This window comes from Halosaccharopolyspora lacisalsi (assembly GCF_014137975.1).
Classification (GTDB): domain Bacteria; phylum Actinomycetota; class Actinomycetes; order Mycobacteriales; family Pseudonocardiaceae; genus Halosaccharopolyspora; species Halosaccharopolyspora lacisalsi.
In genome coordinates this window covers 57,200-113,892 of sequence record NZ_JACGWZ010000008.1, presented here as the reverse complement: position 1 = coordinate 113,892, position 56,693 = coordinate 57,200, and the positions used below count along the sequence as shown (strand labels likewise).

Below are 56,693 nucleotides of genomic sequence, written 5' to 3'. Positions count from 1 at the left end.
GCACCGGCAAGTGATCAGACGGGAAAGGCCTTGGTGGCGGCGAGGAAGGCGTCGTTCTCCTCCGGCGACCCGATGGTGACCCGGGCGCCGTCGCCGGGGAAGGCCCGCACGATCACGCGGTGCTCCGTGCAGTGCTCGTTGAACTCCTGCGTCCGCTCGCCGAGCGGCAGCCACACGAAGTTCGCCTGCGTATCCGGCACGTCGTGGCCCTGGGTCAGCAGCTCGTCGCGCACCCGGGTGCGCTCGGCGATCACGTTCGCGCAGCGCTCCTCGAGCTCGGTACGGGCCTCCAGCGCCGCCACCGCGGCCTCCTGCGCCAGGGCGTTGACGCTGAAGGGGATGCAGACCTTGCGCAACGCCTCGGCCACCTTCGGCGAGGCCACGGCGTAACCGGCGCGCAGTCCGGCCAGGCCGTACGCCTTCGAGAACGTGCGCAGCGAGACGACGTTGTCGCGTTCGAGGGCGATGCCGACGCCGTCGGGCGCCTGCGGGTCGTTGACGAACTCCCGGTACGCCTCGTCCAGCACCACGAGCACGTCGGAGGGCACTGAGTCGAGGAAGCGCTCCAGCTCGGCGCGGTGCAGCGTGGTCCCCGTCGGGTTGTTCGGCGTGCACACGAACACCAGGCGCGTGGCGGGAGTGATGGCGGCGGCCATGGCGTCCAGGTCGAGCGCGTGCCCCTCGCTCAGCGGCACCCGGACCTGTCCGGCGCCGGCGACCTGGGTGATGATCGGGTACGCCTCGAAGGAGCGCCAGGGGAACACGACCTCGTCGCTCTCCCCGCAGGTCGCCTGCACGAGCTGCTCGCACAGCGCCACCGAGCCGCAGCCGACCGCGATCCGCTCCGAATCCACCTCCAGCTGCTTCGACAGCGCGTCGACCAGCTTCGTCGCGCCCATGTCGGGGTAGCGGTGCACGTCGGTCGCCGCGCGGGTGATGGTGTCGACGACGCTGGGCAGTGGTCCTGCCGAGACCTCGTTGCTGGCCAGCTTGATCGAACCGGGCACGGTGCGTCCGGCGACGTAGGGGGGCAGCTGGTCGAGATCGGGGCGGGTACGCGCGCTCATGGGCCACTCCTTGGTCAGACGGCTCGTTTTCACCGCACGAGGACCGTAACGCTTCCCGGGCATGGCGGATAACTCTCGTGGAGCTGGTGCGCCTGCAGGGGGACTGTCCACATGTCAAGACACCCGTTCGGGTGAAAGTGACTTCGGTGCTCTACCGTCCCCCCAAAGTTTCGATCTCGAAATGCGGGAGGACGGCGATGGCGGCTGCGGGACGGCGCACGTGGTGGCGCCGCTACCTCGACATACCCCTGATCTACAAGCTCGGCGTGGCCCTGGTGCTCGGCGCCGTGGTGGGGCTGCTCGTCGGTGAACCCGCGAGCGCGCTGCAACCGTTCGGTGACCTGTTCCTGCGGCTGCTGAAGATGCTCGTGGTGCCGCTGGTCGTGGTCACCCTCATCGCCGGGGTCTCGTCGGTGGCTCCGTCGCAGCTCGGGCGCATCGGGGGGAAGGTCTTCGGCTACTACCTGCTCACCTCCCTGGTGGCCATCGCTCTCGGTCTCGGACTCGCCTGGTTGGTGCATCCCGGCGCGGGACTGACGATGCCGGGTGGGTCGACGCAGCAGCCGGAGAAGGCTCCGCCGATGGCCGAGACGCTGCTGGGCATCGTTCCGGAGAACCCGCTGGCCGCCATGGTCGAGGGCAACGTGCTGGCGGTCATCTTCTTCGCGGTGATCGTCGGGATCGCCATCAGCGTGCTGTGCGGCAGGGACGACGAACGGCTCAGCGGACTGGGCAACCTGCTGCGGCGAGCCAACGAGGCGCTCGTCGAGGTGGTGTTCCTGCTGGTCAGGGGAGTGCTGGAGTACGCGCCGGTCGGTGTGTTCGCGCTGATCGCCGCGGTGCTGGCCGAGACCGGCATGGAAGCGCTGGCGCCGCTGGCGAAGCTGACCGGTGTGGTCTACGGCGGCGTCGCGCTGATGATCGTGTTCTACGCGGGGTTGCTGGCGGTGGCGCGCGTGGGCGTGCGGAAGTTCTTCGGCGCGGCCAAGGACCCGATGCTGACGGCGTTCGTCACCCGGTCGAGCAGCGGAACCCTGCCGGTGAGCTCGCGCGCGGCCGAGCGGATGGGCGTGCGCGACAGCGTCTACAGCTTCACGCTGCCGCTGGGAGCGACGGTGAACATGGACGGTACGGCGATCTACGTCGGTGCCGCGACCGTGTTCGTCGCCGACATCGCGGGCGTGCAGTTGTCGCCGGGACAGCTGCTGGGCATCGTCGCCGTGGGGGTGCTGGCCTCTATCGGGACCGCCGGGGTGCCGGGAGCGGGGCTGATCATGCTGTCGATGACGATCAGCCAGGCCGGGCTGCCCTTCGCCCCCGTGGCCCTGGTCGCCGGGATCGACTCGCTGCTGGACATGGTGCGCACGATGTGCAACGTGACCGGCGACCTGACCGGTACGCGGCTCGTGGCCAAGACCGAGCGCGACATGACTTCCGAGGAGGAACCGGAGCACGTCGCCGCGTCCTGACGTGTCCCGGCCCGTGGTGTTCACGATTTTCCCTAAAGTTGTGACACAACTTTAGGGAAAATCGCAAAAACCCCCGGTACGGATGGAACCGGAGCACGCTGCCCCGTCCTGAGACCGGCCCGGGTGGCAGTAGGGTCCGGCGGTTTCGCGCGAAACCGCACGAGCTTCACTCCCACGGGGGTCGCCGCAGCTGCGCCCCGTATCGTTTCCGCTGCCGAAGCGGTCCGGGGGTGCCCTGGCATGACGAGGGCCTCATGCGTTAGGAAAAACGCATGACATCGAACACCCCCGAACACACGCCCGAGCTGCTGTGGGAACCGTCGTCGGAGCGCGTCCGCGACAGCCGGATGGAGCGGTTCCGCGAGTGGCTGCGCTCCGAGCGTGATCTCGATCTGCCGGACTACCGGGCGCTGTGGCGGTGGTCGGTGACCGACCTGGAGGGTTTCTGGGGCGAGCTCGCGGACTTCTTCGACGTCGACTTCCACGACCCTCCCGAACGGGTGCTGACCGAGGAGGTCATGCCGGGCGCGGAGTGGTTCCCCGGGGCCACCCTGAACTACGCCGAGCACGCCCTGCGGGACGGTGCGGGCAGGGCCGACGAGGACCAGGCGGTGATCTTCGCCCGTGAGGACGGGCTCCGCGAGGAACTGACCTTCGGTCAGCTGCGCGCCAGGGTCGCGGCCACCAGGGCGGGGTTGGCCGAACTCGGCGTGCAGCGCGGTGATCGGGTCGTGGCCCTGGCGCCGAACAGCCCGGAAACCCTGATCGCGTTCCTGGCGACCGCGAGCCTGGGGGCGGTGTGGTCCTCCTGCTCGCCGGACTTCGGGCTGCGCGCCGTCGCCGAGCGGTTCGTCCAGATCGAGCCGAAGGTGCTCATCGCGGTCGGCGGCTACGTCTACGGAGGCCGCAGCTTCGACATTCGCTCCACCGTCGACGACCTGGCCGAGCAGTTGCCCGGCCTGTCGGCCACGGTGCTGATCGACTACCTCGACACCGGGGCGTCCCTGGACCGCGCCGTGGACTGGGGGACCCTGCTGGAGCGGCACCGCGACGCCGAGCTCGTCTTCGACGCCGTGCCGTTCGACCACCCGCTGTGGGTGCTGTACTCATCGGGCACCACGGGCCTGCCCAAGGGCATCGTGCACGGGCACGGCGGGATGACGCTGGAGCATCTCAAGGCGATCGGGCTGCACGCCGACCTCGGACCCGGCGACCGCTTCTTCTGGTTCACCACCACGGGCTGGATGATGTGGAACTTCCTGGTGGGTGGGCTGCTGGCCGGGGCCACGATCGTGCTGTTCGACGGCAGCCCCGCGTACCCGTCGTTGACGACGCTGTGGGAGCTGAACGAGCGCCACCGCGTGGACTACTTCGGCACCTCGGCGCCGTTCATCCAGAGCTGCCTCAAGAAGGAGTTGCGGCCCGGCTCCGACTACGACCTCTCCGCGCTGCGCACGATCGGGTCCACGGGTGCGCCGCTTTCCACCGACGGCTTCCGCTGGATCGCCGACGCGGTCGGCCCGGACGTGCAGATCGCCAGCGTCTCCGGAGGCACCGACCTGTGCACGGCGTTCGTGGGTGCCGCACCGGACGTGCCGGTGTGGCTGGGCGAGCTCTCGTGCCCGATGCTGGGCGCGTCCGTGGCCGCCTACGACGAGAACGGGAACGAGCTGCACGGCGAGGTCGGCGAGCTGGTCATCACCAAGCCGATGCCGACCATGCCGGTGTTCTTCTGGAACGACCCCGACGGCGCCCGCCTGCGCGACGCCTACTTCGACACGTTCCCCGGGGTGTGGCGCCACGGCGACTGGGTCAAGATCACCGAGCGGGGGACGCTGGTGATCTACGGTCGCAGCGACTCGACGCTGAACCGCGGCGGCATCCGGATGGGCACCGCCGAGTTCTACCGGGTCGTGGAGGGCTTCGAGAGCGTGGTCGACTCGCTGGTCGTGGACACCTCCGGCGCGGGGGAGTCCGAGGGCGAGCTGCTGTGCTTCCTCGTCCTGGCTGAGGGTGCCTCCCTCGACGAGCTCCAGCCGGAGTTGAAGGCGGCGCTGCGTGCCGAGCTCTCGCCCCGGCACGTGCCGAACCGGTTCATCCAGGTGAGTGAGGTGCCCCACACCCTCAACGGCAAGAAGCTGGAGGTGCCGGTGAAGAAGATCCTCGCCGGGGCCGCGCCGGATCAGGCCGTCAGCCGCGACGCGCTGAGCAACCCGGACGCGCTGACGCCGTTCGTGCAGCTCGGAGGGGGTTCGAAGGAGTGAGCACCGGGGGGTGGGGGCATGAACCCCACCCCCCTTTGCTTGGCCGATCAGGGAGTGTGTAGGCTTTCATTCGTGGCCGTGAGAACGACCCGGAGGCTTCGCCTAGTCTGGTCTATGGCGCCGCACTGCTAATGCGGTTGGGGCATTCCCCCTCCCGGGTTCAAATCCCGGAGCCTCCGCAGGGACGTTCGCCGTGAGGTGGAGGTCCACAACTGAACAAGCGCCCGTAGCTCAACGGATAGAGCATCTGACTACGGATCAGAAGGTTTGGGGTTCGAATCCCTACGGGCGCACGTCTGGTCGAGACAGCTCGAAGCCCCCTACTTAGTCGCAGGGGGCTTCTTGCTGTTCGGGGGCGTTCGCCAGCCGCGCGACGGCGGACTCCGATCGACACTGGCACGGGAGCCCGGCTTCGCCTCGCGGAACGTGTGGATGGTCACCCACCCGTAGCCCGCACGCTTCCGGAGCGGCACCCGATGGCGGTTCGTTCGGACGGGTCACCAGTCGGGTTCGACCAGGGCCCGCACGAGGGAGTGCTTCCACGTCGGTCGGTGCTTCGAGCGCTGGCGCGCACACGGTCACCGCTCCTCGGCCCATCCCGCAACGCTGTGCGTCCGCCGGGAACTGTTGCTCGCACTCGGCGGATGGATGGCACTACGGGCGTTCGAGGACAGGGAACTCCTGGTCGCGCTCAACGCCGTCAGCGATGGCTACTTCTCCGCCGAGCGCGGATTGCTCCACCGCAAGTGGGGCGGTCAGACCACCAAGCACGCCGCGCACTCCACCGGTCCCGAGCACGAAGCCCGGATGGGCATCATCGACGCCCGAGCCGAAGCACTTGGCGCCACGTGCCCGAGTCGCGCGCAGTGCGTGTGGTCGGAGTTTCTCTCCTTCATCAACGGGCGGCCTCACCGGGCTGAGCGGGAGGCGGGCGGCCGGAAGCCACGGAGGGGCCGCCGAAGCAGAAGATCCCTTACCCGGGCCCGGCCGTTTCGCCGAGCACCTGGAGACACGCCATGCACCGGCCGAACGACACTTGATCCCAGACCATCTCCGGGACGACCTCGACCCCCACGTCCGAATCGCACAGCGCCGCTCCGGTCTCGCTGTCCACCGCGTGAAACGGTGCCAGCGGTTTCCACTCGGCCGCGTCGGCCACCAGGTCCTCATGGTCTTCCCGGTGGTGGTGTGCCCATTCCTCGGTGCCTACAAGATGGCTCATCAGGTCACAATAGTCTCACCGACGACAACGCAGCCAAAAGCTGAACAGGCCTCACGTCGCGACGAGGTCCCGTCACAGCAAGTCACAACGTGAGCGAAGAGCGTCAAGGGACCCCCTCGGGGGTCGTCGAGAGATACGGAAGGCGTGTCAGCAGGAGGGACCGGTTTCACTCCTGACGCGCCCAACGGAGTACTCAATGCTCCTGGCTGCTCAAGCGCACTGCTGCTCTGGCCGAGCAGTTCCCTTGGCGAGACGTCAACTCGGCTATTCGGAGAGTAACCGATGTGGCACCGATCTAAACGAGGGGACCGGACGAGGCTCAGCGGTCCTCGGCTCCCGGGACCTCGCCGGTTTCGGCGACCTCCTGGGCGACCTCGCGGAGCTTGACGTTGCGATGCTGCGAGACCCGTTTCAGCACTTCGAAGGCCTGGCCCCCGGAGATCTTGTAGCGGTTCATGATGACGCCCATCGCTTCGCCGATGCCCTTGGCGAGTCGTGATGGTCCGGTGGAGTTGCGCGTCGTTGCGGGCACTGGCGAAGGCCACCGCAGCATGGGAGGCGAAAACCCATCCCACCTTCTCGGAGCGCTGCGTGAACGCCTCGGGCTTCGAAGAGGACAGGCTCAGCATGCCGAAGTTCTCCCGCGTGGTGAACAGCAGGGACCCCGTCATGCTGCCGATGCCGAGGGCACGCGCCTGCGGGACGTAGTGCGGCCACCGATTCTCGCTGGCTCCCATGTCAGCGATCCGCAAGATCTCCTGCTTCTGGTCGGCCACGTCGAACATCATCGCTACCCGTCCGATGCGGATCACCAGTGCGACCAGCGATAACACGAGTCCGACGAGCACGGGCACCTCGTTCGTGGCTGCGCCCGTCCTGACCTTGTGGAGAGCGGCGATCGAGAGCCCTGTTCCGGTGATCGGCACGGGCCGGGCGATCAGACCGATGACGGGGATGAACGAGAACACGCAGGCGCACGGGCCGACGACGAACGCGGCCGTGCCGAGCCCGTTTTCCGGCCCCGGTGGATACGGCGCGGGGTGGTGATAATGGTGCACGGCTGACGATGGAGGTCGGTGGGGTTCTGTGGCTGAGCATCATGCCTGGTGGTGATCTTTCACGTGGGAAGCGTGGCCGGTTCGACGCATCCCCGTTCGCGCGAGTGACGGATCGTTCCTGCTGAAGTGCCTACCGGCGGCCGTCCGCGCTGGTGCGTCGGAGCCGGTGCGGAACCAGCGGTACCCGCGACTGATCATGGGCCAGTAGGTGCGGGTGAGGATGTTCGGGGTGTCGATGCGGATACCGGCCCCGGTTGCTCGGGTCCGAAACGACTCTCGATCACGTGACGAGTCGTCATTCGTCGTGTGTGTCGTGTGTGGAGTGGCGAGGACGGCGAGTCCTGCGCTGCTTCGCCATCGACTCACCCGTGCGTCGAGCCGGTTACCGGGCAGCGCCGTCTTGCGCCCCGCTAGCCCTTCTCGCCCTTCTTGTCCTTCTTGTCCTTCTCGCCCTTGTTCCGTTCGTTTCCTCCCCTCCTGTCCTGCTTCTTCTCCCGCTTCTCCTTCTTGTGCTCCTCGCCCGGCTGCTCTTCCTCGCCCTCCTCGTGCCTCTCGTCGTGCTCGGTCGGGCTGGGCGGGGGCGGCGGCGCGATGCGCTCGCTGCGCAGGACGGTGTCCGTGTTGATCAGCGGATTTCCCGTGGTGGTGGTCATGCCGAGCCGGTGGAGTTTCCGCACCCTGGTCCCGTCGCGCAGGGTCAGTTCGACGCCGACGTGGACGGTCCTCTCCCCGGTGGCGCGGGGTGCGGAGAACACGGTGACTCCGGAGACGCTGGTCCAGAAGTCGGCGTACCGAGCGTGGCCCCGGGATCGCAGTCCCGGACCCAGACGTCTCCACGCGTTGTCGGGGTGCTCGGGCAGCAGGGCGTAGTAGTCCGAGGCGATCCGTTCGAGCTGGTGGGGTGCGAGGGTCCGACTGGCCGGGGACGCCTGCGGCGCGGGATCACCGCCCGGGCCGAGCTGGGCCGCCACGAGCACCCCGGTGAGGACCGCGACGGCGACAGCCGCCGCGGTGAGCAGGAGTCGGCGACGTTTCGCGCCGGGGTGTCCTCCACGGGGCCCTGGCCGTTGATCGAGGGGTCGTGCGTCCAGGCGGGTTCCGTTGCGCCCCTCGCCCGGCGGAGGAGCTGTGGCGGTGCGGTCGAGGGGCCGGGCGGGAACCTCGTGGGCGAGGTGGTCGACAGCGGTGGGCAACGACGTTCCCACCGCGACGGCGCGCATGGCCTCGCGGGCCTGGGCCAGCTCCGGTCGTTGGGCCGGGTCGGCTTTCAACATGTGCGTCAACACCGTTGCGAGCGGTCCCGCGCGTCGGGGCGGCAGGGCGTTGCCCGCGGCGACCACGTGCAGCAGGGCCAGCGAGTTGTCGCTGCCGTGGTCGAACGGGGTTCTCGCTTCGACCGCCTCGTACAGGGTGGCGGCGAGGGAGAAGACGTCGGAGCTGGGCGTGGGGGAGTGGCCCCGGGCGATCTCGGGGGCCAGGTAGGCGGGCGTGCCCGCGAGGATGCCGGTCCGAGTCACGACGACGTCGTCCGCGGCGTGGGAGATGCCGAAGTCGGTGATCTTGACCGTGCCGTCCGAACCGAGGAGCACGTTGCCCGGTTTGACGTCCCGGTGGACGATCCCCACCGCGTGTGCGGCCTCCAGCGCCGAAGCGGTCTGGGCACCGATACCGGCCACCGCCTCCGGCGTCATGGTGCCCTGCTCCGCGAGCACGTCCGCGAGGCTGCGGGAAGGCGCGTACTCCATCACCAGCACCGGAAGGCCCTCGTGCTCGGTGACGTCGTGCACGGCCACGGCGTTCGGGTGGTGCAGCCTCGCGGCGAGTCGCCCCTCACGCATCGCCCGTTGCCGCGCCTCCTCGACGCGCGCGGCGTCGAGGCCGGGTTGGGGGAGCAGCTGCTTGACCGCGACGGGTCGCTGCAAGAGCTCGTCGGTGGCCTGCCAGACGACCCCCATCGCTCCGCTGCCGAGCCGGCACCGCAAGCGGTACCGGTCAGCGAGCAGCTCCCCCTCGTCACTCACGGGCTCGTCCTTCCGCGCCTGTCCACGGGTTTCATGCGGTGCGTCCGCGCGAATGGACCGGGACTCCCGGAACCGGGGCGGTTCACCCGGGAGTCGAACACCGGGACCGCGATGGCCGGGAGCACGATAACGAGGACGACCACGATCATTCCGAGGACCGCCATCAGGATCGCCGTGAGCAGCATCGAGGCGACCAGGAACCAGCAGAGCGGATCGACGGCCCCGACCCTCGCGGCTACGGGATTGGTCTCGTCCGCATCAGGTGTCATCGATGTACCCCCGTTGGTCCACCGGCGGCAGCTTCAGGGCCAGTCCCGTGCCCCAGCACAGCGGACAGCGCTGTCGGCTGGTGACGAACTCGGGCGCGGTGCCGGCGCCGTACTGAGCGTGCACGGCGGCTACCTCGCGCTGGCCGCCGCAGTGTTCGCACTGTCTCCGGGGCCGGGAGGTGCTCGGCAGCGCGTCCACGAGCCGGAGCAGCTGCGTCCGCAACGCGTGTAGCTGACCCGTCTCGTCTTCCGGACTCGCGTGACGTCCGAGGAAGCCGACCTCGGCGAGTGCGTCCTCGTAGGCGCGCGCTGCCTGTTCCGCGTCGCCTCCGTGCTCGCTCATTTCCACTCCTTCGTCGTGATCAGTTGCCCATCGAGGCGGTGTTGGTGATGACCTCCTGCGGAACCGGGGTGTCGGTGGCCAGCGCGCGGAACAGCGTTTCGGCCTTGTCCTGATCCCACTCGACCACCGAGGCGCCGCCGTCGGTCTCGCCGAACTCGCCGAACGGCACGGTGGTGGTCACGCCCTGCCCGGAGGCGATGCCGTTCATCGCCCATGCCAGGCTCGCCAGGTGCCAGACGTGGTCGCCCTGGTCGACCCGGAACGCGCCGGCGGTGTTCGTGATCAGGGGGAACAGTCGGAACGGGTTGAGCAGGACTCCGGGGCTGGAGGCCTTCTCGGTCAGCGCGGCGAGGAACTCGCGTTGCCGCTGGACCCGGTCGAGGTCGCCGCGTGCGGTCGCGCGGGAGCGCACGTACCCCAGCGCCTGCGGACCGCCGAGGTTCTGGCAGCCCGGCTGCAGGTCGAGGTTCGCCTTGGGGTCGTGCATGGGCTCGTCGACGCACAGGTTCACGCCGCCGATCGCGTCGGTCATGCCCGCGAAGCCGCCCAGCCCGATCTCGGCGTAGTGGTCGATGCGCACTCCGGTGGCATCCTCGACCGTCCGCGTCAGCAGCTGCGACCCGCCGTAGGCGAACGCGGCGTTGAGCTTGTCCTCGCCGTGCCCGGGAACGGACACGTAGGAGTCACGCGGCAGGCTCACCATCGTCGGCTTGCCGCTGCCCTCCGGGACGTGGACCAGCATGACGGTGTCGGTGCGCCGACCGGCCGCCTCCCCGACGCCGAGTTCGGTTCGCCGTTGGGCACCGAGTCCCTGGCGACTGTCCGAGCCCACGAGCAGCCAGTTCGTGCCCGGGCCGTCGGACGGACGATCGTCGCCGGAGGGCAGGGCGTTCTCCCGCTTCAGCGACATGTCCACGTACACCACGAACCCGACCAGGACCAGCAGCAGCGCCACGAGGACGCCCAGGACCCTGCGTCCACGGCGCTTCCGACGAACCGGTGGCCGCGACTTTTCGTAATAGTGCTGTTGCTGCGAGTAATTCATGCTGTTATTTGAACCTCGTCTCGCGCGACATCGGACTCTTTTCTTCGTCCTCGACCGGTCAGCGCGGAAGCGTAACAGAGTCATGCGGCCTAAAATCGAAGTGAACCCATAGTGCGCAACGCGGCGCCAAAAATTGTGCCGTGCAACGAAAAAGGGTTGCACTGTTCGCTGGTTGTTGAAATCAACTTTACGAAATCCCTGGTCAGCTCTTTTGTTGAGTAGTTTTCATGTTTTTTGAGTGTTACGTGACAACTCTCTCAGGAAATTTCCTTCGTGCGGGGTTGTCGTTCCGGGGAGTCGATCAACACAATCGCCGCCCATGAATTCCCCCTCGAATCAGGGTCCCAATCCTCACCCGCCGCACAATCGGGGCCACCATCCGCAGCAGGGTGGGTACCCCCAGGAGCCCGCCCCCGGGCGTGGGTCCCGCGGCGACGGCGCCAACACCGTCGCCAACATCATTCGCTCCGCGGTCGGCGTGGTCGTCACCGTTTTCGCCCTGCACGTCCTTTTCGTCGTGTTCGACGCGAACCAGGGCAACGAGTTCGTCTCGGTCGTCTACGCGCTGGCCCAAACGCTGGTGCTGGGCCTGGGTGACGTCTTCACGCCCGAGGGCGCGGTGCTGGGCGTCGTGCTGAACTACGGGTTGGCCGCCCTGATCTACCTCGTCGTCGGGCAACTGATCATCAAGGCCCTCCGGAGTCGCTGACGAACATCGAGCGCATCAACCCCGAACCAGGGGGTGCTCGGTGGCCCCGTCCGCGTACCCGAGTCCCCGCTCCCCCGGGAGCGTTCGGCGATCAGCGGACGTGACGCCGCCGCGTGGACGAGTTCCGGAATGTCGCGAAACGTTTTCTCCTGCGGTGCTTTCCCGCTGTTTCGCTCGTCGTCGAGGAATCGTTGACAGCAACGAAAGCCGAACGGGGCCCGTGCTGCTATGGGTGGAGCCCCGTTCGGCTTCGATGCTACCGGTGTTCTCAGTCGATGATGCCGGCGTTGATGACCGTCTTGTCATTGTCGGAAACGTTGACCTGAGTCCACTTCCAGCCCCAGGACCACTTGGTGTGCTTCTCGTGCTTGGAGTGGTTGTCACTCTTGTGGTGGTGGTTTCCGTCCCCCTTGTCGGGGCAAGCGGCGGCGAGACCCGCGCCGGCGAAGGTCATGGGCAGGGCGAGAGCACCGGCGACAACCGCGCGAGAGAGCGAACGCATCGTGTGTCTTCCTTCCTCGTGACGTGTTCCCCTGTTCCGGCCCGGAAAGGCCGGTTTCTCATGGGGTGTGCTCTTTTTGTATACCCGATTTCCGTGGTGCCGCCAGCGCAAGCGGAGTAATTCACCTTATTGTGTGGTGGTCCATCCGCTCGGGCGTGTCGGATTGTGGTTCAACTGCCGAATTGTTTTCGGGTCGGTTCGGGGTGGTTCGAGGGCGTCGGCTCCAGCCCTCGAGCTCCCCGAATCGTGCACTACGTCACGGTGGGTAACACTGGCGGTTCGTTCATCGACATGCCGGGTGCCGTCCCGCCGGGGCGGCTTTCGAGTGCTCACTCACCACCACTCCCGTCTCCCGTGTCGGCGAAGGAACGCCCATGCCCGTACGACTGTTGGCGCTGGCCGTCGGTGCCTTCGTTATCAACACCGGTTCCTACTTGATCGCCGGTGTACTTCCCGCCGTCGCAGCGCATCTCGACGTCCCCGTGACCACGGCGGGGCAACTCGTCACCGTGCACGCATTCACCTACGCGATCAGTGCTCCGCTGCTGTCCGGTCTGGCAGGGCGCTGGGAGCGGCGGCAGCTGCTGTGGCTGTCACTGGGGCTGTTCGTCGTGGGCAGCCTCGGCACCGCCGTGGCACCGGACTTCGGTTCGATGACCGCGGCCCGGATCCTCGCCGCGCTCGGGGCGAGCCTGTTCACCCCCACGGCCGTGGTGATCGCCTCGGACCTCGTCCCGCTGGATCGCAGGGGGCGCGCGGTCTCGGTGGTCCTCAGTGGGCTGACGCTGGCCACCGTGATCGGTGTGCCGCTCGGGGTGCTGCTCGTGGGGCCGCTCGGCTACAAGGGACTGTTCGCGATGGTGGCGCTGCTGGGAGTGCTGGCCTCGGCGGTGCTGCTGGTGCTGCCCCGGGTTCCGGCGCCGGAACCCGCCGCGTCCGGTCAGCGGCTCGCACCACTGCGCAACAGGGCCGTGGTGTGGGTGCTGGTGGTCTCGCTGCTCGGCTCGCTGGCCGACTTCGCCGCTTACACCTACGCCTCTCCGATGCTCGGTGCCCTCACCGGGGCGGGAGCGACCACGGTGGGTCTGCTGCTGTTCGTCTACGGCGCAGCCGGCGCCGCTGGCAACGTCGTGGTCGGGCGGATCACCGACCGCTACGGCTCGACCGTCGGCATCGTCGGCTCGCTGCTGGTGCTCGCGATCGGGCTCGCTTTCCTGCCGTTGGCCGGTTTCTCCGTGGTGGCGATGGGGACGTTGCTGGTGCTGTGGGGATTCGGCGGCTGGGGCATCATGCCCGCCGTGCAGCACCGGCTGATCTCGCTGGCGCCGACCGCCACGGCGATGGTGATCGCGCTCAACTCCTCGGCGCTGTACTTCGGGATGGGACTCGGCGGGTTCACCGGCGGTGCCGTCGTGGCGGAGTGGGGCTGGGGTGCTCTCGGCCCGGCGGCGGCCGTCGTCTCGGTCCTCGCTCTCGTGCTCTTCCGCCGCATGCCCTCCGACGGCGCGGTCCGGCAGCACCGGGACGCCCCGGAGAACGACACGACCGCGGAGGAGCGGAAAGCCGAGGTGTGAGCCCGGTGATGCGGCTGTGACGGGCTCACACCCCGGTCGGTGTCAGCCCGTCACCAGCGGGAGCTTGTTCACGCCGGTCATGTAGGGGCTGGGCTGGAACTCCGGGGGCCGGTCGGGGTCGGTGCGCAGCTCCGGGAACCGGTCGAGCAGGATGTTCATCGCCACCCGCCCCTCCAGCCGCGCCAGCGGTGCGCCGATGCAGAAGTGGATGCCGCGCCCGAAGGCGATGTGCGGGTTCGGGTCCCTGGTGATGTCGAAGGTGTCCGGGGCGGTGAACTGCCGGGAGTCGCGGTTGGCCGCCGCGCTCCAGACCATGAGCAGCTGGTCGGCGGGCACGGTCCTGCCGCCGATCTCGGCCTCGTGATTGGTGACCCGGGCCACCACGGCGAACGGGCTGAGGAACCGCAGCGACTCCTCGATCGCGGCGGGCACCTTCGAGCGGTCCGCGCGCACGGACTCCTGCGCCTGCGGGTGCGCGTCCAGGCACAGCGTGGTGTTGCCGAGCAGCATCGTCGTGGTGATGTGACCGGCGACCAGCAGGACGTTGGCGAAGTTGACCACCTCCTCCCGGCTGAGCCGCTCCCCGTCGACCTCGGCCTCGACGAGCTTGGTCAGCAGGTCCTCGCGGGGCTGCTTGCGTCGCTCGGCGGCGTGCTCGCCGATGTAGTCGGACAGGTGCTGGAACTGCTCCGTGGCGTACTGCATGTCCGGGTTCTGCTGATCGGCGATCTCGTCGAGCGAGAACTCCTGGGACTGCTGCATCATCGCGTCCACCCACTGCTTGAACAGGTGGCGGTCGCTGCTGGGCACGCCGAGCAGCTCGGCGATGACGATCACCGGTAGCGGGTAGGCCAGATCCCGGACGAGCTCCATCCGGCCGGAGCCCGCGGCCGCGTCGAGCAGCTCGCGGGTCAGCTCGCTGATGCGGGGCTCCAGGTTCGCCACCACCTTCGGGGTGAAGGCGTGGCTGACGAGCTTGCGCAGCTTGTTGTGCGCCGGTGGGTCCATCTGGACCAGGTTGCCCTCGGCGAACTGGTCCTCCTGGGGCATCAGGCGCCCGGTGTAGGAGGAGAAGGTCTTCGGGGCGCTGAGCACGTCCAACGCCTCGGCGTAGCCGTAGACGTTCCACATCCCGGTCTTCGGGTCGAAGCCGACCGCTTCGGAGGGCTGGTGGCCGTGCAGCCAGAACTGGCGCTGGTCGAGGTTCCACGGGGCGGGGGCGGTGGTCATGGTGGTGCCCTTTCGGTCGGACCCGGTCAGTCGGATCGCGGTGCCGGGTCGTGGGAGTAGATCCACTGGCCGAGGTTGGAACTCATCTCCTCGAACACGGCGGTGACCTCGGCCGCCGCCGCGGCCAGTGCGTCGGGGTCCGGTTGGCCTTGCGGTTCGAAGGCGTACCGGACGGTGTGGGCGAGACCGTCGGCCCTGGCCTCCACGTCCGGGACGTCGGCGGCGGGCTGGAGGCCGTCGATCACGAAGAACCCGGTCAGCGCCGCGTTCATGGTGTAGTCGAGGTGCGCGACGTCGGTGCGCAGCAGGCCGTGCCGGGTCATGCTGGCGAAGTACTCGGCGTTGGAGACGGCGTCCTGCCTGCCCAGCTGACTGTCGGCGAGACTGCCGAGCATCTCCATGTCCCCGGTCAGCAGCGCCTTGACCAGCGGTCGCCGCTCGGTGGCCAGGAACATCGTGCGCATGAGGCGGTGCGGTCGGACTTCCGAGGGGTCGCGGCGCAGCTCGGCCAGGGCTTCATCGAGCAGTTCCACGGACTCGCGCGCCAGCAGCGCCTGGAACAGCAGGTCCTTGGTGCGCCAGTGCAGGTAGACCGTTCCCTTGCCGATGCGGGCCTGCTTGGCGACGTCGGCGATGGTGACCTTGCGGTGCCCGAGGCGCAGTAACAGCTCGCCGGCGGCATCGAGGATGCGGTCGGCACGGCTGTCGGGGAGCTGCTTCCGGTCGGGCACGTCGCTCCTTCGTCGGTACTGGCTCGTCGGTACTGCGTGACCAACTTTGAAATCTGGTCACCGAGTCACGTACGAAGGTAGCGCGGCACCGAACGGCGCACAAGAGCGTTCTCAGACTCGTACGGCGATGGCCACGCCCTGCCCGACGCCGACACCGGCGGCGGCGATGCCGAGACCACCGCCGCGGTGGTGCAGGTGGCGGCACAGATCCACCACGGTCCGCGGCATCGAGGCGCCGAGCGGGTGTCCGTAGGCGAGCGCGCCGCCGTGGACGTTCACGCTGTCGCGCTCCACCTCCGGCAGGTGGTGCAGCACCGACAGCACCAGTGCGGCGAAGGCTTCGTTGATCTCCCACAGGTCCACGTCGGTGGCTCGGGCACCGAGCCGGACCAGCAGCCGTCGGATCGCGTTCACCGGGGCGAGGGGGAACCGGTGCGGCTCCACGGCCACCGTCGCGCTGCCGAGGAACTCGCCGAGCACGGCGCTGCCCAGCCGCTCGGCACGGTCCTGCGAGCCGACCAGCGCGGCGAGCGCACCGTCGTTGAGCGGTGCCGAGTTGCCCGCGGTCACCGGTCCGTCCGGGGAGAAAGCGGAAGCGAGTCTGGCGAGCCTGGCCTCGTCGGTCTCGATGCGCACCGACTCGTCGCGCCGCACCGTGACGCCCTCGGGCGTGGTCACGGGGAACACGAAGCCCTCGTGGACCCCCGCGTCCCAGGCGGAGGCCGCGCGGCGGTGCGAGCGCAGGGCGTAAGCGTCCATCTCGGTGCGCGTGATGCCCAGTTCCACCGCGATCCGTTCGGCCGCCCTGCCCAACGGCACCGTCCACACGGGGTCCATCCGGGGGTTCACCAACCGCCAGCCGAGGGCGGTGGAGACGAGCTCCTGCTTGTCGGGCAGGGCCCGCTCGGCGCGGGGCATCACGAACGGCGCTCGGCTCATGCCCTCGACTCCGCCCGCGATCAGCAGCTCCGCGTCCCCGGCCCGGACCGTCCGCGCGGCCTGGACCAGCGACTCCCCGCCGGAGGCGCAGAGCCGGTTGACCGTGACCCCGGGGACGCTCTCCGGGAGACCGGCCAGCAGGGCCACCATCCTGGCGACGTCGCGGTTCTCCTCGCCCGCGCCGTTGGTGTTGCCGTAGACGACGTCCTCGACGTGCTCCGGATCGAGCCGGCCGCTGCCGCCGGTGCCGTGGCGGCGCAGCAGTTCGGTCACGGGCAGGGCGGCGAGGTCGTCCACGCGTACGCCGGACAGGCCGCCACGGTAGCGACCGAACGGGGTCCTGGCGGCGTCTATGAGGAAGGCGCGGGCCATACCGTCATCGTGGCCGATGCGCGCTCCGGCGTATAGGTCCTCGCTTCCGGATGCTCCGGAAGCGAGGAGAACTACCCGGCCTCGGAAGCGGGTACTTCGGCGACGGCGGAATCGGCGGTCAGCTCGACGACCCGGCCGCCCCGGTCACCGAGCTCGCGCAGCCGGCGCAGGGTGTGCCGGGAGTCCAGCGGGACGGTGGTGCGTTCCCGGCTCGCGCCGCGCAGCTCCTCCAGCATCCCGCGCGCAGCGTGCCCGGCATCCACGGTGGACTTCAGCGAGCCGGTCGAGGCCAGGGAGCCCCGCGCGGCGCCCAAGCGCCCGAGAGCGTCGTCCGCGGCGTCCAGCAGCGCTTCCCGGTTGCCCTCGGTCATCGCCCGCACCAGCTCCGGATCGCTGCCCATCACCCGCGTGGCGTCCCGGAACGACCCCGCCGCCAGCGACATGGCCAGCGGTCCGCCGTCGGCGCCGACGGCGGCCAGCACGGCGGCCAGCACGTGGGGCAGGTGCGAGATCCGCGCGGTGGCGGCATCGTGCTCGGCGGCCGAGGTGGGCACCACCCGCGCGCCGCAGTCGAGGGCGAGGGCGGCGGCTTCCCGCCATGCCTCGGAGCGGGTGTCCTCCTCGAGGGTGACCGCCCAGGAGGCACCGGAGAACATCTCGGCCGTGCTCGCCGTCCACCCCGACGACGCCACTCCCGCCATCGGGTGCCCTCCGGCGTAGCGCGCCTCGGGCAGCAGCCGCCGGACCTCGTCGTGCACCGGATCCTTCACGCTGACCACGTCGGTCAGCCACGCCGCCGGGGAGTGCCAGGCGACCTGCCGCAGCACCTCCCGGACGGCGGTCAGGGGAGTGGCGACCACGACCAGCGCGTCCTCGGACTCGGCGCGACGCAGTGCCGCGGGTACCGAGTCCTCGACCGCGTGGCCCTCGGCGCGGGCCGCCGTCGCGTCCTGTTCCGAGGCGGTGGCGGCCCAGCCGGGGCGGCCCGCCGCCGTGGCGGCACGCAGCACCGATCCGCCGATCAGGCCCAGTCCGATTACGCATACGGCACGCACGAGAACATCGTGCCGCACGTTCTCCCGGGTGGGCACAGTGGCCCGTGCCTCGTCCCACCGGATCTTAACCGTATGCAACAGGGTTGGTGGTTACCCGGTTTCGCGCGAAACCGGGCGAAGCCCCGCGCGGCCGGGGGCACGGGTCCCGGGTACCCGTGTTGCACACCGTCCGGAATGAGCGCTCGGCGGGGCTGGTGCTTTCGGGTGGATCGCTCACGCTTTACGGTGTCCCCATGACGGTCCAGGAGCCGGTCGCGGGCTTGGCCGTTGCCGTAGTGCGTGAAGACGGTCGGTGGCGGTGCAACGCGATGGACAATTCGGTGCTGGGAAGCCTCGACACCGCCATCACGGAGCTGCGCGGACTGCGTTCCACCGGCGCGGTGTTCGGCATGCTCGACGTGGACGACGAGTTCTTCGTGCTGGTGCGACCAGTACCCGGCGGGGTGGACCTGCTGCTGTCGGACGCGACGGCGGCGCTGGACTACGACGTCGCCGCCGACGTGCTGGACCTGCTGCGCAGCGAACCGCCCGACGAGGACGACGACGAGGTGTGGCCGGAGGGCAACCTCGGGATGCTGTTCGACCTCGGCCTGCCGGAGGGGGAGATGACGGTGATCATCGAGGAGGTCGACCTCTACCCGGACGAGCAGCTGGAGATGATCGCGCAGCGGTGCGGTTTCGGGGACCAGTTCAGCGCCCTGCTGGACAAGCTCGAACAGTGACGGAACCACGTCACCGCACCCGTGACGTCGAGCTGGTCCGTGATGCGCTGGCGATCGCTCCGGCCGCGCTGGCGGGCGGGGACGTCCCCATCGGCGCGGTCGTGGCCGGTCCCGACGGCGAGGTACTGGCGCGCGCGCACAACGAGCGCGAGGCGCTGGGTGACCCGACCGCGCACGCCGAGATGCTGGCACTGCGCGCTGCGGCCTCCGCCCACGGCGACGGCTGGCGTCTGGAGGGTTGCACGCTCGCGGTCACCGTGGAGCCGTGCACGATGTGCGCGGGCGCGCTCGTGCTGGCGCGCGTGGCCAGGGTCGTCTTCGGCGTCTGGGAGCCGCGCACCGGTGCGGTCGGCTCGCTGTGGGACGTCGTCCGTGATCGGCGCATGAACCACCGGCCCGAGGTCGTCGGTGGCGTGCTGGCCGCGGAGTGCGCGGCACCGCTGGAGGACTTCTTCGCGGACAATCACCGGTGACTGAACTCACGCGGAAGTGTGTTCGGTGTAGCTGCGGGTATTCCCGGGGTGGCCGAAGCCGTATGGATCGGAGCGAGTTGATGAGTGTTTTCGACAAGGTCAAGCAGCAGGCACAGCAGCTCACCGGTAAGGCCAAGGAAGCAGCGGGCCAGGCGAGCGGCAACGAGGACCTGCGGGACGCGGGCAAGCGCGACCGCCTCGCCGGTGAGACCAAGGAACAGGCTCACGACGTCAAGGACAAGGCGGCCGGTGCCGCCGAGGACGCCAAGGACAAGCTCCGCGGGCGTGAGGGGCAGGACGGCGACAACCGCTGAGGCGCACTTCGCGTTCGGCCCCCCGTGACGAAGTGAACGCAAGCGTCCGTTACGCTTGTTGGCGGTAGCGTGTCCGAGCGGCCTAAGGAGCGCGACTCGAAATCGTGTGAGGGTAACACCTCCGTGGGTTCGAATCCCACCGCTACCGCCACTGCCGTGAGCAGCCGAAACGCCGGGTTCCGCGAAGTCGGGGCCCGGCGTTTCGCATTTCCGCCGGGCTCGCGCGACGCCCGCGTGTGCGGAGCAGCACCGGCTCCACGGCGTTCCACGTAGTCGGTGGCGGGCGCCGGGGCGGCCTGTCGTCGCATACTCGGGACTATGGCTTCGCTATGGCGTGGCCGGGTTTCACTGCTGGGACGCGTCTACGTGCTGGTGACGGTCCTGGTCGTGCTGCTCGGCGTCGTCGCCGTGGGCACGGTCGCGTTCCGACAGCGTGCCGAGGCGGTGACCACCCACCTGACCACCGTGGTCCTGCCCGCGGAGAGGTCGGCCACCGCACTGACGGCGGCCTACTCCAGAGAGGCCAGGAGCGTGCGCGGGTTTCAACTCACGGGCGATCCCTCGACGCTCTCGGCATACGTGACCGCGCAGGAAGAAGCCGAGAACCTCCAAGCCGACATCGAACGCCGGATGGCCGGGTACCCGTCGGTGCTGCGGGCCCTGACCGATGTCCGGGACGCTGCTCAAGCCTGGTTTCCGAACTCCGGCGATCTGGGCCCCGGGGCTGGGCGAAGTCAGCGTCTCCTGATGCTGTCGCCGGCGGAGACGGCGGCCATGCAGGAGCGTTTCGACACGTTGCGGGCCGAGTTGACCACGTTGCAGCAGCGAACCGACATGGTCGCCGTATCGGAGACCGCCGAAGCCGATGCGGCGCGCGCGGCGGCGACCTGGTTCGCCGTGGGGATCGTGCTGATCGGCCTCGTCATCGCGGCGGGAGCGGTGCTCTCCCTGCGCTTCTCGCTGACCCGCCCGCTGCGCACGCTCCTCTCCCAGGTCAACCGGGTGGCCGAAGGGGAGCTCGACCACGCCGTGCGGTTGGTGGGCCCACCCGAGTTGACCGCGGTCGCGAGCGCGGTGGAGACCATGCGCGGGCGCATCGTGGAGGAGACCGGCCGAACCGCACGGGTGCAGCAGGACCTCGCCCGCCACGAGGCGGCGGAGCGCAGGCGGGCCGAGCAGGATTACGCCACCGTGGTCGCCGCCCTCGACGAGGGCGTCATCGTGGTCGGTACGGCGGGCACCATCGAAGCGGCCAATCCCGCGGCCCAGCGCATCTTCGACGCGGGCGAATCCACGATCGTCGGTTCCTCGACCACCTCGTGGCCCCTGTACGACGAGTCCGGGGCGGAACTGCGGTCGGACAACCACCTCGCGATGCCCACCCGGCAGACCGGAGAGCCGCAGAACGCGCGCGTGATCCGCCTCGGACGCGCGGACGGTCGCGACGTGTGGTTGTCGGTCACCTCCCGCGCGCTGCGCCCGCAGGATCAACCGCCCCACGTCGTCGTCACCTCGTTCACCGACATCTCCGAGAGCCTGGCCGCCCGGCAGCGCCTGGAGTACGAGGCCACCCACGATCCGCTCACGGGGCTGGCCAACCGGACGATGGTGCTGCGCCACTGCGACGAGCGCCCGCGGGAGCGGTCGATGGCCCTGCTCTACATCGACCTGGACAACTTCAAGCGCATCAACGACTCCCTCGGACACAGCGCGGGCGACGACGTGCTGCGCCTCATCGGGGAGCGGATGATGCACGCCACCTCGAGCGAGACGTTGGTCAGCAGGCTCGGCGGTGACGAGTTCGTGCTGCTCGTCCAGGACGAGAGCGATCCCGAGGCCCTCGTCGAACTCGGCCAGCACCTCCTCGACACCCTCACCCAGCCGATCCGGCTGGAGAACAGGCAGCTGCACGTCGGCGGAAGCATCGGAATAGCGGTCTCACCACCGGGGGACACCCGAACCGGTCAGGACCTGCTGCGCGACGCCGACGTGGCCATGTACGAGGCCAAGACGGAGGGCACCGAGCGGTACGCGTTCTTCGACGTCGAACTCCGCGACCGCGTTCAGCGGAACATGGTTCTGGAGCAGGACCTGCGCCACGCCGTCGCCCAGGACCAGCTGTGGGTGGCCTACCAGCCCGTCGTCGATCTCCGCACCGAAGGCACCGTCGCGGTGGAGGGCCTGCTGCGGTGGAACCATCCCACCGACGGCACGGTGCCGCCCGACGTGTTCATCCCGCTCGCCGAGGAAACCGAGCTCATCAACCCGATCGGTGCGCACATGCTGCGCATGGCGACCCGCCAGCTCGCGGCGGAACGCAGGCGGCACGACATCGACCTGCGACTCAACGCGAACCTCTCCCCGCGCCAGCTCGGGGACCCCCACCTCCGGTCCGTGGTCCGGCACGCGCTCGCCGAGAGCGGTCTACCGGCCGGCGCCCTGTGCCTCGAGGTCACCGAGAACGCGATCATGCACGACCCCGAGCGCGCGGCACGCGTCCTGCACGAACTGCGCGAGCTCGGGGTGTACCTGGCCATCGACGACTTCGGAACCGGGTACGCCTCCCTGTCGCAACTGCGGCGCCTGCCCCTGGACACCCTCAAGATCGACCGGTCGTTCGTCACCGACCTCGGCGACTCCCACGACCTGCGGGTCATCGTCACCAGCATCGTCGCCATGTCACACGCCATCGGACTCGACGTCGTGGCCGAAGGCGTCGAAACCCCCCAGCAGCTCGAACTCCTGCGGGACTTCGGCTGCGACCACGTGCAGGGATTCTACCTGGGTAAACCCGTTCCCGTGGCCGAGCTCTTCGCGGGGCACCGCGACCGGTGAGCGAAGCCGAACCGCCTCACTCCGGCTGCAGCGGCAGGTTCCGGTACTCGTGCTGGACGCTGATCCAGTGGTCGGTGGTGAACTCCTCGATGGCCCACTCACCGCCGAAGCGCCCGAGCCCGGACGCCTTCTCCCCGCCGAAGGCGGTGTTCGGCTCGTCGTTGATCGTGGTGTCGTTGACGTGGGTCATCCCCGCCTGCACGCGCTGCGCGAAGCGCACGCCCCGCGCGCCGTCGGAGGTGTGGACCGCGCTGGCCAGGCCGTACTCGGTGTCGTTGGCCAACCGCAGCGCGTCCTCCTCACCACGAGCGCGGATCACCGTCGCGACCGGTCCGAACACCTCCTCGGCGGCGGTCGCCACCTCGTTCGTGCCGAGCAGGAGGTGGGGTGGCAGGACGCGTCCGGCCGGGCCGGTGGGCTCGCCGGAGATCAGCAGTTCGGCTCCGTCCGAGACCGCGCGGGAGACCTTGTCCCGGACCGAGTCGAGCTGACCGTCGTTGATGACCGGACCGAGCTGGGTTGCCGGGTCGCCGGGGTCGCCGGTGCGCAGCGCCCGGATACGCTCCGCGAACCGGTCGACGAAGTCGTCGTGGATCGAGTCGTCGACGATCACCCGGTTCGTGGCCATGCACACCTGGCCCTGGTGGAAGTAGCTGCCGAACACCGCCGCGTCCACCGCGCGGTCGAGGACGGCGTCGTCGAGCACCACGAGCGGGCCGTTGCCGCCGAGCTCCAGGGCGCAGCGCTTCAGCGGGGCCTGCTGCCCGATGCCCCGGCCCACCGGTGTCGACCCGGTGAACGAGATCACCTGCGGCACCTCGTGGGTCACCATCGGGTCCCCGACCTCGCTGCCCCTGCCGATCACCACGTTGAGCAGTCCGGGAGGCAGACCCGCCTCCTCGTAGATCCGGGCCAGCAGCAGACCACCGGTGACCGGTGTGTCCCCGGAGGGCTTGAGCACCACGGCGTTGCCCAGTGCCAACGCCGGCGCCACCGAGCGGTGGGACAGCTGGAACGGGAAGTTCCACGGGCTGATCACCCCCACGACACCGACCGGCTGGCGGTACACCCGGTTCTCCTTGCCCGGCACCGTGCCGGGCAGGATGCGCCCGGCCACCCGCGACGGGTAGGAGGCGACCTCGGCCATCGTGGTCTTGACCAGGCTCCACTCGAACTCGGCACGCTCCCGCACGCCGCCCGCCTCGGTCACGAGCCAGTCGACGATCTCCTCGCGACGCGCGTCCATGATCGACATGGCGCGCCGGAAGATCTCGTCGCGTTCGCCGGGCAGGAAGGTCGCCCAGGACCGCTGCGCCCGCTGGGCGGCGCGGTAGGCGCGGTCGACGTCGTCGGAGCGGGCGAGCGGAATCTCGGTGAGCACCTCGTCGTCGTAGGGATTGACGTCGGTGAGCACCGTGCCGGAGCTTCCGGTGCGCCACTGACCGTCCAGCGGCATCCGGTCGAATCCCTCGTAGGCCTTCGGTGCGCGGTCGGTGGACATCTGCTGCTCCTTCGGGTTCGTGCGTCGTCCCCGGAGGAGTACCCGGCAGTGGGCGAACGACAACGGTGTCGCCGCCGACACTTCGACAGCGACACCGTCGTCGAGATCGGGGTGGTCAGCCCCCGGTGCCGCAGGGACCGTGTCCCGCGCGGCAGGCCCGGGCGGCGAAACCACCGTTGTCGGCGACCCCCACGGTGATCCGGGAGTCACGGGTGACCGTGCGGGTGTCGGTGACCAGCCCGTTCGGACCGTCGCGGAAGAGCTCCACGCGCCAGCGACCACCCGGCAGGAACTCGAACGGCACCGTGACCTCGTGGGCGGACCCGGCGAAGATCCCGCCGACGAACCAGTCCGCACCGTGCTTGCGGGCGATGATCTGGCCCTCGCCCGGGTGACCACCGAGGAACCGCGTCTCGTCCCAGGCCGCGGGGACTTCGGCGAGGAACCTCTCGGCCACGGGGTGCCGGCGGTAGGACTCGACGGAGTCGGCGAAGTGCTGCATCCCGGACTCGTAGACCACCGAGAGTCCGAGTTCGTGCCCGTCGGAGGTGGTGCGCTCGTCGGTGGAGAACGTCACCGGCGTGTAGTCCATCGAACCGATGACGTTTCGGGTGTAGGGCAGGACCGTGTTGTGCGCGGCGGTGTTGCCCTCGCCTTCGCCGAACGTGTAGTACTCCGCGCCGCGCACGGCTTCCATGGTCATCACGTGCGGCCACTCGCGCTGCACACCGTGCGGGATCGTCGCGCCGTGGAAGTTCACCGTCATGCGCAACCGGGCGGTGTCCTTCAGGACCTCGTCGTACCAGCGCATCATCTCCTGGCTGTCCGAGTCCATGTAGTCGATCTTCAGCCCGGCGATGCCCCAGGACTTCCAGCGCGGCAGCCGTTCGGCACGTTCCGCCTCGGTGTCGACCTCGGTCCAGGGCAGCCACGCGATGATCCGGACGCCGCGCTCGCGCGCGTAGTCGACCAGTCCGGGCATCCACTCCGGCTTCCAGCCCGCGTCCACCAGGGCGTACTCCCAGCCCTGCTCGGCCGCGTAGTCGACGTAGGCCCGCTGGGTTCGCAGGTCGCCGGGACTGTCGTGGTCCGACCACCAGGACCAGGACACGCGGCCCGGCTCGATCCACGAGGTGTCCTCGATCCGCGAGGACGGGGCCAGGTCCTCGACGAAGTCCGACTCCACGACCTGTCCCAGGTCACCGATGATCATCGTGCGCCAGGGCGTGACCATCGGAGCGGCGCTGGTCTGCTGGGGGTCGGGCAGTGTGACCTCGAAGGTGCTCCCGTCGAGGGTGAGCCGGGTGGCGCCGTACTGGTCGATGACGTCCGACTCGCTGAGCAGCACGTAGTCGTCGCGACCGACCCGCAGCAGCGCGGGATAGCCGTACTCCCCGGCCGGGGCGTCGCCGACCTCGGTGCCGGACCACCGCTTCTCGTAGTGGTCGCCCCACGGAGCCATCCAGGCGGGCGAGGACGCGGGCACCCGGAACGAGGACGACTCGGACTCGACGACGACCTCGCCGTCGGGCTCGGGCAGCACGTAGCGGTAGGCCACCCCGTCGTCGGCCACCCGGATCAGCAGGTCCATCCGCCCGCCGTTCTCGGAGCGGAAGGACAGGCGGGTCTGTCGCGCGGTGGAGTGATGGCGGTGTCGCTTGCCCACCGGCGTGGTGTAGTTCCGCTCGACCCGGCGGTCCTCGCGGGAAAGGAAGGTCAATCCCCGGCCGAAGTCGGCGTCGGACGTCGTGATGCCGAGTGCGGAGGGTTCGAGCACGGTTCGCTCGCCGCGCCGCACGCTGATTCGCAGTGCGCCGTCGGCGGTGAGCGAGACGGTGGCTCCGAGCTGGGAGTTCGGTGGCCGGTCCGGTTCGGTGACGGTCCACGAGTCCGGTTCCGCCGGGTTCGCCGACGCGGTGTTGCCGGTCCAGACCAGGCAGAGGGCGAGTAAGCCCCCGAAGAGGGCTCTTCGGGGGCGCGATCGGGTGCTTCGTTGCTTCGAGGACGGCCGTAAGGGTTCTCCCGAGGGATGTCGCGACATGGGGACCTCCGCATGAGCAGGACCGTTTCCGTGTCACAGCTTCAGACAGAAATCACCACAAGTCAACGCAAAGTATTCGAAAAGGCACGTACCGAAAACGGGATGGTGCGTCGAGTTCCGCGTGGTGATGACGAGCACTTCGTCGCCAGTGCGTGCGTCGTCGCCCGCACGGGGGGCGTTTACCGTCCACGCTGATTGCGTCATCCGGACGCCTCCGTCGCGTCCGGATGGCGGCAGATGTCGTCAGCACGAGGAGAGCCGGTGCCCGAAGAAACCACGACCAGCACCCCGCGATCGCTGTTCACCCCCGCCACCGTCGGTGGTCTCACGGTGCCCACGCGGATCGCTATGGCGCCCATGACCAGGGAGTTCTCCCCGGGAGGCGTCCCCGGTGCCGACGTGGTCGAGTACTACGCGCGCCGTGCGGCCGCCGACGTGGGACTGATCATCACCGAGGGCACGTACGTCGGTCACCCGAGCGCGGGCACCAGCGACCGGGTGCCGCACTTCCACGGGGAGGAGGCGCTGGCCGGCTGGGGGAAGGTGGTCGAGTCCGTGCACGGTCACGGCGGGAAGATCGTTCCCCAGCTCTGGCACGTGGGAGCCCAACGCTCCCCCGGTACGCCCCCTTCCTTCGACAGCCCCGTGCACAGTCCCTCCGGCCGCTCCGCCACCGGTTCGGACGTCGGGGACGCGATGACCACGCGGGACATCGACGAGACCATCGACGCCTTCGTCAAGGCGGCGGCGACGGCGGAGCGACTGGGCTTCGACGGGATCGAACTGCACGGAGCACACGGGTACCTGATCGACCAGTTCCTCTGGGGCCGGACCAATCACCGCGAGGACGACTACGGCGGCGACGTGATCTCGCGGTCCCGTTTCGCGGCCGAGATCGTCACGGCGTGCCGTGAGGCGGTGTCCCCGGCCTTCCCGATCCTGTTCCGCACCTCCCAGTGGAAGATGGACGACTACCAGGCACGCCTGGCCGACTCCCCCCAGGAGCTCGAACGGTTGCTGACGCCACTGACCGAGGCGGGCGTCGACGTCTTCCACGCCTCGACCCGGCGCCACCGGACCCCGGAGTTCGAGGGGTCCGACCTCAACCTCGCGGGCTGGATCCGGGAGGTGACCGCCCGTCCGACCGTGACCGTCGGGTCGGTCGGTCTCGACAGCGAGTTCACCTCGGCGGCCTCGTGGGAGGGCGACGCCGGGTTCAGCGGCGTCGACGAGCTCCACGAGCGGTTGGAGCGCGGCGAGTTCGACCTCGTCGCGGTCGGGCGGGCGCTGCTGGGCGACCCGGCCTGGGCGTCGAAGGTCCGCGACGGCCGTTTCGACGAGATCGTCCCGTTCGCCAAGGACACGCTCGGCACGTTGCACTGAGGACGGACGCCGGGCCCGCGGGACGTGTGGCGAACGCCATTCCCCCGGGGCCCGGCTTTGACCTGCTCGTTCGCGGCGATCTACCGTTCACGGCGTTCTCCGGCGCCGAGGTGGGGGTTTCTTCCGAACACGTCCGTTCGGCCAACAGCTCTCCCCAGGTCCGTCTCGAGCACGCCCCCGGCCCGAGCTTCCCGTCATGGACGGTGCGTGAACCGGTCCACGGGGTCGTAGTCGTGCTTGTCCTGGCGCCCCGTGACAGATTGGTTTTCGCTTGTCTTCCTCAGTGCTGTCCGACGCCGGGCAGCAGAATCCCGCGTCCGAGCGGGACACCCGGCGACGGGCGAACGTCGCCGTGACCGTGCTCAGCAGCGGCCTCCTGATCGCTTTCGTCGTGGTGGCCCTGCTCGCGCCGGAAGCGACCAGCTCCGCCGTGACCGCGGCGTTCCGGGTGTGCGCCGCCTGGTTCGGGCCGTACTGGCAGGTGCTGCTGCTGGCGACGTTCCTGATCGCCGCCGCGCTGGGGATCTCCCGCTACGGCCGGGTGCGGCTCGGCGGCACGGACACCCCCGAGTTCGGGCACTTCAAGTGGCTCGCGATGATCATGTGCACGCTGTTGGCGGCAGGGGGCGTGTTCTGGGCCGCGGCCGAGCCGGTCTACCACTACGCCGACCTGCCGCCCGCCTACTCCGCCGTCGCCGCGGACTCGTGGGAAGCGGTGACCGTGGCGTTGGCCCAGAGCTTCTCGCACTGGGCTTTCCTGGCGTGGGCGGTGCTGGGCACGCTCGGCGCGATCGTGATGATGCGCGCGCGGGAACGGGGGCTGCCGCTGCGTCCGCGCACGCTGCTGGACCCGGTGTTCGGCGAACGGATCCAGCGTCACTGGTTCGGCACCCTCGTCGACGTCATCTGCATCATGGCGGTCGTGGCGGGCACCGTCGGCCCGCTCGGGTTTCTCGGGCTCCAGGTCTCCTACGGCATGTCGGCCCTGTTCGGTACGCCCGACACCTACCCCGTGCAGATCACGATCGTGCTGGGGCTGACGGCGATCGCGGTCGTCTCGGTGGTCGCCGGTATCGAGAGGGGCATCCAGAACCTCAGCCGGTTCAACGTGTGGTTGTCGATCGTGACCCTGGCTGCGATCGTGGTGCTCGGCTCGGCGAGTTTCGTGGTCGACGGTTTCCTCGGCGGATTCGCCCGCTACGTGCAGGACTTCGTGCCGCTGTCGCTGTATCGCGGTGACGACGAGTGGCTGAGCAGCTGGACGGTGTTCTTCTTCGGCTGGTTCATCGGATACGCCCCGCTGATGTCGATTTTCGTCGCACGCATCTCGCGCGGGCGCACGGTGCGCGGCCTGGTCGGCAACCTCATCGGGGTCGCTCCGGTCGTCACGGCGCTGTGGTTCACCGCGCTGGGCGGTACCGGGATCATGCTGGAGCAGCGCACACCGGGGTCGGTCTCCGGCCCGCTCGCCGAGGACGGGCTTCCCGCGGTGGTGATCGCGATCTCCCAGCAGCTTCCGTGGGGCGGGCTGATCGGTGTCGTCCTGCTGGTGCTGACCACCACTTTCGTGGCCACCACGACCGACTCGATGTCGCTGGCCATCGCCACCGTCGGGGCGGGTGGCGAGGAACCGAGCAAGCTCTCCCGCGCGTTCTGGGGACTGCTGATGGGTGCCGCGGCGAGCGTGCTGATCGCGATCGGGAACGGTGGTGTCGACGCGTTGCAGTCGTTCATCGTGGTCACCGCGGTACCCGCCGGGTTCGTGATGCTGCCCACCCTGTGGTCGGCGCCGCGGGTGGTCCACCGGATGGCGCGGGAACAGGGCATCCGCTGATCCCGCTCGCGCGGTCAGCCACGGGTGGTGTCCCGGTTGGTCTGCCGCTCGGACTCGGCATTGATCTCCGCTCCCAGCAGCACGACGTAGCTGGTGAGATAGAGCCACAGCATCAGCACGACCACCCCGGCGAGCGCCCCGTAGGTCTTGTTGTAACTGCCGAAGTTGGTGATGTACAGCGTGAACGCGACACTGCCGAGGAGCCACAGCGCGGTCGCGACGACAGCGCCGACGCTGACCCATCGGACGCGCGGGGCGACCCGGTCGGGTGCCACGCGATAGACGACCGCGAGTGCCACCGCGAACAACGCGACGAGCAGGAGCCAGCGCACCACCTCCGCCGTCACCAGGACCCCGGGTCCGAAGTCGAGACCACCCAGCACCGCCGGGGTGACCGCGATCAGCGCCAGCGCCAGCAGCACGAACACGGCCCCGCAGAGAGTGAGCCCGACCGCGAGAGCCCCCAGCTTGACGGCTCCGCGGCCCTCCTCCTCGTCGTAGGCGATGTTGACCGCGTTGATCAGGCTCTGCGTCCCGGTCGAGGCGAGCCAGAGCGCGATGAGGAGTGAGAGGACCAAGCCGAGGCCGAGTGATCCACCGCCACCACGGGCCACCGCGGCGAGTTGATCGTTGATCAGCTGTTGAGGTGCCTGCGGCAGCGACGAGGTGTACACGCCGATCCGGCGCGCGGCCTGCGTCGGGTCGGCGACCAACCCGAAGACGGTGAGCAGGGAGATCATCGCGGGAAAGATCGCGAGGAACGTGAAGAAAGCGACGCTGCCCGCCAGCATGTAGATGTTGTCGGCACTGCCGGCCTTCCATGCCCGCACCAGGATCTGGCGCCACCCCCGAAGCGGGATCTGCGACGGCCGGTCGGCCCATCTGCCCGAGTGCGCCCCCGGACCTGCTCGACGGCACCGATCCGCATGCCCGGCCACCTCGTTCGGAGACATCACGACGTCCCTTCCACGGCTTCCATGACTCACGCAGGGTGCCCGCGGCGGCGTCGCCTCATGCCCCGGCGCCGTGTCCGGGCTGAACACCACCCCGATGGCGCGATGTCCTCCGCGGCGACGAGTCAAGCGGTCCGCCGCTCTCGGGCCCCGAACAAGTGCGTGCCGGCCACGCGGGCCGGCACACACTTGCGGTGAAGAACGTGAGTCAGTGAAGTGGGAACGTCACTTGTGCGACTTCTTGTCCTTGTCCCCGCCGATCTGCTGCTCCGATCCGGCCTCGCCGCCTGCGCCACCGTCGCCGCCGTTACCGGCCGAGCAGTTCACGGTGTTCTCCCCCAGGATGGCGATCGGGACGAGACCGCAGAGGTTCACGCCGGTTCCACCCTCGCCGCCGTTACCGGCGTTCCCGCCCTCGTTCTGGGCGATCTGGCCGGTGACGTCCTCGACGTCCACGGACGGGGGGTTGGCGGCGAAAGCCGGTGAACCCATCGCGAACAGGCCGACAGTCGCGGTCGCGACACCAAGAACACGCAAAGAAGTACGCATACAACACTCCTCGTGAGCAAAACCGAATATGGCGGTCGGCTCCGGAAGCTCCCGTGTCGACGGATATTTCCGGATGAGCCGCGAGTCACTCTGGCAGCGCCTCGCCGGGCCCGCAGCGCGTGTCACCCGAAGGTGTCAACGGATCGTCCGAGTGCTCGTCGGCCGCGCGGCGGGAGGCCCTGTCACGGCATGGTCGGAGAGCGATGGCCGTGGCATCCCACGAACCGGACACGTCCACCGTGCACCCGTGCGCGGTGCCGAGCGATTTCGCGAGCACGGTGACCCGGTGCCGTCACGGTCGCGGCCGCCCGAGTGGACCATCGGGGGAAGCCGAGGTCGGAAAGCAGTGAGGCCGGGCGCTGGTGTCGCGCCCGGCCCCGTATCCGGCGGAGGATGCGGGATTCGAACCCGCGAAGGGGGATGCCCTTACACGATTTCCAATCGTGCGCCTTAGGCCGCTCGGCCAATCCTCCGCGAACGAGTGTACGGGAGAGGTTGTCCGCCTTCGTCGCAGGGGGCGGGTGACGATCGCGCCACCCCCCGGGGTCGGGTGGTGCGGTGTGGATGGTTACACTGGGAATCGGACCCCGCGCGGCGTCCACCCTGCGAACTCCCCCAGGGCCGGAAGGCAGCAAGGGTAAGCGGGCTCTGACGGGTGCGCGGGGTCCCCTTCTTTTTCTCCAGGGGACCCGTCGGGCGTTGTCGGGTTGTCGGCGCGAGCACGTAGAGTTTCGGACGTGGCGTTGGCTCTTTACCGCAAGTACCGTCCGGCGACCTTCGGTGAGGTCGTCGGTCAGGAGCACGTCACCGAGCCCCTGCGCACCGCGCTCGGGGCCGGTCGGATCAATCATGCTTACCTCTTCTCCGGGCCACGTGGCTGCGGCAAGACCTCGAGCGCGCGGATCCTCGCGCGGTCGCTGAACTGTGCCCAGGGGCCCACGGCCGATCCGTGCGGGGAGTGCGATTCGTGCGCGGCGCTCGCGCCCGAGGGCGGCGGCAGCGTCGACGTCATCGAGCTCGACGCGGCCAGTCACGGTGGTGTCGACGACACGCGTGAGCTGCGCGATCGCGCCGTGTTCGCGCCGGCGAGCTCCCGCTACCGGATCTTCGTCATCGACGAGGCCCACATGGTCACCCCGCAGGGCTTCAACGCCCTGCTCAAGATCGTGGAGGAGCCCCCGGAGCACCTGATCTTCGTCTTCGCCACGACGGAGCCGGACAAGGTGCTGACCACCATCCGCTCTCGTACCCATCACTACCCCTTCCGGCTGGTACCGCCCGGCTCGCTGCGCGCGCTGCTGGAGCGTGTCTGCGGCGAGGAAGGCGTGCGGGTCGAACCGGCCGTGTATCCGCTGGCGATCCGCGCGGGTGGCGGATCGGTGCGTGACACGCTGAGCGTGCTGGACCAGTTGCTGGCGGGCGCCGGGGCGGAAGGCATCACCTACGAGCGCGCGGTCGCCCTGCTCGGCGTCACCGACGTCGCCCTGATCGACGAGATGGTCGACGGGTTGGCGGTGGACGACGGCGCCGCCGTGTACGGGACGGTGGACCGACTCGTCGAGGCCGGCCACGATCCGCGTCGTTTCGCCTCGGACCTGCTCGACCGGCTGCGGGACCTGGTTCTGCTGCGCTCGGTACCCGACGCCGGCCAGCGCGGTCTGGTCGACGCCACCGATGACGAGCTGGCCCGGATGCGCTCGCAGGCCGAACGCTTCGGGGCGGCCGGTCTGTCGCGCTTCGCCGACATCGTGCACAACGGCCTTTCGGAGATGCGTGGTGCCACGGCACCGCGGTTGTTGCTGGAACTGCTGTGCGCGCGGATGATGCTGCCCGCCGTCTCCGGTGACGAGTCCGCGCTACTGCAGCGGCTGGAACGAGTGGAAAACCGCATGACCATCGCGCCGCCCCCGAGCGCTCCCGCTGCGGGTGGGAGCGCGGCAGCGGTCTCCGAGAGCGCGGTGCCGTCGAATTCCGGTGACACCTCGGAACCGGTCGCCGACTCCGCGGCGTCGCGGCGTGTGTTCCAGCGGCCCCACGAGCGCGCCGCGCAGCAAGCCGCCGAGCCCGCGCCGGAGCAGCGGAGTCCGGATTCGGCTCCTTCCGAACGGCCCGCGCCCGTCGCGTCGGCACCCCCGGAGCCGCCGGCGCCCTCCGAGTCGTCGGAACCGGCCGTGGCCGAGGAGGGGGCCTCGGAGGGTGACTCCGGCGGGTTCAACGCGGCCGACGTGCGACGGGTGTGGACCGAGCTGCTGCGAGCCGTGGCGGAACGCAACAAGCCCACCCAGGCGCTGTTGCTCAACGCCACCGTTCAGGACCTGCGCGAGGGCACCCTGGTGCTGTCCATGCCGACGAGCGGACTGCTGAAGCAGTTCGCCCAGCAGCGCCGCATCGAGGTCGTCCGCGACGCGATGCGGGCCGTCGTCGGCGGGGAGTGGGACGTGCAGTGCGTGGAGGCGGGAGCCACTCCGCCCCCCGACGATCGCGGTGGACGGTCCGGTGGAGGCAAGCCGGAGACCGCGCCCCGCCAGGCACGTCCCGCACAGCGTCCCGAGGAGCAGGCCCGTCCCGAGACGCAGCAGCGCCCCGCCGCCGAACGGCCTCGGGCGAATTCCGAGACCGAGGATTCGGCGCCCCGTGACGCCGTCCCAGCGGAACGGAAACCGGCCTCGGAGGACAATGACCGGGACGGTATTCCTCCGCCCCCGGAACCTCCGGACGAGGAGCCTCCGCCGGAGGACGCGGCACCCGCCGTTCCCGCGGCCTCGGTGGAGAGGTCCGCACCGGAACCCACCGACGACTCCGGGCAGGGGGCCCCCGCGCCGTCGCAGGACACCGCCGCCTCGCGGCAGGATCCCCCGACCGCGGAGTACCGGGACTCCCAGGAAGTCGCCTTCGAGCTGCTCGCCAGCGAACTCGGCGCCCGCAGGATCGACGACAAGTAGCGTCGGGCCCCCGGAGCCGCATAACTGCCCCCCGGCGCACGTGGTGGTTACCCGGTTTCGCGCGAAACCGGGAAAACCCTCGGTGCGGACGGGGCGCCGGGTGGGACGGGCTCCGGTCTCTCCGGATCCGGGCAGCACACCCGCGGCGCCCCCGCAGTGCACCTACCGGGCGAGGTGTCGGGCGAGGAACGCCGTGGCGCGGGGATAGGCGTCGAGCCGGTTGGCGCGCTTGGCCACCCCGTGGCCTTCGTCGGGGTAGACGACCAGCTCGCACTCGATGTCCTTGGCCCGCACGGCCTCGGCCACCTGCTCGGCCTCCGACAACGGTACCCGGGGGTCGTTGGCGCCGTGGATCACGAACAGCGGCGCGGCGATCTCCTCCACCCTCGACAGCGGGGACGCCTCGCGCAGGAAGTCGGAGTCGTCGCTCAGGGACCCGTACTCGCGCTCGCGGTGCGCACGCCGGTAGCCGGCGGTGTTGGCCAGGAACGTGCTCAGCGAGGAGATCCCGACGATGTCCACCCCGGCCGCCCAGCGGCGCGGCTGGAACGCCAGCCCGGCCAGCACCATGTACCCGCCGTACGAGCCACCCCACAGGGCGACCCGTCGGGAATCCACCCCGACCGTGGGCAGCCAGTCGTGCACGGCGGCCAGGTCGGCGACCGCGTCCAGCCGTTTGCGGGCGTCATCGGCCGAGTACCAGCGTTTGCCGTAACCGGTCGACCCGCGCACGTTCGGCACCACCACGGTGTGCCCCGCCGCGGCGAGCGCCTGCACGATGGGGCTGAACGAGCGCACCGACTGACTCTCCGGGCCGCCGTGGACGACGAGCACCGCCGAACCGTCGAGTTCGGGCCTCGGTGCGGTGGGCGAGTAGACGAAGCAGGGCACCCGTTCGCCGTCCGGCGTCGGTACGCGGCGGGGAGCGGGTTCGGCCAGCGTCTCGCCCCTCATGGCGGCGGCCGAGTCGGTGAGCGACCGAACCTCACCGGTGGCCGCCGTGACCAGCAGCGCGTCTCCCGGTGCGGTGGGAGAGCTGAACGACAGGGCGATGTGGTGGGAGTCCGGTGACCACACCGGTGCGGGCAGCGGGAAGGTGCACCAGCCTCCGGCGGGCAGGTCCACCCGGCGGAGCTGCTGCCCGGTGCCGGCGTCGTGCAGGGTCAGGTGTGCCGCACCGTCGATGTTGGTCCGCACCAGCAGCGTCGAGCCGTCGGGGGAGAGCCAGCCACCGAGGTCGTGCTCCTCGGAGGTCACCAGCCACTCCCGCTCGCGGGTGTGCGGATCGATACGTGCGATGCCCGTGTGATCCCGGTCCGCGTTCGTCGTGACGATCAGGCCCGAGTCGTCGGGCAGCCAGGAGATCTGGTGGTAACGGCTGTGCTCGGTGGCCGTGGTCAGCGCGACGACGTGTTCGTCCTCGGTGGCGGGCAGCGTGTTGACCAGGATGACGTGGTCGGACAACGGCTGCTGCCCGGGAACGGTGACCACGACGTAGTGGCTGTCCGGGGAGACCGCCGCCTCCAGTGCCAGCCCGCCCCGGTCGTAGAGGACCTGTTCCTGACCGGTGTGCGCGCTGCGCAGGATCACGTCGAAGTCGACGCCGTTGCGGCGGTTGGTGGCGTAGACGATCCGCTCGGGCAGCACGTCCAGGATCCGGTGCACGTGCTCGGGGTCGTGGACCAGCGGAGTCAGTTCCTCCAGGGCTGCCGGGTCGGTCCGTGAGTCCAGCCGCAGCAGGGACAGCTGGCCGCGCTCATCACCGTCGGTGTCGTGCTGCACGACGGCGGTGCGCTCGCCGGGGAGGTAGCGGCCGGTGACGGCGCCGGGCAGTGCGGTCACCGGCGTCGTGGTGCCGTCCGGCTCGATCTCGACGAGCTGGATCGACCCCGACTCGTCCGAACCGGCCAGGACGCGCCCGGAGTCGTCCACGTCGAAGGCCCGCCAGCCGGTGAGTTCCAGCAACCGCACGATGTCCAACGCCATGTGATCAGCTTGTCATGGTCACCCGTGTCGGTGACAGCGGCAGTGTCTAGTCACGCTTGGTATTCGCCGGTGCGGTCGGTGCGGTTCGTCACGATCGTCCGGGTCCACACCGACGGGTGAGGCGCGGGGATCGCCACGTCGTGTCGAATCGCCGATTACGCTGGAGGCCAGTACCGAGTAGGTGTGTCAGTACCGATCTCAGCAGGTGCTCCGGGGCGATCGTCCCGTGCAGCGAGCCGAGCCAGAGCAGTACGGAGGAGCCATGGGACAGCCGGATGGACAGCCGAACATGCAAGAGATCATGAAGCAGGCTCAGGACATGCAGCAGCAGCTCATGACGGCCCAGCAGGAGCTCGCCAACACCGAGGTGGACGGCAGTTCCGGTGGCGGCCTGGTGACCGCGAAGGTGACCGGCTCGGGTGAGTTGCAGTCCGTCTCGATCGACCCGAAGGCCGTCGATCCCGAGGACACCGAGACGCTGGCGGACATGGTGGTCGCCGCGGTCCGCGACGCCAACCGCGCCGCGCAGGAGCTGCAGGCCGAGAAGATGGGGCCGGTGACCAGCGCCCTCGGCGGTCAGGGTGGTCCGGACATGGGCGGCCTCGGCCTGCCGGGCATGTGACGGGCGGTTAGGCGTGTACGAAGGGCCTGTTCAGGACCTGATCGACGAGCTCGGCCGACTGCCGGGAGTCGGTCCCAAAAGCGCGCAGCGCATCGCCTTCCACCTGCTGGCGGCCGAGACCGAGGACGTGACCCGGTTGCAGGACGCGTTGCAGAGCGTCAAGGAGGGCGTGGTCTTCTGCGACGTCTGCGGCAACGTCTCCGAGCAGCAGCGGTGCCGCATCTGTCTGGACTCCCGCCGTGAACCGAAGCTGGTGTGCGTGGTCGAGGAACCCAAGGACGTGCTCGCCATCGAGCGCACCCGTGAGTTCCGCGGCCGGTACCACGTGCTCGGCGGTGCCCTGGACCCGTTGTCGGGAGTGGGGCCGGACCAGCTGCGGGTGCGGGAGCTGGTGAACAGGATCGGCACCGACGAGGTCACCGAGGTGATCATCGCCACCGACCCGAACACCGAGGGCGAGGCCACCGCGACCTACCTGGTGCGGTTGCTGCAGGACTTCCCGGGGCTGAGCGTGACGCGGTTGGCCTCGGGCCTGCCGATGGGCGGGGACCTGGAGTTCGCCGACGAGATGACCCTCGGGCGCGCGTTGTCCGGTCGCCGCACGGCCTGACGGCCGGGTGGAACCACCACGCGGCGGTGCACCCCGTCCCGGCCGGGCGGGGTGCACCGTTTTTTCGGGAACTCCCGCTTTTTCGAAAGCCGGTCCATGCGGCTGCTTTTCCCGGTAACGTTCGGTCCTGTCACCGAATTACCGGAGGTGCGTGGTGATGGTAACCCTGATGGTGTTCCTCTACGTGGTGACCTTAATGTTTTTTTTCTTCGCTCCCGTCATGTCCGCTCTGGGGAAATCCGGCACGAAGTCGAAGGGGCGTAGCGGCTCCCACGGCTCCGGCGGCGTCGGCGGCGTCGGCGGCGGCGGTGGTGGTGGCGACGGTGGCGGCGCCGGCGGCGGCGGCGGCGGAGGCTGCGGAGGTGGAGGCGGGGGAGGCTGCTGAGTAGCGCTCGCCCGACATCGACGGCCCCGCCACACGGCCGACCGGACGGACCTCAGCCGGCGGACACCGCTGCGGCGTGGTCGCGCGCCCAGCGAATGATGGCGACGGCCTCCTCGGAGTGGTCGCGCAGGGTGTTGTCGGCGAAGCTGAGTATCGGGATGTGGCCCGCGTGGTCCACCAGCGGTGGACGCGGCCGGTAACCCTGCTCGTGCACCCCCGTGCTACCGGGGCCGGGAGTGCCCTCGGCGAGGTGGCTCGTGGTTCGGGCATAGCGGGTCAGCACCCGTGGTTTCCGCAGCTCACGGGAGACGCCGAGCCACTGCTGGCTCAGCGGGAAGATCCCCGACAGCGCGTCCCACCACCCCTCCGAGGCGAGTACCAGCCGGGAGTGCCGTCGCCGCAGCTCGGCGGCGAGCTGCCGGTACCCCTCGAGCAGGTCGTAGCGCGGGTCGTTGAACCAGTAGCCGATGGTGTCCAGGAACGCCGCCTCGACCCCGAACTCCCGGATCATCCACGAGATCGACTCGATCAGGTGCTCGCGGAATCCCGGCTCGCCGGGGTTGAGGAACACCTGGTTGCCCTCGCCGATGCGGTCGCCGTCCCAGTCCGGCCGGTTGAGCAGCTCGACGTAGCGGTTCGTGCGGTTGTGGATCGCCGCCTGCTCCCAGCGGGGGTACTGCTTCACGTTCACCCCGTTGCCGCCGAACATCGGCATCAGCCGCACCCCGAGCTCGGCGGCCGTGGCCACCAGCTCCTCGAAGCCCGCCCTGCCGCCGAGGTCCGCGCCCGGCCGGTAGTCCGGATAGGAGAAGTAGTAGCGGCCCTCCCATCCGGGCAGGTAGGCCAGTACCCGGCGCGGGTCGATGTGGCGGGAGACGAACCGCAGCGTCTCGGCCATCTCGCTGAAGGTGTTGAACACGTAGCCGGTCCAGTGCTGGCCGTGCATCGTGACCACGAGTGCGATGTCGTCCAGCCAGTCCGGCTTGTCGGTGCGCGACCGCCAGGGCACGAGGCGGTGGGTCCGCTCCACGAAGGACATGTGCGCGTCGAGGTCGTCGTCGATCGTGGCGGGCGAGGCGTTCCGACGCAGTCGGATCGGCGGGATCCGGCAGGAGGTGGAGCGCGAGGTGGCCGCGGGCACGTGCAGCAGCTCGGTGATCGGTTCGTCGGCGTACGGGGGCCGGCTGACGTGCAGGATGTGCTTGCGCACCAGGGGATCGCGAATGCTCAGCGTCACTGCTCCGGCGTCGTCCCCGGCGGCCACCCAGGGGGTGGCCCAGGTCGGGCCGGGATAGTCGAGCTGGAACCGGTGGCCGTCGACGCCGAGGGTGATGTCGCGACCGGTGTTGGGCGCCCACCATCCCGCGCGCCACACCGCCGGGTCGAGCCCGACGAGCAGCAGCTTGACCGACTTGACCGGTTCGTCGTGAGCGACGGTGATCGCCCACTCCAGGACGTCCCCCGAGCGCGTCACCCGGACGTCGACCTCCCCGACGGCGAAGGTGCGCTGCTGGCCGAAGCTGGCGTAGCGGTCGCAGCGCAGGTGCACCTGGTCGCCCCGCGCCTCCGGCCGCGCGCTCGCCGCGTCGAGACCGTAGCCGTTGGTGGTGGTGAACACCTGGATCGCCCAGCGCACCCCGCCGTGAGCGGCACCGCCGGGCACCGGGAAGTAGGGGTCGCGGGGGTCGAAGCTGAGATCGTCATCGTGCAGGGCCACTGCTGCCTCGCTTAGGCGTGTCGGGTGACGCGCCTCACTCAACCCCCGCGGCCTTCGAGACATCAAGCCACGTCGTTCGAACGGGTGTATCCGCGTGGCGCCTCAGCGCTTGGGCAGCTCCGGGGTCGCGCTGCGGGAGGCGGGGTCGTCGAAGACGAACTCCCGACCGGATCTGGTGTAGAGCTCGGCGTAGCGGGCCACCCGGTCGCGGTCCAGCTCGACGCCGATGCCGGGACGGTCCGGCACCCGCAGCCGCCCGCCGGCGTAGGGCAGACCGCCGCCCTCGACGACGTCGTCGTCCAGCAGGGCGCCGTAGGCCTGGTTGGCGTAGGTGAAGCCGGGTGTGGCGGCCATCATGTGCGCCCCGGCGTAGGTGGCCACCCCGAGCTCGCCGAGGCTGTGCTTGACCACGGGCAGGCCCGCGGCCTCGCAGATGCCCGCCGCCCGCTTCATGTTCATCAGCCCGCCGTCCATCATGTTGTCCACCGAGACCGCGTCGGCCGCACCCTCGCGGATGACGTCGAGCTGGTCGTAGCGCGTCCAGGACGCCTCGTTGGCCAGCAGCGGGACGCTCGTCCGAGCCCGCAGCCGCGCCATGTCCGGGAGGTTGCGCCCGGAGACCGGCTGCTCGGCGAACTCGATGCCGTAGGGTTCCAGCGCGCTCAGCGCGCGCAGGGCGGCGGCGACCGACCACGCCTCGTTGGCGTCCACTCGCAGCGCCGCGTCCGCCCCGATGCCCTCGCGGATCGCGGCGACCCTGGCCACGTCGTCGGTCAGGTCGTCGGAGCCGACCTTGAGGTAGAAGCTGGCGGCTCCCTCGGCGGCGGCCTTCGCGGCACGTCGCCCCATCCACTCGGCCGAGCCGCGCGGCAGGTAGTGCACGTACTCGACCTCGTCGCGCATCCGGCCGCCGAAGAGGTTGACCAACGGCTGCCCGCACGACTTGCCGAGGATGTCCCAGCAGGCCATGTCCACCGCGCCCATGGCGGGACTGGTGGCCTTGACGTGGTGCCAGGTGCCGACGACGTCGATGAGCTTGGCGATGCGTTCGGTGCGGAAGGGGTCCTCGCCGAGGACGAGGGGCTCGATGGTGCGCAGCACCGCCGAGACGACCTCGACCGAGGGGTAGGCGGGAGCCTCGCCGAGGCCGACGACGCCCTCGTCGGTGTCGACCTCGATCAGCACGCTGATCATGCCGCTGCGCGAGCCGTAGGCCCACGCTTCCTCGGTGTGGAACGGAACGGCCACGGGAGTGCTGCGGATACCGGTGATGCGCAAGGGGGTTCCCTTCGGGGAGGGGGTGACGGGGGTCGTTCAGCGGACTTCGGTGGGTTCGCGCGAGGTGCGCGTGAGCAGTTCGCCGCCGGACTCGGTGACCAGCACCGTGTCCGAGACGAGGTAGTCCGGCGTCGGCTGGCCGAAGATCCAGGACAGCACGTGGAAGACCATCCCGGGGCGGATCACCAGGTCGCTGTCCCGGCGCAGCCCGACCACCGCGCTGCCGCCGACCCAGCTCGGCGGGAAACCGATGCCGACCATGTATCCGCAGTGATGGCGCTGGTACTCGGAATGCCCCAGACCGGTGTCGATGACCCGTTGCCACGCGGCGTAGACCGAACCGGCCGTGACCCCCGGTCGCAGCGCGTCGAGGACCGTCCACAGGCCCTCGGCGGCCATGTCCGCGGAAGCCGCGATGCCGGGGGGAGTCCGGTCGACGTGCACCAGCCGGGACAGCGGTGCGTGGTAGCGGTTGACCGATGCGGACAGTTCCAGGAACAGCCGCTCCCCGGTGCCGAGCCTGCGGTCCCGCCACGTGACGTGCTCCTGATCGAGAGCGTCATCGCTGCGAATGAGCGGGGCGAAGCCGGGGTCCTCGCTGCCCGCGGAGATCATCTTGTGGTAGACGTGCGCGGCCACTTCCCGCTCGCTGACGTCGGGGCCGGCGGCGTCGACGCCCGCGCGCATCGCCTTGTCCGAGATGCGTGCCGAGCGGCGGATCAGCTCGATCTCGGCCGCGGACTTGATCGCCCGGACCTGCTCGACCACTCCGGACCCGTCGTCGAACTTCCGGTCGTCCAGGGTCTCGCGGACTCCGTCCCACACCCCGAGCGGGAAGAACATCGCGGTCCGCTCGACGCCGAGGGCCTGTCCGGGGCCGGTGCAGCGGGTGATGGTGTCCACCGCCGCGTCGACCGGGTCCGTTCCGTCGGAGAAGGTGACGTGCTCGACCCCGGAGACCTGGGCGGTGACCGTGGGCCGCTCCACCTCGCGGGTCAGCAATCGAGGTGGCCCGTCGAGAGGCAGCACGAGCAGCGTGAAGGCGAAGTAGCCCTGGTAGTTCAGCCCGAGCAGGTAGTAGACGTTCTCCGGGCTGACCACGAGCAGCGCGTCCAAGCCGCGCTGGGTCATCCGGGCGCGTACCGCGGCACGCCGGGCGTCGAACTCGTTCTCGGTGAAGGGGGTGACGGGTTCGGTTCCTGTGGTGGGGGCAACACCCGGCGCGGCCATGCCCACAAGATGGTCATCGACAATCCGATTGTCAACAACTTGACCGAAACCGCGTGCCCATCGTCTCCGGGTCGCACATCCCCTCCCGAGCGGGGAATATCGCACCCGGGATTCGTGGACGGGAGGCGACATGGGGCCGGTTCTGGTCACGGGAGCGACGGGCACGCTGGGACGTCCCGTGCTGCAGCAGCTGCTCGCCGGGGGCGCCGACGTTCGTGCGCTCAGCCGGCGCGAACAACCTCCCTCGGAGGACGTCGACTGGGTGCGGGCCGATCTGGCCGAACCGGCCGGCTCGGACGGTGTGCTGGGCGGGGCGCTGGAGGGGGTGTCCACTGTCGTCCACTGCGCCAGCGACCCGCTCGGCGGTGACGTCGATGCGGCGCGGAACCTGATCGCGGCGGCGCGTGACGCCGGGGTGTCGCACCTGGTCTACATCTCGATCGTGGGCGTGGACCGGGTGCCCTTCCCGTACTACCGCACCAAGTACGAGGTGGAGCAGTTGCTGGAGAACTCCGACCTCGGTGTCACGATCCTGCGCGCGACCCAGTTCCACGACCTCGTGCTCGGGGTCATGCGGGGGCTGTCACGGTTGCCGCTGGTCCCGGTGCCCAGCGGTGTCGACGATCAGCCGGTCGAGGTCACCGAGGTGGCCGAGCGCCTGGCCCGGCTCGCGCTCGGCGATCCGGCCGGGCGGGTGCCGGACCTGGGCGGACCCCTGGTCCACACCTTCGCCGAGCTGCTGGTGCTGTACCAGCGGGCGAGCGGCGTGCGGCGCCGTGCGTTGCCGTTCCGCCTGCCGGGCAGGACCTTCCGCGCTTTCGCCGAAGGTGGTCACCTCGCGCCCGAGCACGCGGACGGTGCGGTCACCTTCCGGGACTTCCTGGCGCACCGCCTCCCGTGACCGCCCGGTGGGGTGTGCGATTTTCCCTAAAGTTGTGGCACAACTTTAGGGAAAATCGCACAAGGGGCGCGTCCGTCAGTGGTGGGCGCGGTTGACGGCCGAGACGACGGCGCGCAGCGACGCGGTGACCGTCGAGGTGTCGATACCGGCGCCCCACAGCACCGTGTCCTGCACGGCGCACTCCAGGTAGGCGGCGGCGCGGGCGTCGTCGCCGGAGCTCAGGGCGTGCTCGTGGTAGTCCAGCACTCGTACCTGGTAACCGATGGTGCTCAGCGCGTCGACGAACGCCGCGATCGGCCCGTTGCCGTTGCCGGAGATCTCGTGCTTGGTGCCGTCGGCGACGACCGTGGCCTCGATCGACTCGTCGCCCGCCTCCCCGCTGAGGTGCTGGCGGACCAGCTGCAGCGGTGCGGTGCCGTCGAGGTACTCCTCGGCGAAGGTCGCCCACATCTGGCTCGGGTCGACCTCGCCGCCGTCGGAGTCGGTGCGCTGCTGCACCAGCTGGGACAGCTCGAGCTGCATCTTGCGGGGCAGCTCCAGCTGGTGCTCGGTCTTCATCACGTAGGCCACGCCGCCCTTGCCGGACTGCGAGTTCACCCGGATCACGGCCTCGTAGCTGCGGCCGACGTCCTTCGGGTCGATCGGCAGGTAGGGGACCTCCCACGGGTACTCGTTCACGTCGACACCGGCGCGCTCGGCCGCGCGCTGGTGCGCGTCCATGCCCTTGTTGATGGCGTCCTGGTGGCTGCCGGAGAAGGCGGTGTAGACGAGCTCGCCGCCCCAGGGCTGCCGTTCGGGGACCGCCAGCTGGTTGCAGTGCTCGACGGTGCGCTTGACGTGGTCGATGTCGGAGAAGTCGATCTGCGGGTCGACGCCCTGGCTGAACAGGTTCATGCCCAGCGCGACCAGGTCGACGTTGCCGGTGCGCTCGCCGTTGCCGAACAGGCACCCCTCGATGCGGTCGGCCCCGGCCTGGTAGCCGAGCTCGGCGGCGGCGACGCCGGTGCCCCGGTCGTTGTGCGGGTGCAGCGACAGGATCACCGAGTCGCGCCGGGCCAGGTTGCGGTGCATCCACTCGATGGAGTCCGCGTAGACGTTGGGGGTGGCCATCTCCACGGTGGCGGGCAGGTTCAGGATCACCGGCCGCTCGGGAGTGGGCTGCCAGATCTCGGTGACGGCGTCGCAGACCTCGACCGCGTAGGACAGCTCGGTGCCGGTGAACGACTCCGGCGAGTACTGGAAGCGGAAGTCGGTGTCCGGGTACCTGGCCGCGTGCTCCAGGGCCAGTTCGGCGCCCTGGACGGCGATCTTCTTGATCCCCTCGCGCTCCTCGCCGAAGACCACCCGGCGTTGCAGGATCGAGGTCGAGTTGTACAGGTGCACGATCGCGGAGTGGGCACCCTCCAGCGCGGCGAAGGTGCGCTCGATGAGCTCGGGGCGGCACGGCGTCAGCACCTGGATGCGCACGTCGGAGGGGATGGCCCCGTCCTCGATGATCTCGCGGACGAAGTCGTAGTCGGTCTGGCTGGCCGCTGGGAAGCCGACCTCGATCTCCTTGTAGCCCATCCCGACGAGCAGCTCGAACATGCGGCGCTTGCGGGCGGGCGTCATCGGGTCGATCAGGGCCTGGTTGCCGTCGCGCAGGTCCACCGCCGACCACAGCGGGGCGCGGGTGATGCGCTGGTCCGGCCAGGTGCGGTCGGACAGCGAGACGTCCTCGACCAGCTCGGGGAACGGGCGGTAGCGGTGGAAGGGCATCGAACTGCCCCGCTGCGGGTTCCAGGGTTGCTGGTCGGCGGGGGCGGGCCGTGAGGGCGTGCGCATCCTGCCCTGATGACCGCTGCCTTGACTACCGGGTTCGGACGTGGCGCTCATACGGATGGAAGCTCCTGCTCGTGCGCGAATGTCGGAAGGTCACGACCGGCGCGTTCGTACCCCGCGACGAGGGGCCGGTCTAGCGGACCCCGTCGCGGCGGCGAAGCAGGAGGGTGTAAGCCACGGACCCACCCTAACCGCGACCTGTGTCCGACACGCAACCGAGTGTTCCGGATGGTGGACATGCTCACGCTGGAAGCGGGAACGAGTCGTGATCGGGCAGGCTGGGCACATGGCTGCGAAGAAGGGCAAGAAGGGGCAGTCGCCGGTGGCGACGCTGATCAACGGTGCGGGCTTCCTCGTGGCCGTGATCCTGGTGCTGCACGCGGTGTTCGTGCTGGTCGACATACCCTCAGCCGCAGGGCTGGAGAGTTCGGTGGCGCAGGCGGCGGGTCCGCTCGCGCTGTTCTTCCCCGGCCTCGTCGACGCGCCGGGGCACGTGGTGCAGGTGCTGCTCGACTTCGGGTTGGCCGCGTGTTTCTGGCTCCTGCTGGCCGCGTTGCTCTCCCGCGTCTTCGGCTGAGGTCGCGATCGCCGTCAGGATCGTCCGTTCTCGGGGTCGAACCCCGCCGGCAGCTCGTGCAGCACGGTGCCGAGCGCCTCGACCGCCTCCCAGACGTCGACGTAGCTCAACCAGGCGGGGGAGAACCCGAACCGCAGCAGGTCCGGTTCGACGAAGTCGACGATCACCCCGTGGGCGAACAGTCCCTGCACCAGGTAGCGGGCGTGGTGGTGACGCAGCACGACCTGCGCGCCTCGGGGCGCCCCCTTGGGCGGCTCCAGGACCTCCGGGGCCGTCCCGTCGCGGTACGGCTCCAGCCGGGTGAGGAAGAGCTCGACGAGCGACGAGGTCTTGTTCTGCAACGACGCGGAAGTGACGGCGCCGAGTCGGGACAGGCTCTCGCGGAAACCGGCGACCGAGAGCGTGGGCGAGCTCGTCCGCCTCCCCGCCGGCGACGTACCGGCGGTGCGCTCGGTGGCGTGGTGCCGCTCGGCGACGAAGTGGTACGCCGGAGCTCCCGCTCCACCACCCAGGTACTTGTCGCCGCAGCCGATGGCGAAGTCCGCCTCCCAGGTCCCCAGATCCACGTGCAGGGCCCCCGCCGAATTGCTCAGGTCCCACAGCGCCAGCGCACCCGCCCGGTGGATCTCGGCGGTGATTCCGGCCGCGTCGCGCACCGCGCCGGATCGGTCGTCGACGTGGGCCAGCGCCACGACCGCCGTGCGCTCGTCCAGCACCTCGTCCAGCTCGGCGAGGTCGTCGAGCAGCACGAGCTCGCTGCCGGTGAAGTCGGCCGCCGAGCGGGCCAGGTAGCGGTCGATCGGGAAGCAGTCACGGCCCACCACGAGCACCGACCGTCCCGGGCGCAGTTCGGCACCGGCCACCAGCGCCCGGAACAGGTTCATCGAGGAGGAGTCGGTGAGCGCGAGTTCGGAGGCCGACGCCCCGAGCAGGGCGGCGAGGTCCCGTACGGCGCCGCGGAGCTCGGGGAAGGGGTTGTGCCCCCTCGGTGGACGCGCCCAGTGGTGCTCGATGAACCTGCGTGGTCGTATCGCCGTGTCGATGGCGGGACTCGTGCTGTTGCCGTCCAGGTGGATCACACCGGGCGACGGACCGCGGTGGTTCCGCAGCTTCGCCAGTGGATCCACCTCGTCGAGCGCTGTCGCGGCTGTCCTCGTACTCATCCACACGAGTGAAGGTCTACTCCATTACTTGACGGTAGGTAATGGATCACGCATTTCGAACGCGCAACTTCACATGGACGGGCGACTCAGGGGAAGGTGGGATCCCCCCAGTTGCCACTGAACACCACGTCCGACAGCGGTTTGCGCGAGCGTGGCGCGGCTTCCTTCTCGCGCAACTTGTCCGGGAGCTCGTCGGTCGTCCCCCGGGCGCCGACGGCGATCGCCACGAGGGGTTCGAAGCCCTGCGGGACGGCGAACTCGGCGCGGGCGGCCTCCCGGTCGAACCCGGCCATCTGGTGGGCGACGAGACCCTCGGACACGGCCTGCAGCACCAGGTTCTCGGTGGCCAGCCCGAGTCCGTACTCGCCGTAGGGCAGCGGTTCGCCCTCTTCGTCGACCGTCCGGGTGACTCCGATCGCCAGCACTGCGGCGTTGGCCGCCCAGCCGTGGTTGCCGCGGGAGAGCGTCGAGAGGATTCGGGTGAAGGCCTCGTCACCGCGCCGCCCGGCCAGGTAGCGCGCGGGTTGGGTGTTGCCCCACGACGGTGCCCACCTGGCGGCCTCGAACAGGGCGGTGAACTGCTTGTCGGTCAGTTCCACCTCCGGATCGAGCCCGCGCGGGCTCCACCGCTCGGCCAGCAGCGGGTGCAACGGCACCGAGGAGTCCGCGGGCTTGCCCACTGTCGGGTCCTCGTTCACGATGATCGACCTCCGTTTTCGCGAGTTCATTCCAGAAACCGGTGGAGCCGAGTGACTCACATGGCGTACTGCCAGGCTGTCAGGGAGTAGGCGCCGAACCACGAGCCGAACGCTACGAGCAGCACGGTCGTGCTCACGGCGGTCGCCGTGCGGCGGCGGGCCAGGCCGATGGCCACGGGCAGCAGCAGCGGGAAGGCGGGCAGCAGCAGCCGGACCTTCGAGTACATCAGCCCGTCGGACCCCAGGTCCTGGGCGAGCACGAGGAAGGCGAACAGCACCAGTGGCCACGGCATCCGGTTCCGCAGGCACAGCACCATGAGCACCAGCGCGGCCAGGACGATCCACACGGTGAAGGTCTCCAGCACCGACTTGTCGCCGGAGAGGGTCTCGAGCATGAACGTGGCCGTGGCCACCCCGCCGTCGAAGGCGGAGTCCCAGCCGCGCTGCTGCAGTTCGAAGTAGCCGTTGACGTCGTCGGTCAGCACGGCCACCCAACCGAGGTAGACCAGCATTCCCGAGGGAGCCAGCACCATCGCCGCCCACGGGCGCCAGCTGTCCCGCCGCCGCACGATCGCGATCAGCGCGGCCAGCCCGACCACGGCGATCAGGGCCGCCGCCGTCGGCCGGACCGCTCCGGCGGCGGCGCAGCACAGGCCCGCCAGCAGCCATTTGCGCTCGATCACACCGATCAGCGCCCACACGGCCAGGGCGCAGAACACCGCCTCCGAGTACGCCATCGACAGCACGACCGACATCGGTGCCGCAGCGAACAGCGCCACCCACAGCAGCCCGACCGAGTGGGAACCGCCGATCCGGCGTCCCAGCCGGGCCAGCCCGTACGCGCAGACGATGCCCGCCACCAGGTTCACGACGATCGCCGCCGCGGACACGCCCAGCCCCGGCAGCACGGCGAACAGCCGAATCAGCAGTGGGTAGGCGGGGAAGAACGCGAGGGGGGTCTCCGGGTGCCGGTTGCCGTGGCCGTCGACCATGTTCGGGTCGACACCGCCGTAGCCGTGCGCGGCGATCTCCAGGTACCACTGGCCGTCCCACGACCGCAGGTTGTTCAGCGTCGACTCGTCGTTGGCCGCCGAGAGCCAGGACAGCACCAGCACCCCGAAGAGCCGGATGGCGAGATAAACCACACCCGGAGCCAGCAGCAGGAGTTCGCGGTTGTACCGCCGCAGGGGGGTGCGAACCCGTTCCCGCAGCGCCGAGGAACCGCGTCGCCGCAGCGTGGGGGTCGTGTCCGTGGTGCCGGCCCGGTGCGGATCGACTGCTGGGTCGGTGGTGGACAACGGGTTCCTCTCCCTGTCGACAACCTGAACCACCAGGCTAGTCACCCCCGATGGGAGTGGGCTTGGGCGGTGAGGTTTCGGTAGGCTGGTGTGGCAGCGGAGCGGCCTGGTAGAGGACGCCCCTGTTCGAGGGCACCCCGAGTGGGTGTCCGAGCTCGCCCGGGTTCGGGCGGGTTCGGCGCTGTTCCTCCGCAGGCCGACGAAGTCGTCGGCGCGGCGCCGGTCTTTCGGTGTTGTTTCCCCGTCGGTTTCGTCAGCCCCGGTGTCAGTGCGGGACGTCCGCACCCGGGCTGTCCGCGCCTTGCGGGGGTTTTCGCCCGGTGAGGCTCCTCGCGGGGCATGCGAGGAACGGCTCGAGGAGGTTTGTTACACGTGGCGCTCGTCGTCCAGAAGTACGGCGGTTCCTCCCTCGAGAGTGCTGATCGAATCAAACGGGTCGCCGAACGCATCGTCGAGACTCGCAGGGACGGTAACGACGTGGTCGTGGTGTGCTCCGCTATGGGAGACACCACCGACGAACTGCTCGACCTGGCCCGGCAGGTGAATTCGGACCCGCCGGAACGCGAGCTCGACATGTTGCTGACCGCGGGTGAGCGGATCTCCAACGCCCTGGTGGCGATGGCGATCGAGTCGCTCGGCGAGCAGGCCCGCTCGCTCTCCGGCTCGCAGGCCGGTGTGATCACCACCTCGGCGCACCAGAACGCCCGCATCATGGACGTCACTCCCGCTCGGGTGCAGGAAGCGCTCGACGAGGGGCAGGTCGTCATGATCGCCGGCTTCCAGGGAGTCAGTCAGGACAGCAAGGACATCACCACGCTCGGTCGTGGTGGCTCGGACACCACGGCCGTGGCGGTCGCCGCCGCGTTGAACGCCGATGTGTGCGAGATCTACACCGACGTCGACGGTGTGTACACGGCGGATCCGCGCATCGCGCCGGACGCCAGGCATCTCGACCGCATCACCTACGAGGAGATGCTGGAACTGGCGGCCACGGGCGCGAAGGTGCTGCACCTGCGCGCCGTGGAGTACGCCCGCCGATACGGCGTGCCGCTGCACGTGCGCTCTTCGTACTCACCCAAGTCCGGAACGATCGTGTCCGGCTCAGTGGAGGATCTTTCCGTGGAACAGGCGATGATCACCGGCGTGGCCCACGACCGGTCGGAGGCCAAGGTCACCGTGCGCGGTGTCCCGGACAGCCCCGGAGTGGCGGGCAGGATCTTCCGCGCGGTCGCCGACGCCGAGATCGACATCGACATGGTGCTGCAGAACGTCTCCAGCACGGACTCGGGACGTACCGACGTGACCTTCACCGTGTCGCGCAGCAACGGCGGCGAGGCGGTCGCGGAGCTGGAGAAGGTCTCCGGGGAGGTCGGGTTCTTCGAGGTCGTCTACGACGACAACGTCGGCAAGGTCTCGCTGGTCGGCGCCGGGATGCGCTCGCACCCCGGGGTGACGGCGACGTTCTGCGAGGCGTTGTCCGACGCCGGGGTGAACATCGAGATCATCAACACCTCGGAGATCCGGATCTCGGTGCTGGTCGCCGACACCCAACTTGAGTCCGCGGTCAGTGCGCTGCACTCGGCCTTCGAGCTCGGCTCCGACGAGGAAGCCGTCGTGTACGCGGGGAGTGGTCGCTGAATGAACACGAACACGGGACCGACCGTGGCCGTCGTCGGAGCCACCGGCGCCGTCGGCAGCGTCATGATCGATATTATGAACCAGCGGGAAACCGTGCCGTGGGGCGAGATCCGACTGATCGCCTCACCCCGCTCGGCGGGCAAGAAGATCACCGTGCGCGGTGTCGAGCGCACCGTGGTGGAGCTGAGCCCGGAGGCCTTCGAGGGCGTCGACATCGCGATGTTCGACGTGCCCGACGAGCTCTCCGAGCGCTGGGCGCCGGTCGCGGTCGACTGCGGTGCGATCGCGGTGGACAACTCGGGGGCGTTCCGCATGAACCCCGAGGTGCCGCTGGTGGTGCCCGAGGTCAACGCCGCGAAGGTGCACGAGCGCCCGAAGGGCATCATCGCCAACCCGAACTGCACGACGCTGTCCATGATGACCGCTCTGGGGGCGCTGCACCAGGAGTTCGGGCTGCGCGAGCTCGTCGTCTCGTCCTACCAGGCGGCTTCGGGCTCCGGGCAGGAGGGCGTCGACCGGCTGCGCGACGAGATCTCCGCCGTGGCGGGCAAGGAGGTCGGCGAGCGCTCCGGTGACGTGGCCGAGGCGCTGACCGCCGCCGGAGTGCCGGAGGAGACGCCGTTCAAGGCGCCGCTGGCGCTCAACGTCGTGCCGTGGGCGGGTTCGCGCAAGGAGGACGGGTGGACCTCGGAGGAACTCAAGGTCCGCAACGAGTCCCGCAAGATCCTCGGCCTTTCCGAGCTGAAGGTCTCGGCCACCTGCGTGCGGGTACCGGTGGTCACCACGCACTCCCTGGCCGTGCACGCGACCTTCGAGAACGAGGTCGGCGTCGAGCGGGCTCACCAGGTGCTCGAGGCGGCCCCGTCGATCGCGGTGCACGACGACCCGGAGCAGCAGGTGTTCCCGACCCCGGCCGAGGTCGTGGGTCAGGACCGGACCTACGTGGGCCGGGTGCGCCAGGCGCTGGACTTCCCGAACACGCTGGAGTTCTTCGTCTGCGGTGACAACCTGCGCAAGGGCGCGGCGCTGAACACCTACGAGATCGCCGAGACGCTGGCCCAGGGCTGATCGGGTGAGTGCCGGCGCCCCCTCGACCACCGGGCGTGGGCGCCGGCACTTCCACATCGCACCGCTTCACCCGAACCGGTGTTCGGCTCGGTGAAGCCTGAAGCTCGTGCCGCCGGTTGCCGATAGGGGAGGCATGACCACGATGTCCTGGCCGGATCACCTGCTGACCCTGGAGGAGTTCGAGCAGCTGCCCGAGGACAACTCGCGCCGCTACGAGCTCCAGGAAGGCGTCCTGCACGTGACCCCGAAAGCAGCCAGCCTCCACCAGCGTGTCGTCGGCGCCCTGGTCGGATGCCTCAACCAGCAGCTTCCCGCCGAGTGGGAGGCGGTGCCGGACGTGGAGGTGGTGCTCGCGGCCACGTGGCCGCCCCTCGTCCGCGTTCCCGACGTCGTGCTCGCCGCCACCGCCAGGATCGACGAGAACCCGAACCGGCTGTACGCCCAGGACGTCCTGCTGGCCGTGGAGGTGGTCTCGCCGGGATCGTCCCAGACCGACCGGGTGGTCAAGCGCCACGAGTACGCGCGGGCGGGCATCCCCTGCTACTGGGTGGTCGATCTCGACGATCCCGTCGCCCTGGCCGAGAATCGACTGCACGAAGCCGTCTACAAGACGTACTTCGACGACGGTGGTGTGTTCCGCACCGGCGATCCCCTCGAGCTGCGAGTCGACCTCGACGCGCTGGTGCGGCGCCCTCGCCACCCGGATTCGTAACGCGGTGTGATGGTTGCCTCGGTCCTGCCTCCCCGGTCGGCGGATAGGTTGGGGGGCATGAGTGCAGGTGGCAAGGACGGGGTTCTGCTCGGCATCGATGTCGGGACCACGGCGACGAAGGTGGTGGCCGCCACCCGCGAGGGGCTGGTGCTGCACCAGACCGAGCGTGAGAACGAGCTGCGCACCGAGGAACCCGGCGAAGCGGTTCAGGACGCCGAAGCGGTGCGTGAAGGTGCGATCGAAGCTGTGGCCGAGTGCGTGACGTGGGCCGTCGACGCCGGACACGAGGTCGAGGGGCTTTCGTTCAGCACCGCCATGCACACCCTGCTCGGGCTGGACGGCTCGGGAAAGCCCGTCACTCCCGCCTTCAACTGGGGCGACACCCGCTCCGCCACGGTCGCCGCGCGGTTGCGCGAGGACTGGGACACCGCCTCGAAGCTGCACAGGGCGACGGGCACCCCCATCCACACCCAGTCGGTGATGGTGAAGCTGGCCTGGTTGAACGGTAGCCGCACCGATCTGACCGAGGGCGTCTCGTTCTGGTGCGCGCTCAAGGACTTCGTGGTCACCGCCTTCACCGAGGAGTTCGTCACCGACCACTCGCTGGCCTCGGGCACCGGACTGCAGGAGATGGCGAGCCTCAGCTGGTACGAACCCGCCCTGCGCCACGCCGGGATCAGCGCCGAGCAGCTCCCCGAACTCAGGGCACCGACCGAGGTCGTGTCGCTGGGCTCGCGGGTTGCACGGGCCACCGGCCTGGCCGAGGGACTACCCGTGGTGCTCGGTGGTGGTGACGGACCGCTGGGCAACCTCGGTGTGGGGGCGGTGAATCCGGGAGTCGCGGGACTGTCGCTGGGAACCAGTGGTGCGCTGCGCGTGGTGCGTGAGGAGCCCGGTGTCGACGAGCGGTGCCGCACCTTCTGCTACGCGCTGGCCGACGGTCTGTGGGTGGTCGGCGGCGCGGTCAGCAACGGTGCCGTCGTCGGACAGTGGGCCTCGGAGGCCTTCGGAATCGACATCGCGACCCTGCTGGACGAGGCGCTGGAAGTCGGTACCGGCGCCGAGGGGCTGCTGGCGCTGCCGTACCTGATGGGTGAGCGTGCGCCTTGGTGGGAGCCCGGCCTGACCGGCTCGTTGATCGGCCTGCGCAAGATCCACGGCCGTGCCGAGATAACCCGCGCCCTGGTCGAGGGCGTCGGGCAGCAACTCGCGCTCGTGTGCGATGCGGTGCGTGACGCCGGTGCTCTGGTGCGCGCGGTGCGCGCCACCGGTGGTGGTTTCCACAGCCGGGTCTGGTCCGAGGTCGTCGCGGCGGCACTGAATCTCGAACTGGAGCTCACCGACAACAGCGGCGGCTCCGGACTGGGTGCGGTGCTGCTGGGATGGCGTGCGCTGGGCGAGCTGGACTCCCTGGAGGAGGCGGCCGCCCTGGTGCGTCCCAACCGCACCGTGCCGCCCTCCCGGGAGGCGGCCGCGCTGATGGCCCAGCGCAGACCGACGATCGAACAGCTGCACCAGGTGCTCGACGACATTCCCCGGCTGAAGTGAGGCGGCCGGAGCGATCGTGCGGGAGGCGAGTGACTGAATCCCAACATGTGGGAAGAAGTGAGTCGTGTCGCTTGCCGTGTTCACGGCTGCTTGTCGAGCAGATTGAGAGCGAGATTACAAAAATGAAAAAAAGTATGACTTGAGCGATACAGTGCTCTGGCGCTTTGGAACACTCTCTGTGATGCTCCCCCTCACTGTCATGCCTCCGTGTGAGTTCGCGCATGGAGACCGGTAACGATGAAGGGGTGGATCCGTGCACGGAGCGCTTGTCGCGGCGGCCGAACCCGCCGCGGGATCCTCATTGGGGCAGGGGGCGACGCTGGCAGTGGCCGCGGGCTCCGTCCTGGTCCTGCTGCTGCTGATCGTCTTCCTCAAGCTGCAACCGATGATCGCGCTGCTCGGGGTCAGCCTGGTGACCGCGCTGGTGCTGGGCGTGCCCGTCGACGGGGTCATGGAGCTGCTCAACGAGGGGCTCGGGAGCACTCTGGCCGAAGTGGCGTTGCTGGTCGGCTTCGGCGCCATGCTCGGGCGAATGCTGGAGATCACCGGCGGCGCCAAGGTGCTCGCCGAGTCACTCGTCGGATTGTTCGGTGAGAAGCGAGCGCCGCTCGCACTGGGTGTCGCGGGCCTGCTGTTCGGCTTCCCGATCTTCCTGGACGCCGGCGTGGTCATCTTCCTGCCGGTCGTGTTCTCGGTGGCCAGGCAGCTCGGTGGTTCCGTGCTGCGCTACGCGCTGCCGGTCGTCGGTGCTTTCGCCGTCATGCACGCCTTCGTGCCTCCGCACCCCGGCCCGGTGGGTGCCGCGGGGCTCATCGGGGCGCCCGTCGGTCTGCTGCTGGTGTTCGGTCTCCTCGTGGGTATCCCGACCTGGCTGATCAGCGGTTACGCGTTCGGTCGCTGGATGGGCGAGCGCGCCTTCGTGGCGGTGCCCGAGGCGCCGGAGACGGACGAGGAGCTCGAGAACAAGCGACGTCCCTCGGTCGGGACCGTGCTCGGGCTGCTGTTCCTGCCGATGGTGCTGATCTTCATCAACACCGGTCTGACGACGCTGGCCAAGGTGGGTGTCGTCAACGGCGACTCCACGGTCGTGCAGGTGCTGACCCTGCTGGGGGAGAGCTCGATCGCGCTGGCCATCGCCGTGCTGGTCGCCTGCGTCGTGCTCGGTCTCAAGCGGGGCATGGGCGGTCGCGAGATCGAGGGCGAGCTGAGCGGAAGCCTCAGCTCGATCGCCGCCGTCATCCTGATCACCGGTGCCGGTGGCATGTTCGGCGCGGTGCTGGCCGAGGGCGGTGTCGGCACCGCGTTGGCCGGTGCCCTGAACAACGCGGGGATCCCGCTCATCCTCGCGGCGTTCCTGATCGCGGTGGTCATGCGAGTCGCGCAGGGCTCCGCTACGGTGGCGCTGACGACCTCCGCGGGATTCATCGCCCCCGCCGTGGCCGCCGCCCAGGGGCTGTCCTCGGCGGACCTGTGTCTGATCGTGATCGCCATCGCCTCGGGCTCGACGGTGTTGTCCCACGTCAACGACTCGGGTTTCTGGCTGATCGGCCGGTTGCTGCGGATGGACGTCCCCACGACGTTGCGGACCTGGACGGTGATGGAGACGCTCATCGGCGTGGTCGGCTTCGTCATCGCCTGGGGTCTCTCGGCGGTGCTGTAGGTGTCACGGTGAGTTCGTGGCGTGTTTTCTTGACTAATTCCAATCTGTTCGTGGCATACTGGGCAGTGCTATGACCCCCAGCACGAGTGGCGACGACGCGCGGTCGAATCCCGACCCGCGCGCGCTGTTGCACGACGCCGGACTGCGGGCCACTCAGCCCCGACAGGCGGTGTTGACGTGGCTGCGTGGCCACCCACACTCGACCGCCGAGCAGGTGGCCGGGGCGATACGGTACGAACTCGGCTCGGTGTCCACGCAGGCCGTCTACGACGTCCTGCACGCGTGCACCACGGCCGGTTTGCTACGCCGGATCGAGCCGGCCGGGCACCCGGCTCGCTTCGAGACCCGCACCGCCGACAACCACCACCACCTGGTGTGTCGGGGGTGCGGGAGAACCGAGGACGTGGACTGCGTCCAAGGTGTCGCGCCCTGCCTGACCCCCTCCTCCACGGCGGGCTACGTCCTGGAGGAGGCGGAGGTCGTGTTCTGGGGTCTGTGCCCACAGTGCCGGTCGGAGACTTCCGAGTCGCCCGATCACAGCCACCACCACGAGGAGGAATGTTCGTGAGTTCGCCACGACCCACGACCACCAACGCCGGGATCCCGGTAGCCAGCGACGATCACTCGCTGACCGCGGGCAGCAACGGCCCGGTCCTGTTGCAGGACCACTACCTGATCGAGAAGAACGCGCAGTTCAACCGCGAGCGCGTCCCGGAGCGGGTCGTGCACGCCAAGGGCGGCGGCGCCTTCGGTACCTTCGAGGTCACCGACGACGTCAGCCAGTACACCAAGGCCGCGGTGTTCCAGCCCGGTACCAAGACCGAGACGCTGCTGCGCTTCTCCACGGTCGCCGGCGAGCTCGGTTCCCCCGACACCTGGCGGGACCCGCGCGGGTTCGCCCTGAAGTTCTACACCACCGAGGGCAACTACGACCTCGTCGGCAACAACACCCCGGTGTTCTTCATCCGCGACGCGATCAAGTTCCCGGACTTCATCCACTCGCAGAAGCGCCGTGCCGACAACCACCTGCGTGACAACGACATGCAGTGGGACTTCTGGTCGTTGACGCCGGAGTCGGCCCACCAGGTCACCTGGCTGATGGGTGACCGCGGTATTCCGAAGACCTGGCGCCACATGAACGGCTACGGTTCGCACACCTACCTGTGGACCAACGCCGCGGGCGAGAAGTTCTGGGTCAAGTACCACTTCAAGACCGACCAGGGTCACGACTACCTGACCCAGGACGAGGCCGACCGGATGGCCGGTGCCGACTCCAACTACCACCTGCGCGACCTGTGGAACTCCATCAAGGGTGGCGACTTCCCGAGCTGGACCGTCTACGTCCAGGTCATGCCGTTCGAGGACGCCGCGACCTACCGGTTCAACCCGTTCGACCTGACCAAGGTGTGGCCGCACGGCGACTACCCGCTGCTCAAGGTCGGCAAGCTGACCCTGAACCGCAACCCGGAGAACTACTTCGCCCAGATCGAGCAGGCCTCGTTCGAGCCGGCGAACCTCGTTCCCGGCATCGGCACCTCGCCGGACAAGATGCTGCAGGGACGGCTGTTCTCCTACCCGGACGCGCACCGCTACCGGATCGGTCCGAACTACATGGACCTGCCGGTCAACCGCCCGATCTCGGAGGTCAACTCCTACTCCAAGGACGGGCAGATGCGCTACAGCTACACCCAGGACCCGGTGTACGCGCCGAACTCCAAGGGTGGTGCGCACGCCGACGCCGTGCGCAACGGCGAGGACGACGTGGCCACCGGCGTCGAGCAGGAGGTGCTGCGCACGGCCTACTCGCTGCACTCCGAGGACGACGACTTCGGTCAGCCGGGCGAGATGGTGCGCAACGTCTTCAGCGATGAGGAGCGTCAGCGCTTCATCAACAACGTCGCCGGGCATCTGTCCGACGGCGTGACCAAGCCGGTGCTGGACCGCGCGCTGGAGTACTGGCGCAACGTCGACAAGGACACCGGCGACAAGATCGCCGAGAAGGTCCAGCAGGGCTGAGGTCCCGCGACTGCCGCGACCACCACACCGCCGGCCCCCGGAAGCGCCCGCCGCTCCCGGGGGCCGACGCGTTTTCGTCGTGGTCTTCACGATTTTCCCTAAAGTTGTGCCACAACTTTAGGGAAAATCGCACGTACCCTAGCTCTGGACCTGGCGGGCGATGAGGCGCTCGCAGCTGCGCAGGACCGTGCGCGTCGCTTCGTGGTGCAGTCGGTCGTGCATCGGGTTCGCCGCCAGCTCGCGCCAGTGCGTCAGTGCTGAGCTCGCCGCGTCGGCGAGCGTGGCCTCGGAGGCGTCGGAGGTGCATCCGAGCCGCGACTGCCGCTGGTTACCGTGGGCACCCAGCAG

General features: G+C 69.5%; 48 protein-coding genes, 4 tRNA genes and 1 other RNA gene (1 of these 53 cut by a window edge). 27 read left to right on the top strand and 26 right to left on the bottom strand.

Features of this window, described 5'->3' with window-relative positions; genetic code table 11:
- Window positions 1-14 precede the first annotated feature (14 nt).
- Window positions 15-1,067 (bottom strand): histidinol-phosphate transaminase, encoded by a 1,053-nt coding sequence (gene hisC, locus FHX42_RS23480; RefSeq protein ID WP_182546637.1) that lies wholly within the window; start codon window positions 1,065-1,067, stop codon window positions 15-17.
- Window positions 1,068-1,264: 197 nt separating this feature from the next.
- On the opposite strand from hisC, the gene FHX42_RS23475 reads away from it, so the two are divergent.
- From FHX42_RS23475 to FHX42_RS23460, 4 genes are all read left to right on the top strand, one after another.
- Window positions 1,265-2,536 carry a dicarboxylate/amino acid:cation symporter gene (locus FHX42_RS23475; protein ID WP_182546636.1) on the top strand — a complete coding sequence of 424 codons (1,272 nt, stop codon included), beginning with the start codon at window positions 1,265-1,267 and terminating at the stop codon, window positions 2,534-2,536.
- A 272-nt stretch (window positions 2,537-2,808) separates the two neighbouring features.
- The gene (locus FHX42_RS23470; RefSeq protein ID WP_182546635.1) at window positions 2,809-4,800 is read left to right on the top strand and encodes an acetoacetate--CoA ligase; all 1,992 of its coding nucleotides are present in this window, start codon (window positions 2,809-2,811) and stop codon (window positions 4,798-4,800) included.
- Between the two features lie 91 nt (window positions 4,801-4,891).
- A tRNA-Ser gene (locus tag FHX42_RS23465) sits at window positions 4,892-4,979 on the top strand.
- A gap of 41 nt (window positions 4,980-5,020) precedes the next feature.
- Window positions 5,021-5,093 (top strand) — tRNA-Arg (locus tag FHX42_RS23460).
- Between the two features lie 680 nt (window positions 5,094-5,773).
- Here FHX42_RS23460 and FHX42_RS23455 read toward each other — a convergent pair.
- Window positions 5,774-6,022: a hypothetical protein gene (locus tag FHX42_RS23455; protein WP_182546634.1), complete on the bottom strand. Its 249-nt coding sequence runs from the start codon at window positions 6,020-6,022 to the stop codon at window positions 5,774-5,776.
- 319 nt (window positions 6,023-6,341) lie between these two features.
- Entirely contained in the window at window positions 6,342-6,554 is a 213-nt protein-coding gene (locus FHX42_RS27545; RefSeq protein WP_328796697.1) for an ANTAR domain-containing protein, read from the bottom strand.
- A 203-nt stretch (window positions 6,555-6,757) separates the two neighbouring features.
- Between FHX42_RS27545 and FHX42_RS23445 the strand changes: the two genes are divergently transcribed.
- The gene (locus FHX42_RS23445; RefSeq protein WP_182546815.1) at window positions 6,758-7,069 is read left to right on the top strand and encodes a hypothetical protein; all 312 of its coding nucleotides are present in this window, start codon (window positions 6,758-6,760) and stop codon (window positions 7,067-7,069) included.
- A 421-nt stretch (window positions 7,070-7,490) separates the two neighbouring features.
- Here the strand turns inward: FHX42_RS23445 and FHX42_RS23440 are convergent, their stop codons facing one another.
- From FHX42_RS23440 to FHX42_RS23425, 4 genes are read right to left on the bottom strand one after another with little or no spacing between them, the layout of a single operon-like run.
- A complete protein-coding gene (locus FHX42_RS23440) occupies window positions 7,491-9,101 on the bottom strand; it encodes a serine/threonine-protein kinase (protein ID WP_182546633.1) in 1,611 nt (536 codons plus the stop codon).
- Window positions 9,098-9,370, bottom strand: a complete 273-nt coding sequence (locus tag FHX42_RS23435; RefSeq protein WP_182546632.1) for a hypothetical protein — start codon at window positions 9,368-9,370, stop codon at window positions 9,098-9,100. The genes FHX42_RS23440 and FHX42_RS23435 overlap by 4 nt, the downstream gene beginning before the upstream one ends.
- The gene (locus tag FHX42_RS23430; protein ID WP_182546631.1) at window positions 9,360-9,713 is read right to left on the bottom strand and encodes a hypothetical protein; all 354 of its coding nucleotides are present in this window, start codon (window positions 9,711-9,713) and stop codon (window positions 9,360-9,362) included. Before FHX42_RS23430 ends, FHX42_RS23435 begins: the two co-directional genes overlap by 11 nt.
- Window positions 9,714-9,732: 19 nt before the next feature.
- Window positions 9,733-10,758, bottom strand: coding sequence for an LCP family protein (locus FHX42_RS23425; protein ID WP_182546630.1), 1,026 nt, complete (start codon window positions 10,756-10,758; stop codon window positions 9,733-9,735).
- A gap of 319 nt (window positions 10,759-11,077) precedes the next feature.
- Between FHX42_RS23425 and FHX42_RS26860 the strand changes: the two genes are divergently transcribed.
- Window positions 11,078-11,467 carry a hypothetical protein gene (locus FHX42_RS26860; RefSeq protein WP_235987829.1) on the top strand — a complete coding sequence of 130 codons (390 nt, stop codon included), beginning with the start codon at window positions 11,078-11,080 and terminating at the stop codon, window positions 11,465-11,467.
- 268 nt (window positions 11,468-11,735) lie between these two features.
- Here FHX42_RS26860 and FHX42_RS23415 read toward each other — a convergent pair whose 3' ends face one another.
- The gene (locus FHX42_RS23415; RefSeq protein WP_182546629.1) at window positions 11,736-11,969 is read right to left on the bottom strand and encodes a hypothetical protein; all 234 of its coding nucleotides are present in this window, start codon (window positions 11,967-11,969) and stop codon (window positions 11,736-11,738) included.
- 374 nt (window positions 11,970-12,343) lie between these two features.
- Between FHX42_RS23415 and FHX42_RS23410 the strand changes: the two genes are divergently transcribed.
- Complete coding sequence (locus FHX42_RS23410) at window positions 12,344-13,543, top strand: MFS transporter (RefSeq protein ID WP_182546628.1); 1,200 nt, start codon at window positions 12,344-12,346, stop codon at window positions 13,541-13,543.
- Window positions 13,544-13,585: 42 nt separating this feature from the next.
- Here FHX42_RS23410 and FHX42_RS23405 read toward each other — a convergent pair whose 3' ends face one another.
- From FHX42_RS23405 to FHX42_RS23390, 4 genes are all read right to left on the bottom strand, one after another.
- A complete protein-coding gene (locus tag FHX42_RS23405; protein WP_182546627.1) occupies window positions 13,586-14,773 on the bottom strand; it encodes a cytochrome P450 in 1,188 nt (395 codons plus the stop codon).
- 26 nt (window positions 14,774-14,799) lie between these two features.
- Window positions 14,800-15,504, bottom strand: a complete 705-nt coding sequence (locus tag FHX42_RS23400; RefSeq protein ID WP_182546626.1) for a TetR/AcrR family transcriptional regulator — start codon at window positions 15,502-15,504, stop codon at window positions 14,800-14,802.
- Window positions 15,505-15,615: 111 nt separating this feature from the next.
- Window positions 15,616-16,815, bottom strand: a complete 1,200-nt coding sequence (locus tag FHX42_RS23395; protein WP_182546625.1) for a thiolase family protein — start codon at window positions 16,813-16,815, stop codon at window positions 15,616-15,618.
- Window positions 16,816-16,886: 71 nt separating this feature from the next.
- Entirely contained in the window at window positions 16,887-17,870 is a 984-nt protein-coding gene (locus FHX42_RS23390) for a prephenate dehydrogenase (protein WP_182546624.1), read from the bottom strand.
- 233 nt (window positions 17,871-18,103) lie between these two features.
- Between FHX42_RS23390 and FHX42_RS23385 the strand changes: the two genes are divergently transcribed.
- The 5 genes from FHX42_RS23385 (at window position 18,104) to FHX42_RS23365 (ending at window position 22,214) form a co-directional block, all read left to right on the top strand.
- Entirely contained in the window at window positions 18,104-18,592 is a 489-nt protein-coding gene (locus tag FHX42_RS23385; protein ID WP_182546623.1) for a tRNA adenosine deaminase-associated protein, read from the top strand.
- Window positions 18,593-18,624: 32 nt separating this feature from the next.
- Window positions 18,625-19,065: a nucleoside deaminase gene (locus tag FHX42_RS23380; protein WP_220480813.1), complete on the top strand. Its 441-nt coding sequence runs from the start codon at window positions 18,625-18,627 to the stop codon at window positions 19,063-19,065.
- Between the two features lie 80 nt (window positions 19,066-19,145).
- Window positions 19,146-19,379: a CsbD family protein gene (locus FHX42_RS23375; RefSeq protein WP_182546621.1), complete on the top strand. Its 234-nt coding sequence runs from the start codon at window positions 19,146-19,148 to the stop codon at window positions 19,377-19,379.
- 63 nt (window positions 19,380-19,442) lie between these two features.
- Window positions 19,443-19,530 (top strand) — tRNA-Ser (locus FHX42_RS23370).
- 167 nt (window positions 19,531-19,697) lie between these two features.
- Window positions 19,698-22,214, top strand: a complete 2,517-nt coding sequence (locus FHX42_RS23365; protein ID WP_182546620.1) for an EAL domain-containing protein — start codon at window positions 19,698-19,700, stop codon at window positions 22,212-22,214.
- Between the two features lie 16 nt (window positions 22,215-22,230).
- Here FHX42_RS23365 and FHX42_RS23360 read toward each other — a convergent pair whose 3' ends face one another.
- Window positions 22,231-23,715, bottom strand: coding sequence for an aldehyde dehydrogenase family protein (locus FHX42_RS23360; RefSeq protein WP_182546619.1), 1,485 nt, complete (start codon window positions 23,713-23,715; stop codon window positions 22,231-22,233).
- Between the two features lie 115 nt (window positions 23,716-23,830).
- The gene (locus tag FHX42_RS23355; RefSeq protein ID WP_182546618.1) at window positions 23,831-25,756 is read right to left on the bottom strand and encodes a glycoside hydrolase family 97 protein; all 1,926 of its coding nucleotides are present in this window, start codon (window positions 25,754-25,756) and stop codon (window positions 23,831-23,833) included.
- Window positions 25,757-26,017: 261 nt separating this feature from the next.
- On the opposite strand from FHX42_RS23355, the gene FHX42_RS23350 reads away from it, so the two are divergent.
- Together FHX42_RS23350 and FHX42_RS23345 are read left to right on the top strand one after the other, a co-directional pair.
- A complete protein-coding gene (locus tag FHX42_RS23350) occupies window positions 26,018-27,139 on the top strand; it encodes an NADH:flavin oxidoreductase (RefSeq protein WP_328796696.1) in 1,122 nt (373 codons plus the stop codon).
- A 271-nt stretch (window positions 27,140-27,410) separates the two neighbouring features.
- Window positions 27,411-28,973: a BCCT family transporter gene (locus FHX42_RS23345; protein ID WP_235987827.1), complete on the top strand. Its 1,563-nt coding sequence runs from the start codon at window positions 27,411-27,413 to the stop codon at window positions 28,971-28,973.
- A 14-nt stretch (window positions 28,974-28,987) separates the two neighbouring features.
- On the opposite strand, the gene FHX42_RS23340 is transcribed toward FHX42_RS23345, so the two are convergent.
- The 3 genes from FHX42_RS23340 to FHX42_RS23330 all read right to left on the bottom strand — a co-directional run bounded on the left by FHX42_RS23340 (window position 28,988) and on the right by FHX42_RS23330 (window position 30,948).
- Window positions 28,988-29,926 (bottom strand): YihY/virulence factor BrkB family protein, encoded by a 939-nt coding sequence (locus FHX42_RS23340; RefSeq protein WP_182546616.1) that lies wholly within the window; start codon window positions 29,924-29,926, stop codon window positions 28,988-28,990.
- A gap of 225 nt (window positions 29,927-30,151) precedes the next feature.
- Window positions 30,152-30,475, bottom strand: coding sequence for a hypothetical protein (locus FHX42_RS23335; RefSeq protein WP_182546615.1), 324 nt, complete (start codon window positions 30,473-30,475; stop codon window positions 30,152-30,154).
- 387 nt (window positions 30,476-30,862) lie between these two features.
- Window positions 30,863-30,948: transfer RNA gene (locus tag FHX42_RS23330), tRNA-Ser, on the bottom strand.
- A 105-nt stretch (window positions 30,949-31,053) separates the two neighbouring features.
- Between FHX42_RS23330 and ffs the strand changes: the two genes are divergently transcribed.
- An RNA gene (ffs, locus tag FHX42_RS23325) (signal recognition particle sRNA small type) lies at window positions 31,054-31,150 on the top strand.
- Between the two features lie 62 nt (window positions 31,151-31,212).
- Entirely contained in the window at window positions 31,213-33,417 is a 2,205-nt protein-coding gene (locus FHX42_RS23320; RefSeq protein ID WP_182546614.1) for a DNA polymerase III subunit gamma and tau, read from the top strand.
- Between the two features lie 162 nt (window positions 33,418-33,579).
- Here FHX42_RS23320 and FHX42_RS23315 read toward each other — a convergent pair whose 3' ends face one another.
- Window positions 33,580-35,403 carry a S9 family peptidase gene (locus tag FHX42_RS23315; RefSeq protein WP_182546613.1) on the bottom strand — a complete coding sequence of 608 codons (1,824 nt, stop codon included), beginning with the start codon at window positions 35,401-35,403 and terminating at the stop codon, window positions 33,580-33,582.
- Window positions 35,404-35,665: 262 nt separating this feature from the next.
- Here FHX42_RS23315 and FHX42_RS23310 point away from each other — a divergent pair, with 262 nt between their 5' ends.
- On the top strand, window positions 35,666-36,025 hold the full coding sequence (locus FHX42_RS23310; protein ID WP_182546612.1) for a YbaB/EbfC family nucleoid-associated protein: 360 nt from the start codon (window positions 35,666-35,668) through the stop codon (window positions 36,023-36,025).
- A 13-nt stretch (window positions 36,026-36,038) separates the two neighbouring features.
- The gene (gene recR, locus FHX42_RS23305; protein WP_182546611.1) at window positions 36,039-36,635 is read left to right on the top strand and encodes a recombination mediator RecR; all 597 of its coding nucleotides are present in this window, start codon (window positions 36,039-36,041) and stop codon (window positions 36,633-36,635) included.
- 437 nt (window positions 36,636-37,072) lie between these two features.
- Here the strand turns inward: recR and FHX42_RS23300 are convergent, their stop codons facing one another.
- From FHX42_RS23300 to FHX42_RS23290, 3 genes are all read right to left on the bottom strand, one after another.
- Complete coding sequence (locus FHX42_RS23300; protein ID WP_182546610.1) at window positions 37,073-38,737, bottom strand: hypothetical protein; 1,665 nt, start codon at window positions 38,735-38,737, stop codon at window positions 37,073-37,075.
- 102 nt (window positions 38,738-38,839) lie between these two features.
- A complete protein-coding gene (locus FHX42_RS23295; RefSeq protein ID WP_235987826.1) occupies window positions 38,840-40,015 on the bottom strand; it encodes a mandelate racemase/muconate lactonizing enzyme family protein in 1,176 nt (391 codons plus the stop codon).
- Between the two features lie 36 nt (window positions 40,016-40,051).
- Window positions 40,052-41,245, bottom strand: a complete 1,194-nt coding sequence (locus tag FHX42_RS23290; RefSeq protein ID WP_182546609.1) for a M24 family metallopeptidase — start codon at window positions 41,243-41,245, stop codon at window positions 40,052-40,054.
- Between the two features lie 130 nt (window positions 41,246-41,375).
- On the opposite strand from FHX42_RS23290, the gene FHX42_RS23285 reads away from it, so the two are divergent.
- Window positions 41,376-42,146 carry an SDR family oxidoreductase gene (locus FHX42_RS23285; RefSeq protein WP_182546608.1) on the top strand — a complete coding sequence of 257 codons (771 nt, stop codon included), beginning with the start codon at window positions 41,376-41,378 and terminating at the stop codon, window positions 42,144-42,146.
- Between the two features lie 75 nt (window positions 42,147-42,221).
- Here FHX42_RS23285 and leuA read toward each other — a convergent pair whose 3' ends face one another.
- Complete coding sequence (leuA, locus tag FHX42_RS23280; protein WP_182546607.1) at window positions 42,222-44,021, bottom strand: 2-isopropylmalate synthase; 1,800 nt, start codon at window positions 44,019-44,021, stop codon at window positions 42,222-42,224.
- A 232-nt stretch (window positions 44,022-44,253) separates the two neighbouring features.
- On the opposite strand from leuA, the gene FHX42_RS23275 reads away from it, so the two are divergent.
- Window positions 44,254-44,544: a hypothetical protein gene (locus FHX42_RS23275; RefSeq protein WP_182546606.1), complete on the top strand. Its 291-nt coding sequence runs from the start codon at window positions 44,254-44,256 to the stop codon at window positions 44,542-44,544.
- 14 nt (window positions 44,545-44,558) lie between these two features.
- On the opposite strand, the gene FHX42_RS23270 is transcribed toward FHX42_RS23275, so the two are convergent.
- The 3 genes from FHX42_RS23270 to FHX42_RS23260 all read right to left on the bottom strand — a co-directional run bounded on the left by FHX42_RS23270 (window position 44,559) and on the right by FHX42_RS23260 (window position 47,703).
- Window positions 44,559-45,707, bottom strand: a complete 1,149-nt coding sequence (locus FHX42_RS23270; protein ID WP_220480775.1) for an aminotransferase class V-fold PLP-dependent enzyme — start codon at window positions 45,705-45,707, stop codon at window positions 44,559-44,561.
- 86 nt (window positions 45,708-45,793) lie between these two features.
- Window positions 45,794-46,405, bottom strand: a complete 612-nt coding sequence (locus tag FHX42_RS23265) for a nitroreductase family protein (RefSeq protein ID WP_328796694.1) — start codon at window positions 46,403-46,405, stop codon at window positions 45,794-45,796.
- A gap of 56 nt (window positions 46,406-46,461) precedes the next feature.
- Window positions 46,462-47,703, bottom strand: coding sequence for a glycosyltransferase 87 family protein (locus tag FHX42_RS23260; protein ID WP_235987824.1), 1,242 nt, complete (start codon window positions 47,701-47,703; stop codon window positions 46,462-46,464).
- A 372-nt stretch (window positions 47,704-48,075) separates the two neighbouring features.
- Here FHX42_RS23260 and FHX42_RS23255 point away from each other — a divergent pair, with 372 nt between their 5' ends.
- From FHX42_RS23255 to FHX42_RS23225, 7 genes are all read left to right on the top strand, one after another.
- Window positions 48,076-49,341 (top strand): aspartate kinase, encoded by a 1,266-nt coding sequence (locus FHX42_RS23255; RefSeq protein WP_182546603.1) that lies wholly within the window; start codon window positions 48,076-48,078, stop codon window positions 49,339-49,341.
- Window positions 49,342-50,409: an aspartate-semialdehyde dehydrogenase gene (locus tag FHX42_RS23250; RefSeq protein ID WP_182546602.1), complete on the top strand. Its 1,068-nt coding sequence runs from the start codon at window positions 49,342-49,344 to the stop codon at window positions 50,407-50,409.
- A gap of 133 nt (window positions 50,410-50,542) precedes the next feature.
- Entirely contained in the window at window positions 50,543-51,121 is a 579-nt protein-coding gene (locus FHX42_RS23245) for a Uma2 family endonuclease (protein WP_182546601.1), read from the top strand.
- A gap of 57 nt (window positions 51,122-51,178) precedes the next feature.
- The gene (locus FHX42_RS23240) at window positions 51,179-52,669 is read left to right on the top strand and encodes a gluconokinase (protein ID WP_182546600.1); all 1,491 of its coding nucleotides are present in this window, start codon (window positions 51,179-51,181) and stop codon (window positions 52,667-52,669) included.
- A 253-nt stretch (window positions 52,670-52,922) separates the two neighbouring features.
- Window positions 52,923-54,329, top strand: a complete 1,407-nt coding sequence (locus FHX42_RS23235; RefSeq protein ID WP_182546599.1) for a GntP family permease — start codon at window positions 52,923-52,925, stop codon at window positions 54,327-54,329.
- Window positions 54,330-54,399: 70 nt separating this feature from the next.
- Window positions 54,400-54,897: a Fur family transcriptional regulator gene (locus tag FHX42_RS23230; RefSeq protein WP_182546598.1), complete on the top strand. Its 498-nt coding sequence runs from the start codon at window positions 54,400-54,402 to the stop codon at window positions 54,895-54,897.
- Entirely contained in the window at window positions 54,894-56,345 is a 1,452-nt protein-coding gene (locus FHX42_RS23225) for a catalase (RefSeq protein ID WP_328796693.1), read from the top strand. The genes FHX42_RS23230 and FHX42_RS23225 overlap by 4 nt, the downstream gene beginning before the upstream one ends.
- Before the next feature lie 138 nt (window positions 56,346-56,483).
- On the opposite strand, the gene FHX42_RS23220 is transcribed toward FHX42_RS23225, so the two are convergent.
- On the bottom strand, window positions 56,484-56,693 hold the 3' end of the coding sequence (locus FHX42_RS23220) for a dynamin family protein (RefSeq protein ID WP_182546596.1). Its footprint extends 1,305 nt past the window's final position; the window shows 210 of its 1,515 coding nt (coding positions 1,306-1,515); its start codon lies beyond the right edge, outside the window; its stop codon occupies window positions 56,484-56,486.

What these genes read in the sequence shown, in the direction of transcription:
- hisC (WP_182546637.1), bottom strand. Translation starts at nt 1,067, where the DNA reads ATGAGCGCGCGTACCCGCCCCGATCTCGACCAGCTGCCCCCCTACGTC.
- FHX42_RS23475 (WP_182546636.1), top strand. Translation starts at nt 1,265, where the DNA reads ATGGCGGCTGCGGGACGGCGCACGTGGTGGCGCCGCTACCTCGACATA.
- FHX42_RS23470 (WP_182546635.1), top strand. Translation starts at nt 2,809, where the DNA reads ATGACATCGAACACCCCCGAACACACGCCCGAGCTGCTGTGGGAACCG.
- FHX42_RS23455 (WP_182546634.1), bottom strand. Translation starts at nt 6,022, where the DNA reads ATGAGCCATCTTGTAGGCACCGAGGAATGGGCACACCACCACCGGGAA.
- FHX42_RS23445 (WP_182546815.1), top strand. Translation starts at nt 6,758, where the DNA reads ATGTCAGCGATCCGCAAGATCTCCTGCTTCTGGTCGGCCACGTCGAAC.
- FHX42_RS23435 (WP_182546632.1), bottom strand. Translation starts at nt 9,370, where the DNA reads ATGACACCTGATGCGGACGAGACCAATCCCGTAGCCGCGAGGGTCGGG.
- FHX42_RS23430 (WP_182546631.1), bottom strand. Translation starts at nt 9,713, where the DNA reads ATGAGCGAGCACGGAGGCGACGCGGAACAGGCAGCGCGCGCCTACGAG.
- FHX42_RS23425 (WP_182546630.1), bottom strand. Translation starts at nt 10,758, where the DNA reads ATGAATTACTCGCAGCAACAGCACTATTACGAAAAGTCGCGGCCACCG.
- FHX42_RS26860 (WP_235987829.1), top strand. Translation starts at nt 11,078, where the DNA reads ATGAATTCCCCCTCGAATCAGGGTCCCAATCCTCACCCGCCGCACAAT.
- FHX42_RS23415 (WP_182546629.1), bottom strand. Translation starts at nt 11,969, where the DNA reads ATGCGTTCGCTCTCTCGCGCGGTTGTCGCCGGTGCTCTCGCCCTGCCC.
- FHX42_RS23410 (WP_182546628.1), top strand. Translation starts at nt 12,344, where the DNA reads ATGCCCGTACGACTGTTGGCGCTGGCCGTCGGTGCCTTCGTTATCAAC.
- FHX42_RS23405 (WP_182546627.1), bottom strand. Translation starts at nt 14,773, where the DNA reads ATGACCACCGCCCCCGCCCCGTGGAACCTCGACCAGCGCCAGTTCTGG.
- FHX42_RS23395 (WP_182546625.1), bottom strand. Translation starts at nt 16,815, where the DNA reads ATGGCCCGCGCCTTCCTCATAGACGCCGCCAGGACCCCGTTCGGTCGC.
- FHX42_RS23385 (WP_182546623.1), top strand. Translation starts at nt 18,104, where the DNA reads ATGACGGTCCAGGAGCCGGTCGCGGGCTTGGCCGTTGCCGTAGTGCGT.
- FHX42_RS23375 (WP_182546621.1), top strand. Translation starts at nt 19,146, where the DNA reads ATGAGTGTTTTCGACAAGGTCAAGCAGCAGGCACAGCAGCTCACCGGT.
- FHX42_RS23365 (WP_182546620.1), top strand. Translation starts at nt 19,698, where the DNA reads ATGGCTTCGCTATGGCGTGGCCGGGTTTCACTGCTGGGACGCGTCTAC.
- FHX42_RS23360 (WP_182546619.1), bottom strand. Translation starts at nt 23,715, where the DNA reads ATGTCCACCGACCGCGCACCGAAGGCCTACGAGGGATTCGACCGGATG.
- FHX42_RS23355 (WP_182546618.1), bottom strand. Translation starts at nt 25,756, where the DNA reads ATGTCGCGACATCCCTCGGGAGAACCCTTACGGCCGTCCTCGAAGCAA.
- FHX42_RS23340 (WP_182546616.1), bottom strand. Translation starts at nt 29,926, where the DNA reads ATGTCTCCGAACGAGGTGGCCGGGCATGCGGATCGGTGCCGTCGAGCA.
- FHX42_RS23335 (WP_182546615.1), bottom strand. Translation starts at nt 30,475, where the DNA reads ATGCGTACTTCTTTGCGTGTTCTTGGTGTCGCGACCGCGACTGTCGGC.
- FHX42_RS23315 (WP_182546613.1), bottom strand. Translation starts at nt 35,403, where the DNA reads ATGGCGTTGGACATCGTGCGGTTGCTGGAACTCACCGGCTGGCGGGCC.
- FHX42_RS23310 (WP_182546612.1), top strand. Translation starts at nt 35,666, where the DNA reads ATGGGACAGCCGGATGGACAGCCGAACATGCAAGAGATCATGAAGCAG.
- FHX42_RS23290 (WP_182546609.1), bottom strand. Translation starts at nt 41,245, where the DNA reads ATGGCCGCGCCGGGTGTTGCCCCCACCACAGGAACCGAACCCGTCACC.
- FHX42_RS23285 (WP_182546608.1), top strand. Translation starts at nt 41,376, where the DNA reads ATGGGGCCGGTTCTGGTCACGGGAGCGACGGGCACGCTGGGACGTCCC.
- leuA (WP_182546607.1), bottom strand. Translation starts at nt 44,021, where the DNA reads ATGAGCGCCACGTCCGAACCCGGTAGTCAAGGCAGCGGTCATCAGGGC.
- FHX42_RS23275 (WP_182546606.1), top strand. Translation starts at nt 44,254, where the DNA reads ATGGCTGCGAAGAAGGGCAAGAAGGGGCAGTCGCCGGTGGCGACGCTG.
- FHX42_RS23270 (WP_220480775.1), bottom strand. Translation starts at nt 45,707, where the DNA reads ATGAGTACGAGGACAGCCGCGACAGCGCTCGACGAGGTGGATCCACTG.
- FHX42_RS23250 (WP_182546602.1), top strand. Translation starts at nt 49,342, where the DNA reads ATGAACACGAACACGGGACCGACCGTGGCCGTCGTCGGAGCCACCGGC.
- FHX42_RS23245 (WP_182546601.1), top strand. Translation starts at nt 50,543, where the DNA reads ATGACCACGATGTCCTGGCCGGATCACCTGCTGACCCTGGAGGAGTTC.
- FHX42_RS23240 (WP_182546600.1), top strand. Translation starts at nt 51,179, where the DNA reads ATGAGTGCAGGTGGCAAGGACGGGGTTCTGCTCGGCATCGATGTCGGG.
- FHX42_RS23230 (WP_182546598.1), top strand. Translation starts at nt 54,400, where the DNA reads ATGACCCCCAGCACGAGTGGCGACGACGCGCGGTCGAATCCCGACCCG.